The following is a 55,475-nucleotide window of genomic DNA, read 5'->3' as shown; positions in this document are numbered from 1 at the left end:
CGATGTAATCGAACACGTCCAGGCGGGCTTCGTCGCGTGATCGATAGACCCTGCGGCGTATGCGTTCGCGCTTCAGAATGTCACTACCGGATCAATACTCCCCAATAGTGCCGTTTGAATCTTCCCCAGGTGCTGCGACTGCCGGTCTTCCGGGGCGCGCCCCGGAAGACCGGCGGCGCGTCATCGCCGATACTCTTTCCGATGGTCGGAAGGGGGATGTTGGTGATCAAGCTGAGGGAGACGATCATGATCCTGGATCTGCATCAGCAGGGGCTGACGGTGTCGGCAATTTCCAGACAAACAGGCATCGATCGCAAGACGGTGCGCAAGTACATTGAACGCGGCCTTGAGGCTCCGGCCTATGGTCCAAGAAAGCCTCGGGCGACGGTCATCGACCCGTTCGCTTCTTACCTGCGGGAGCGGATCAAATCCTATCCCGGCCTGACCGGCAGTCGATTGTTTCGAGAACTGAGGGAGCGCGGCTATACCGGCGGCTACACGGCTGTGACGGATTTTCTCCGCGATGTGCGCCCCGCTGCAAGTCAGGGCTTTGAAGTTCGGTTCGAGACGCCGCCGGGTGAGCAGGCCCAGGTCGATTTCGCCCAGTTCCATGTCGTCTTCACCGATGAACCGATGACGCCGAGGATCGTCTGGCTGTTCTCCATGGTGCTGGGGCACAGCAGTCTGATCTGGGCACGCTTCGTCATGCATCAGAACCTGCCGACCGTTCTGCGTTGCCATATCGCGGCCTTCGAGGCTCTCGGCGGCGCTCCACGGGAAGTGCTTTACGACCGGATGAAGACGGCCGTCATCGGCGAAGGCCAGACAGAAGGCATCGTCTATAACCGTGCCCTCATAGGCCTGGCGCGCCATTACGGTTTCCACCCGAAGGCCTGTAAACCCTATCGCGCCAAAACGAAGGGCAAGGTAGAGCGGCCGTTCCGCTATATCCGCGAAGACTTCTTCCTCGCCCGCTCGTTCCGCAACCTTGACGACCTGAATGCTCAGCTTCGGCACTGGCTGGATACAGTCGCCAATCCAAGGAAGCATGCCACGACCCTGCGCGTCGTCAATGAAGCCTTCGCCGAGGAGCGGAAGCACCTGCGACCGTTACCTCTGGCTCCGTTCAAATCCGTTCTGAAGCTGGAGCGCCGGGTATCGCGGGAAGGCATGGTCAGCGTTGGCGGCAACACCTACAGCGTTCCGGATGCGACCCGTAGCCGTATGGTCGAAGTCCATTCGCTGGCCGACGAGATCCGCATCTTCGAGAACGGCATGCTGATCGCAGCCCATCCCGTCCTGGAGGGCCGCAAACAGCGTCGGGTTCAGCCGGACCATCGACGAGCGCTCGCGCCGCAACATCTCTCCAGGACGCGCGACGACGCCATTGTCGTCAAGCCCGCCGGCGACACCGTGCTGCAGCGGTCGCTCGCCTTCTACGATGCCGTCGGCAAAGTTCTGGCGCAGGAGAACCGCCCATGAGCGCGGCCCTTGACGCCATTCCGTCCATGATCGATCGTATCCGTCATGATCTCGTCGGCCTGAAGATGCCACGTGCACTCGAAGCTCTCGACCATGTCGTTCGACGCCTCGAGCACGGTGAGCTTTCTGCGCTGGAAGCCATCGATATCCTCCTGTCCGAAGAGTTGACCCTGCGTGAGAACAGCCGGATCAAGACAGCCCTGCGAATGGGCAGGCTCGGCACGATCAAGACACTCGCCGGCTTCGACTTCACCTTCCAGCCTTCGCTCGACCGAGATCGGATCTTCACCTTGGCGCAGCTTGGCTTCGTCGATCGCCATGAGGCCGTTCATTTCCTCGGCCCACCTGGAACTGGAAAGAGCCATCTTGCCACGGCGCTCGGCGTCGAAGCCGTCAAAGCCGGAAAGAGCGTCTACTTTACAACACTTGCCGATCTCATCGGCTCGCTTGCCCGCTCCGAACGCGAAGGTCGGCTCCAGGAGCGCATTCGCTTCTTCTGTAGGCCGAGCTTGCTGATTGTCGACGAGATCGGCTACCTGCCGGTCGTGCAAGGCGGCGGCAATCTCTTCTTTCAGCTCGTCAATGCCCGATATGAACGTGGCGCCATGATCCTGACGTCAAACCGCGGCTTCGCAGAATGGGGCGATGTGTTCGGAGACCCCGTCGTCGCAACCGCGCTGCTCGACAGACTGCTTCACCATGCCGTCGTCGTGCAGATCGAAGGTTCCAGCTATCGGCTGCGGCAGCACGCCGAGCTGATGCCAGAGCATGTCCGGTCCAAAGCCTTGATCGCACCCCCGGCGTTCGCGCCACCTCAAAAGCCACGCGGTCGGCCGCCGAAAAATCCCCAAATCTCCTTGGCGTCCACATCGGCATAATTGGGGAATTTTACTTCGGCGCTTCTGGGGAAAATTCAACCGGTATTGACACAGAAGGTTGAAGAAGCTTTCGACGACCGCGTTGTCGTGGCAGTTGCCACGCCGGCTCATTGAGTGGACCAGATTGTGGTGCTTCAGGAACGAAGCCCAGTCCATGCTGGTGAACTGAGAGCCCTGATCCGAATGGACCAGAACCTGATCCTTGGGCTTGCGTCGCCACACCCCCATAAGCAACGCCTGCAGCACGACGTCCGTGGTTTGACGGTTCTGCATTGCCCAGCCAATCACCCGGCGGGAATAGAGATCGATAACGACGGCAAGGTAGGCAACCCCTCGCAGGTCCGGATGTAGGTGATGTCGGTGACCCAAGCCTTGTCCGCAGCCTCGACGTCGAACTGCCGGTCGAGCGTATTGTCGACCACGACCGAGGGTCGGCCGCCATATTTGCCGGGACGGCGCTTGTAACCGATCTCAGCCTTGATCCCGGCAAGGCGTGTCAGACGTGCGACGCGGTTCGGGCAGCACATCTCTCCCTGGTCGAGAAGGTCATCATGAAGCTTGCTATAGCCATAGACCTTGCCGCTCTCCTGCCAAGCCTGAAAAAAGAGATCGGTCTGCCGTATGTCACTGGCCCGTTTGCTCAACGGGTTCTTCAGCCAAGCGTAGAACCCGCTCGGGTGAACATGGAGAAGCCGACATATCGTCCGCACAGAGAAGCTCAGGCGATGCAGGGCTATGAACGCGTTCTTCACTTTGCATCCCTGGCGAAGTACGCGGCCGCTTTTTTTAGGATGTCGCGCTCCTCGGTGACGCGGGCCAGTTCTCTCTTTAGCCGTCTGATCTCCTCGGCCTCGTCGCTAGCCTTGACGTTCAATGTGCCGAACTTCTTCTTCCACTCGTAGAGTGAATGCTGGCTGACACCGAGCCGCTGCGAAACCTCCGCTACCGGGTAGCCCCGCTCGGTGATCTGACGCACCGCGTCGCGCTTGAAATCTTCCGTGAAATTGCCTTTGCCCATGTAGGCCTCCTGCCTCAAATTTAGGGGAGAAGGCGTCTACAAATCTAGGGGCTATTCACCCACATCCGCATTCTCAGCCGAAGGCTCGCAAGATATTGCGTCTGTTGAGTTCTTTTCGAGTCAGGCTCTCGGAAATAACGGGTTGACGGTTCGACTCCCTTCAAGGCGAGGCTATGACACGCGTTGCGCCCCAAAATTCGGTCGTAAAGGTTGTGATCGCTGGTACCCTAAAGCGAACATATCCCCGTGGCAACGTCACGTCGCCTGTGCGCCTTCGTTTCTGACGTTGGAGGCTTGAGCAGTCGGCTACAAGAGCCGCTATTCGTTTGGGGCCGGCGACCGGATCGGCTGGCGAACGCTTGAAAGTCAGCCGTGGCACATCATGTCCATTGGACGCAGAGAATAGGCCCGCAGGTTCTGATCGACGAGGGCGCGTTTAAGGCGGTGCGGCAGACTTTCGACATTTGGGGTCAGCGAAATCATGTTGACGCTCGGACGTCTATGCCGACGCAGTCGCGTGTTTGCGCGACGCTGCGGCAACCGCGATGAATGCCAGTACGCTGATGATCGCAAGAAAGATGTTCGCGGCGAGCGCAAATTTCAGACCCAGGTACTCTGTCACTGCGGCAAATATGAACGGTGCTCCCGCACCTACTGCCAGTCGCGCCGCCGTCATTTTGCCCGTGACCGAGCCGAACAGATAGAGCGGTAGGTTTCCCTGTGCGATACTGTTGATGCCCGAACCCAAGCCAAGGCAGATCGCGAACGCGATAGCGCCGGGAAGCCACGTTCCAGCAACCGGATGTTCTTGCTCGTCATGGCCGCCGGGTCGATCCTTGGCGTGTTCATCGGCGGACAGCTTCTGGGGATTGTTCCGAGCGCCGTGCTGCTGCCAGGCCTCGCTTTGATCCTCGTGATCTCCGCGATCAAGGAATGGCGGCACGCGTGATCACCAGCGTCTGCCCGTAGTCGCATGATCTTCAGCGGTCCTGCGACAGGAATTTCCACGGCAGCAACTCGTCGATCCCATTCTGCTTATGGCCATTGACGATTGCGGTGAGCGTAGCGGTTAGCCAAGCCTGCGGATCAACGCCGTTGAGTTTGCAGGTCTCAACCAGCGAGGCGATAATCGCCCAATTCTCGGCTCCTGCGTCGTGCCCCGCGAAGCGCGCGTTCTTCCGGTTCAGAGCCATCCCCCGTTCATTCTGCCCATGTCGGCGATGAGGTTGAGGTTTTCTACCGTTGGCATCCCTATTTCGGCTAAAAAGGTTTACATTCGACGGGTCGATCAGAGGGCGATAGGTCAGTTTCTGCAGGTTCTGGGACCGGCAGATGTCGTGGTGTCGATAGCCGGCTGGATGATCGATCCTGTGGCATGACGATGGGCTCGGCGTGCAAGTTCAGATGTGTCCGAACCGGCATCGAGAAGCAATACAGTCCCCATCATCATCTGAGGACTGTATCAAATTCTCACATTACATTACTGCATAGGGCTTAAATGCTGCATCCAGCTCCGTGTCCGTCAGGTAGTTCGTGTAGTTGGAGATGACCTTCGCTGAGATCGCCAGAATGATACCAAGCACGTGGTTTTCAGTGTAGCCAGCGTTGAGAAACGCGTTGAGGGTGTCCTGTGACGGACGTCCGCGGCTTTCGACCATTTCTCTGGTCAACGACACAAGGGCGTGCAGCTTTGGATCGGCAGGCAGTTCGCCCGCGCGCAGCTGTGCGATGACGTCGCTGGGAACGCCCGAGACCATGGCGGCGACCATCGAGTGAGCGGCAGTGCAGTAGTGGCATGAGTTGGTCTGGCTGATCGCCAGGAAAATAGCCTCCTGTTCGAGGGGAGAGAAGCCGGCGCTGGTGCGGAAGGCGCTATAGCCTTTCGCATAAGTGGTTAGCAGCGACGGTAGTGCGGCCATATACCCATACATGTTCGGCGAGAAACCGAATTTCTTCTGAGCATCTCTCATTATATCCGCCGCTTCGGGTGCGGCATCTTCCACCGACAGCATGTTGATATCGAGTAGGGCATTGGAAGTCATCGCTTGGGTCCTTTCATTTCGAGCGAGGTGGGACGCCGCCGGTGTCTGGCCGGCGGGATAGGGAATCGGTGATCATTCAGCTTGCTTAGTGGCTGGTTAGCCGCTCATTCGGCCTGTCTTGAGAACCAGGCGCGCGGCGCGGTCCGGTCTGTCATTCGACGCCTCCAAAGCAGAGGTATTTCACTTCGAGGTAATCGTCCGCGCCCATGAACGAGCCTTCGCGGCCAAGCCCCGACTGCTTGATACCTCCGAACGGAGCAACCTCCGTGGATATCTGGCCGGTATTGATTCCGATCATCCCGACTTCGAGCTTTTCGGCCATGCGCCAGATGCGCGTGATGTCCTGAGAATAGAAGTAGCCGGCAAGCCCGAATTCGGTTGCATTGGCCAATTGCAGGACCTCTGATTCTCCTTGAAAACGAAATAGCGGGATCAGGGGTCCGAAGATCTCGTAACGTGCAAGATGCATGTCGGCGGATGCGCCGGTGACAAGGGTCGGTTTGAAAAACGTACCTGAAACATCGGTGCCATCAGTGCTGGCGACAACCGTCCCGCCCTTGCTCAGCGCATCCTCAAGAAGCTCGTCGAGCTTCCTGACTGCGGCCCGATTGATCATCGGTCCGATATCCGCACCGTCAGTAAAACCGTCAGCGACCCTTAGTTCGCCGATCCGTCGAGCCAGCTTATCTGCAAATCGGTCATGAATTCCGTCTTGAACATATATCCGATTGGCACAGACACACGTTTGACCACCATTGCGGAACTTAGCAGCAATGGCGCCTTCGACGGCTGCGTCGAGATCAGCGTCGTCGAAGACGATGAAAGGGGCATTCCCTCCCAGTTCGAGTGAGAGCTTTTTGATTTGGCCAGCGGCCTGTTGCATCAGGATCCGCCCGACCTTTGTAGATCCCGTGAAGGAGATCTTGGCGACGTCAGGATGGGTGCAGAGCGCCTTGCCGAACGCTTCGGCGTCCAGGCAGGTCACCACGTTGAAAACACCTCTAGGCAGCCCCGCACGCTCCGCTAGTTCCGCCAGGGCCAAGGCAGAGAGCGGCGTAAACTCCGATGGACGAAGAACGATTGCGCAGCCGACAGCCAAGGCCGGGCCCGCCTTGCGGGTCACCATGGCATTTGGAAAGTTCCAAGGTGTGACCGCTCCTACAACGCCTATCGGCTGCTTCAGTACGAGGATCCTCTTGTCACGCTGATGACCGGGAATGGTTGCTCCATAAATGCGCTTCGCCTCTTCAGAGTACCATTCGATGTACCCGGCCCCGTAGAGTATCTCAGCTTTAGCTTCAGCAAACGGCTTGCCCATTTCCGAAGTCAGGATGGTCGCGAGATCATCGACATTCGCTACGATCTCGCGATACCATCTATTCAACACGGCAGCACGCTCCTTACCGGTGCAAGCAGCCCACGCAGCTTGCGCGGTCTTGGCCGCGGCTATGACATGGCTGAAGTCGTCAGCCGAGACATCCGCGACCTGCGCAATCTCCTCGCCGGTGGAAGGATTGCGGACGACGAATGTAGCTTCTGGAGCGTGCCATGCGCCATCCATGTAGGACAGTGTCCTGAGAAGCTCGGGGTCTTTCAACTGCCGCATTGCGCAATCTTCTTTCCGTGGGCGGGGTAATCAGTGGTGGTTCCGTCAACCGAGAGGTTTCCAAGCTAGCCGGCATTTTCCGTCAGAAATGCCTCAACCACTGTGAAAAGCTCCGGCGGCGTCTCGAGCATGGGATAGTGACCGGCCCCTTCCAGCACCTGCATCCGAACATTGGAAAGGTGCTTGAGGTAGGTCTCGCGCTGGTGCTGCGGCCCCAGAGCTTCATCATGTGTTCCGGCAACGACAAGGAAAGGCACATCAAGTTTGGCCGCCTCGGCAGAGAAATCTGCGGTAGTCCAAGCATCCAGGTAGCCAAGGAAGGCCGCCTTTGTTGTCCCTGCGCGCGCCTTTCGAACCAAGTAGTTAAGGAAAGAGCGCGCATGGCGATGACCGGTCAGAGTATTGAATACTTCCGCCAAGGCCGCGTCGTCGTCTGCTGCCGACTGGAAAAATGAGAGCGTGGGCTCGTCGACGGCAAAGCCCGCCGCAGAGACCGGCGTGATTGCAGCCACCGACCGAACTCTGCCGCGAACCGCGAGGCAAACTCGCTGGGCGACGGTGCCAGCCATCGAATGGCCCACGATATGAAAGTGATCCCAATGCAGATTATCGGCGATCTCAAGCGCATCGCTCGCGATCTCTGGGATCGTGTATTCACCGCTGAGCGCTGTCGACGATCCATATCCACGATAGTCAACCAGCGCGAGCGTAAATGTCTCCGGATCAAACAGAGGCTTGATCGCGTCGAAGATCGAGCAGTCGCTTAGCCACCCGTGCAACATCATGACGTGGATCGGTCCCTGACCGTAGGTATTGTATGCAATTGGCATTGTTTCCTCCCTGCCATTCAGCCTTATATGCGTTGACAATAGCGGCACGGCGGATGGGCGAAGGCCCTGTTCCGGCTAAAGTCTCGCCTGAAACGTTCATGTTGAAGCACATGCCGAAGGATTTGACCGTTTCGAGCCAGAGAATGACTGTCTCCGGTCATCCGGCATTGCCAGTACTTTTACTGTGGTGGAAGGGGCGGCTCATTGTGTAGATTGATTTGCGCCGCCGGTGAGGTCGAAGCTGAGAGGGATCTGCCGGGATGAGCAGTCTGGGAAAGTCCGATGAGTTGATGCGCGCGGTGGATGACTTGCGTCTAGCCCTCACTGGGGAACCCAATCAGGAGGCAAGCTCCGGTCATCTCGGTTTCAATCGGTGTAAGTCAAAACAATCGCTCACCCGGATGTGTTTCTGGCACCCAACAATTATGCTGCCTGTGGTCGGTACCAAGACCGTGTTGGTAGATGGCAATGAATTTGTCTGTCGCCCCGGAAGCCTTCTCCAGCTTCCGGCGGGGGTCAGTTTCGACGTTGAAAACGCCCCCAGTTCCAACCTATCCTACTATTTGGGGATTGCGGTGCGGTTTGACCCTGAGACTGTGAAGCTTTTTGTCGAGCTTTACGGTAGCCAGTTCGATACCTGGAACCTAACGCCACAATGGCATGTCGCGGGGAAGGTCGAGCCCATTATGGCTCTAGTCGACTGGATACGCTGGACTCGCCGTTTCTCGCCTGATGTAACACAGATCAGGCACAGAATGGTCGAAGTGTTACTCCTGTATGCGCAGTACGGCCTCGCCGGCAATCTCCTCATGTCGCAACACCGCAGTTGGCGACAGAAAGTGAAGGAACTGGTCTCTCTGGATCCTTCGAGAGATTGGCAGATTGACGCGGTTTGTCGGAAGTTGGCAGCAAGCGAGAGTACGCTTCGCCGGCATCTACGTGCGGAAAATTCCAGCTTCCGCGCCCTGCTTGAAGAAGTACGTCTGGAAAAGGGCATGGGCCTCGTCATGGAAAGCGACATGCCCATTAGCCAGATTTCTCTTGCCTGCGGATACCTCTCCCAGTCTCGCTTCGCCGAGCGGTTTAAGTTACGCTTTTCAGTGACCCCAATCGAGCTGCGCAACACGCGAAATGAAAGCCAATCACCAAGAGACAACGTGGTTCGGGTTTCCTCGTTGACGCGTAGCTGATGCTGCGTATCTCTGCTCACTGGACACAACATTCCCATCGAGGACGGCCACGTTTGACGCGTGCATAGGGGGCTGCACCACTCGTTGGCATTTGATGATTGATCGAGGCTAGATTCTGGCTGCCGGGAGCGAGCAGTTAGGCGCCAACACTCATAGCTTGTCCAAGTTCGCTTATATCGAAAGGATGAGCATGAAAAACGTACTCAAGACAATCGCTGCGATGGGGATTCTGAGTCTTATCGTGAGCGGCGCTGCGATGGCGCAATCCGAAATCCTTCTTCCAGATCCGGCCTTCGCGCCAGAGGGAATTGCAGTTGACTCTGCCGGCAGTCTCTATGTCGGCAGCCTGACTCAGGGCCAGATCGTTCGCATCAATTCCGACAGCAAGCAGGTCGAGGACTTTGTGCCGCCTGGCGCCAATGGGATGGTCTCGACCATCGGGCTCCACGCTACCGCCGACCGTCTCTACGCGTGCTCCTCCGATCCTGGAGCAAGCGTCAGAACGAAGAGTGCACCTTCGGCCTTGCTGGCTTTCGATCGTGCCACGGGCGCGAATGCCGGCAGATACGAGCTGCCGAACGGGGGGGCCTTCTGTAACGACATCACCGAATTGCCGGATGGCACCATCCTTGCGACGGACAGCTTCGTTCCTCGGATCTACGCCCTTCATCCGGGTTCGAAGGCCCTTACGGTTTGGTTCGAAAGTGACAAATTCGCTGGCGAAGGTTTCAATCTCAACGGTATCGCATACGACGATGGAGCGATCTATGTCCTGCGGTATCAGACCGGCACCCTGCATAGGATTGCAGTCCAGGCAGATGGGACTGCTGGTGAAGTCGCCGACATTGCCCTCCCGAAGCCCGCCACAGGCGCCGACGGCCTGACGGCCTTGGGTAACGGTCGCTTCCTGATCGTATCTGGGGGCGGGCTCACAGCCGGTGCGCGGGGCGCACTATTGGGCGTGAAGGTAGAGGGTGGGGCTGCAACGATGGAGGTTATCGCCTCGGACCTCAATGTTCCGACCACCGTGGCCGTGAAGGACAACGCTGCCTACGTGGTCGAAGGTCAACTCGACCACCTGTTTGACCCATCTGCGGGCCCTGCGGATCCCTACCGTATCCTGGTGCTTGATCTGCCCCAAGACTACCGCTCGAAATAGGAGTTCTGCATGTCCTCTCACGTCGTTGTTTTTGCTACTCCACGGGTTGGCGCCGAGGAAAATGCTCGGAAATATTCCGAGGGGGTACAGCCACTGCTGGCGGCCGCCGGAATCAAGCCTTCCTTTCGCGGTCCTGTTGTCGAAGTTGTAGCGGGAGGGCCGGCTCCAAAGACCGTCATGGTTCTCGATTTTCCAGATGCGGCTTCGGCTTCGGCTTTTTTTCGTCAGGAAGCCTATCAGCAGCTAGTGGCCCTTCGAGGTAAGGGTTTCGAGCAGATGGAGATATACATCGTCGAGTAATATGCAAGGGCCGGCTGGGTGCTGGTCGGCCCTTGCTACGTCATCCCACGTGGCAGTTGGCTGGCGCATTTCACCACCCGCTTATGAGCGTCTGTACAGTAGCCATTGTCCCACCCGCACCTAGCCCGTCACGTCCTATTGGACGTGACGAGTTCAGAGCGAGATCTAATTGCAAAAACGGACAGTGTGAGCTAATTAGCTTCATCCACAAGGACCTGGTGAAACTCCGGGTGGCTCTTCTGGCCGCCGATCCGCCAGACAACACAGCAACGCAACCCTGTTCGAGGACCGAGTTTCGCTCGGCCCGTTGCATCAACTGTGAAAATTCATCGATGCCAATTTTTTCAAACTACCGTCAGGAGTGGTTCTCCAACATCCGTGGCGACGTGCTTTCGGGTATCGTCGTCGCTCTCGCGCTTATCCCGGAAGCGATAGGCTTCTCCGTAATCGCGGGCGTCGATCCTAAGGTCGGCCTCTACGCTTCCTTCGCTATCGCCTGCGTGGCGGCCTTTGTGGGCGGCCGACCCGGCATGATCTCTGCCGCCACAGCCGCGACCGCTGTTGTCATGATCTCGCTGGTCAAGGAGCACGGCCTTCAGTATCTGTTCGCCGCCACGATCCTCATGGGTATCATCCAGATCGTCGCGGGATGGCTCAGGCTCGGCCGCGTGATGCGCTTCGTCTCCCGTTCCGTCATTACAGGCTTCGTCAACGCGCTTGCGATCCTGATCTTCATGGCCCAGTTGCCCGAACTCGTTGGGGTTCCGACGCTCACCTACGTGATGATCGCAGGCGGCCTCGCCATCATCTACCTCTTTCCATATGTGACTAAGGCTATTCCATCGCCGCTCGTGGCCATTGCGGTCCTGACGGCCATGGCGTGGTGGTTTGGCATGGACCTACGCACCGTCGGCGACCTCGGTGAACTTCCGTCTTCGATCCCATTCCTCATGCTGCCGCAGGTTCCGTTGACCTGGGAGACTCTGCAGATCATCTTCCCATACTCAGTGACGCTCGCTGCCGTAGGCCTGCTGGAATCGCTGCTTACCGCGCAAATCGTCGACGATATGACGGATACGCCCAGCAACAAGAGCCAGGAATGCGTTGGTCAGGGCGCAGGGAATATCGCCTCGGCGCTGATCGGTGGCATGGGCGGCTGCGCCATGATCGGCCAATCGGTCATCAACGTAACCTCGGGTGGTCGAGGACGGCTTTCAACGTTCGTAGCAGGTGCCTTCCTACTATTCCTGATCGTCGTTCTCAACGACCTCGTCCAGATCATCCCTATGGCCGCGCTTGTTGCGGTTATGATCATGGTTTCCATTGGCACTTTCTCCTGGAGATCGATCCTCGACCTGAGACGCCATCCGCTTCCATCCTCCGTCGTCATGCTGGCGACTGTCATCACCGTTGTAGCAACGCATGATCTCGCGAAAGGCGTAATCGTTGGCGTCCTGCTGTCCGGCATCTTTTTTGCTGGCAAGGTAGCCCGTCTGTTCAGCGTCACGCGCCTGGAGGATGCCGAACAAAACAGTGTCACCTATGCAGTTGTCGGGCAGGTCTTCTTTGCGTCGGCGGAAGCCTTTATCCATGCGTTTGACTTCACGGATAAGGGGAAGCGGATCATCATCGATCTCACGAAGGCCCACCTCCGGGACATCACCGCGATTGGCGCGTTGGACAAGATCGTGTTGAAGTTCCGCCAAGCAGGTGACGAGGTCGAGGTTATCGGCTTCAACGAAGCGAGTGCTGACATGATTGACCGCTTCGCGCTGCACGATAAGGATGAGCGGCTTGCGGCAAGCGCTTCCCTACACTGAACGTACCCGCTATTTTCTTCCCACGTTGGACGTGGCCGTCTGACCTGTGATCGAGGTCGCATAGATGAGCGGGAAGGAGTGTCTCCATGGAGACCACGTTGAAGGTTCTCACAGCGCGCCGTGGACGGCGAGATGTCCATCGCCAATCGCTAGACTAGATCAAGCACAGATTGTGTCTGAGAGCTTCCGGCTGCGCACGACGGTGAATGATCCCTTCGCCCAACTGACGGCCGCCCTGACCGTCATTGCCAACGGCCATAAACTGAGCCGGATCAATGAGCTTCTGCCGTGAAGGAATGCGGCAACGTAATCTGCGCCAACCGCAGCGCTGTCTCTGACCCACCGTGGGCACCGGGCCGGGAGCCTTCTCAGCTATCGAGGACAGCCGTGCCGTAGGAATTGTCTACAGCGCATAGCCAGGTGCCAGACGAGTCCCGACGAAACACATAGGTGGCACGTCGTACCGTCGACGTCGCAATGCCGCTTTCGTCGACGGCATCCAACCACGTTTCCATGATGACCAACGCTGTGTCTCCGCCCTCGATCACCTCCATCCGCCCTTGGCGGACTTTCAATTTACCTTGGAAATGAGCAGAGATTGCTTCGAACGCTTTCCTGATCTGGTCTTTGCCTTTGGCGTACATGCCTGCTTTGACCACTAAGGTGGCATCATCGGTGTAGAATCGCATCAAGCTGTCGAAGTCTTTGGCCGATATGGAACGGTCTGCAGATTCGATAAGGGCTTTCAAGGGATGGTCAGACATTCTGGACTCCAAAATGGCCGCGAGCGGAAAAACAAAACCCGCCTCGCGGCGGGTTGCTTTGTCTGGAAATATGACGTGCTTAGCCCACCACTCGATGAATGGTGATAATAATCACAGTGAAAGCGCCAACAAATTCCATTGTGCATCTTTATCACCATCGTCAGCGACGGGCAAATGATTACGTCCAATTTTGCGCAAACTAGTCAAGGTGTCTGCGGCACATCTTTTCCACTGAACAACGTGGTAGCTGCGTATCTTAGTGCTCAGCCATCAGCCACCCCACAGTTGCCTGTTACTCCGCAATAAGGTCGGACTGTGCAACGACGGCAAAGAGCTATCTGTTTCGATCAGCAAGGCGATCTCAGCTCTAATCTCCGGTCCGGCATCGTGACCAGCAATGAGTGCGTTCTTCCGGCGAAGTAATTGGCATTAAGGCATTTTCCAGCCGAGTCTCAATGCATCGTTATGTCGTTAGCGACCACGATATCGCTTAACGAACCGCGTGTCATTCCAGTTTTTCCACCTCGCAACCCATCGCCCTGATCCCGCGAGCGCCCATTTGTCGGCGATTGCCCGCCCGTTCGCCAATGAGATAAGTGCAAGCCATCTCCGCTGTGGCCGGAACGGCTGCAACGTTTCGCCGGAGAGGCAGCGGCGGATGTTTTCGGCCAAAACGGGGCCCTGCCGGACCGCGAAAACTCCGGCCTTGGGTCTTGGGTCGGGAAGGCTGGCTACATCCCCGGCCGCAAAAATCTCTGGATGCGATATTGATCGCAGGAAATGGTCGACCCGGATGAACCCGCCTGCGTCGAGCGTGAGGCCGGTTTTGCCAAGCCAGGTTGGCGCTCCGCTCGAGGTCGTCCAGACCACATCATCCACAAAGAGCTTTCGTCCGTCACGGGCCACGAGCTCCCCTGCCTCAAAGCTGGTGACTTCAAAATTAGGGTAATTCATGATCCCGGCCGCGTTCAGCTCCCGCCGCAAAATCCATCGCGCCAAACGACTGCGCTCTGTCACAACATCATGAGCCCGACCGGCGAGCAAGATGTCTACGCGGTCGCGGCCTAGTCTTCGCTGCAGGGCAAAAGCCATCTCGACACCTGCAACACCCTGTCCAACCACGGCGAGACGCAACCTCCTTGTTTTTTCAGCAGCCCGAGCGTCGAGTGCTTCCAGCCGCAGCGTAAAACTCGCAATCGGCTTGACCGATATCCCTCCGGACACACCGGGCGGCAGGGCTGGCGTAGATCCAATGTCGATTGAGAGGATCGAATAGTCGAGCAACATGCCGTCAGCCAGGCTGACCCGCCTAGTGTTCGGATCGATCGCCGTGGCGCTCGTGGCGATAAAGGTGACCCCATAGCGGGTACACAGCTTCTCAAGATCGATGTGGAAATCGTCAAAACTGTACTGTCCGCTCACATATCCGGGAAGCATGCCGGAATAAGGCGCGTGGCGAGAGGGCGAGACCAGTGTGATCTGTGTGCCGAGACCGAGTTCTCCCAGTCGGCGAATGACTTCCACATGTGCGTGGCCCCCTCCCAGAAGGAGGATCGGCACGGCATCGCCCGTCTCAATCATGTGGCGCTCCCCTGGAGCCGAGACGGTGGACGGGACCGCCTGCGGCCTCGGCATCTGCCTCGTCATGGGTGACGAGGATGACCGGGAGGCCGGCGGTTCTTGCGCGCTCGAAAACCAGCAGCCGCATCAGGGCGCGCAACTCCATGTCGAGCTTGGAGAAAGGTTCGTCGAGCAGCAGGAGGCGTGGTCGCGACACGAGAACGCGGGCGAGCGCCACGCGTGCCTTCTGCCCGCCGGACAGGGTCGCAGGGTCGCGTTCGGCAAACCCGGCCAAATCCATTTCGGCCAGGATCTCCGCAGCCATCTGTCGACGTTGCCGGCGATCTGCGACATCGGCCGGGATGGCGAAGGCGACATTGGCACCGACCGACATATGGGGGAAAAGCAGCGGATCCTGGAAGAGAATGCCGGCCCGTCTGGCCTCTGCCTGAAGCGACAGGAGATCGAGACCATCGACGGAGACGGCGCCCCGGGCGTCGAATGCCGGATCAAGAAAGCCGCCGATATAGGACAGCAAGGTGGATTTACCCGAGCCGGACGGCCCCATGACGGTCAGCACCGAACCGGGCGCCACATCGGCACTCAGATCGATCAGGGTCATGCCTCTCAGGCGGATCAGGACGCCAAAAAGCGAGAGGCCGGTCGAGCTTTGTCTTTGCAGCATCATCAGACCTTCATCTCACGGCGGTTTCGGTGCAGCGCTGCGGGGATCAAGGCCGCGAGGGCGAAAGCGAGGAAAGGTAGGATGGTCTGCAGCAGGGCATAGACTCCGATGACACGGCGGTTGTTGCCGGAGGCGAGTGCGACCGCCTCCGTGGTGATGGTTGAAAGCCGCCCCTCGCCGATCAGAACCGTCGGCAGATATTGCCCGACCGAGACGGCGAAGCCAACTGCCATGGCCGTCAGGATCGGGCGGATCAACATGGGCAGGCGGATCGATATGAGCACAGACAGTCGCGACCGGCCAAGAGCGGTGGCGATGGTCTCATATCGACGATCGAGCGAGCGCCACGGGTCGGCCAGCGAGAGGAAAACATAAGGCAGCACAAAAACCAGATGAACGAGCACCAGCGCCGTCAGCCTGTGTTCGCTGCGGCTGCCGATGAAGAGCAACTGCAGGCCGAAGACGAAGGTGATCTGCGGCACGATCAGCGGCAGATAGAGCATCAACAGCGCCTTTTCGTCGACGCTGCGGCCCGTTTGAAGCTCCCGCTCCAGGCAACCGATCGTGAGCAGGATGGCGAGCAGGGCCGAGGCAAGGCCCGTCAGCAGCGTGGTGACCAGGGGATCGCCGATGCGCGGCCAGGCATTCATCCAGCTTCGCAAGGTGAAACTCTGCGGCAGGATGTCCGGAAACTGCCAGAGGCCGGCCAGCGACCAAATGGCGAGGATGGCAAGACCTGCGAAAACGATGGTGCCAATTAGGCCGACGAGGAGGATCGACACGCGGCGGACGAACCTGTCGGCCACCAACCGCCAGCCTTTGTCACGCACAGTCTTGAGCGCACTGGACGCAAGACGCTCCAGGACGAACCAGGATATCAGTGCCACGAGGGTAACGCCGAGCTGCAGCACGGCGCCGGCCGAAGCGAGAAAGCGGGCGGAGAGATCCGGATCGTTCATCCACTGGACGAGCCGTGTCGCAAGCGTGCCGGGCAAATTGGGACCGAGGATCAGGGCGACATCGACAACGGAAGACGAATAGGCGATCACGGCATAGACGGCAAAGCGGATCTGGCGGTAGAGCGCCGGCCAGAGCAGGTAGACGAAGCCGGCGATCCGGCCATAGCCGAAGGAGGCTGCAAGCCTGCGGGCAGCGACGAGGTCGACCTGTGGCAGGGCGGCGAGCGTCACGAGAAAGAGAAAGGGCGTCTCCTTGATCACCAGCCCCGCGATCATCGCCAGCCCCATGGGATCATGGGGAATGAGAACATCCGGCGGCCGATCGATCCCGAAGACGGGGGCGACCAGGCGGATCAGAAAGCCGGACGGTGCGATCAGAAAGGCGAAGCCAAAGGCCGCGGCAGCATGGGGAACGGCAAGCAGCGGCGACAGCAGATGCTGCAGGCGAGAGAGCGTCGGCGTGCCGGCATAACTCGCGACGAACACCAGCGTAATTCCGACAGAGATCAGCGACGCGGCAAGACCCGTCGCCACGCTCAAGGCTGCGGCGGCAACCAGCCCTGGCGTGGCGAAGAGATCTCGGAAGGGCCCGAGCCCCAGCTCAAAGCCTCCAAGAGCTGGCAGATAGCCGAAGGCCGGAAGGAGCGTGCCGAGCAAGCCGAAGGTGATCGGCAGAAGCAGGAAACCCAGCGTGAGTGCGACCGCAGCCCTCGGAAAGACTGTGGTCAAGCCGTTCCTGAACATGCGATCTACCGCTTCAACTGCCACGGCTCAGTTGCCGCTGGCGTAGCGTCGGCGCCATTCGACTTCGATACGCTCCATCCAGCTCGCATGGGGTTCTGCAATGACCGGTCCGAGCTGATCGGGCGCAAGCGTTGCCACACCAAGGTCGAGTGCGGCGAAGGCGGCACGATCCTCCTCCGGCAGTTTTCCCATGGCGAGAACGGTCGGATCGCCCCAGTAGGTCGGATCCTGCTTCCGTAGTTGTGCTTCGGGCGAAATCAGGAAGTTCGCCGTCAAAAGGGCCCCTTCTTTGGCATTGGCATTGTAGGGGATGGCGACGAAATGCGTGTTGCCGAGGGTGCCGTGGGAAAACGTGAAGGAGCGCACGGTATTAGGAAGCTCGCCTGCCTTGATGCCTGCTGAGGCTTCTGCCGGGTTGAAGGCGAAGATGATGTCGAGTTCGCCGTCCGCGAGCTTCTGTTTCATGTCCGGGTAGTTCTGCGGAAAGGCCTTGCCCTGACGCCAGGCCACCGGGTGCAGCTGATCAAGATAGGCAAAGAGCGGTTCGACATCCCGCTCGAAGGTTTTCTCATCGACCGGCTTTGCCAACTTGGAAGGATCATCGATGACTTCGCTCAACACCTGTTTCAAAAAGGACGAGCCGATGAAATCCGGAGGCGCCGGATAGGAAAAACGTCCCGGATGCTTCTTCGCCCAATCTAGCAGTTGGACCGCATTATCGGGCAACGAGGCTGAGTCAGTCCTGGCGCTGTCGTAGAAGAAGACCATCTTCGCGCCGCCCCAAGGGCTTTCCAGCCCATCCGTCGGCTCGGTGAAATCTGTGAGGATGGTCGGCTGGTTCTCGACGTCGACATATTGCCAGTTCGGCAGCGCCGTTGCCCAGCCCGGCGTCAGAAGCAGATCCTGCTGCTTCATCGAGACGAAGTTCTCGCCATTGATCCAGATGAGATCGACCGAGCCACCCTCGTTCTTGCCGGCCGCCTTTTCGGCGATCACCTTGGCGACGGCGCTTGCGGTATCCTCGAGCTTCACCTGCAAGACGGTGACGCCGTAGCGCGACTGCATTTCGGCGCCAACCCATTCGAGATAGGCATTGATGTTTTCAGATCCGCCCCAGGCGTTGAAATAGACCGTCTGCCCGGATGCGGCCTTCTCGATGGCGCTCCAGTCCTTTACATCGCGTTCAGCCGCCACTGCGTTGAGGCCACTGATCGCTGTAATAAGGCTGGCTGCCAAGACACTCTTGATGAAGCGCATTCGGGACTATCTCCTTCGTTCGGATCGGACCGAGCTCACTCGGAGTCACGTTCCACATGTGATTTAACTCCTGAGGCCCTCTCGGACACTTAGGTTTTGCCGATGGATCGCGCTCGCCTCAACGCGAGAGCGGCCTCGATCTCTGGGCCGATGTGTTGATCTTCCGACGCAACCGCCGCGCGCGTCAGGTCGCGGGTAATCCGCATTTGCTCGATGAACGCCCGGCATCCGCGGCACATGGCGAGGTGCAGCTTCATGTTGAAGCGTTGCCATGGTCCGAGCTCGCCATCGATGAGAAGGCTGGCGCGTTCGGCGACTTCACTGCATCTGAACATCAGATCAATCCTTATTCTGGACCTGTTGGACATGACTCGATCCGGGGGGATCCGTTACAGCTGACGCGTCTTTTTTCTGATGATTTAAAATATCGCGCACCGGTCATGGCAGACGGTTATAGATTGCGCTCAGCATGAGGCGCCCGGATAACCCCGGAAAGAAACGGCCGATACCTGCCATGAGACGCGCCGCCAAACCCGGCACGAAGATCCCTGCGCGGCGGCGATTTAGGATCGCGGCCGCTATCAGTTCCGGTTTTGCGCGTCGATCGCGTTTGCTGCCAGGCGGTGCATGGCGTTCGGCATGTGGCGTGTCCATTGGACCTGGAACCGCAATCTGTACTGTGATCGAATGTCTGCGCATGAACTCGGCTGCAATGCTCTTGCCGAAGGCGGTGACACCATCCTTAGAGGCCGCATATGCGCTGGCGCCAGGATAGCCTACGAAATGCGAGAGCGACGATGTCAGCACCAGGCGGCCACCGCGTGCAATCATCTCGCCGCGAATAAGGGCTTTCGTGACAATCATCGTCCCGGTCAGGTTGACAGCCACGACGCGCCACATCTCGGACAACTCCAATTCCTCAAACCTGCCGACGGCACTGATGCCGGCGGTAAGAACGACCAGGTCAAATGGCGATCGGCTTGCAAGTGAAGCAAGTGCCGCGCCCACACTTTCGCTATTGGAAATGTCGCAAACTGCTATCACGGCTTTGTCAGCCGGGGCTTCCAGCGCCCTTGCGTCCAGATCAAGCACGCTGACCTCGTCTCCACGCTGTATCGCGATCTCAACGAGTGCCCGGCCAAGACCAGAAGCGCCACCTACGACAAGCACCTTCATGTCGTCGACCTCCGCAAGAGGGTATCTGTCAGGATGCGAGGATAGGAAATCGTCCTGCGATAACCGCCATTCTCCTCGAGCATCGCCAGGATCGTGCTCGCGACCGCTTCAGGCTTAAGCATGATCCGATCAAAAAAATCCGCTGGTCGACCAGAGCGGACCGACATGCCTGTCGCGGTCGGTCCCGGATGCAGCGCCTTCACGGTTATTCTCCCCTGCCATTCCAGTGCGAGGGACCGTGCCAAACCATCGATTGCCGCCTTGCTTGCCGAATAGATGGGCATAGTGGAAGCCCCCTTTCTTGCAACCGAGCCGACAAGTGCGATCCGACCGCTAGCGGCCACGAGTGGCTGATAGAGGCCATGTGTCAGATGTATGTTCGCTCTGACATTGACCTCGACCACGTCGGCCATTTCGGAATCGACTTCTTCAGTCAACGCCCTGTAGTGACCTTTCCCGGCACACAGGATGGCGCGGTCAAGCGTTGCGGGCAGAGCCTCGACCAGCCGCGTGCGTGCAGCCACATCGGCGAGATCCGCCACGTGATACGGCACATCCGGGAAGCCTGCAGGAAGGTCTGCTGACTGTCGCCGTCCTGTTGCAATGACCTGCTCGCCACGGGCATCAAGCAGGCGAACAATTTCCAGCCCGATGCCCGACGAGGCGCCAGTTACGAAATAGGATATGGGGGCACGTGACGATCGATGCGTGGTCAAACGCCACCCCTGCGCTGACGGACCTGCTTGACGACCGTTGGGATGAGCGCGACGACGGCAAGTGTAAAAAATGCGATCGTGATTTCCCGCGTTACCAGATCCGATATTTGTGCCTCGCGTCCGGCGGCCTGCGCGGCTACCAGCACGCTGTCCACGCCTTGGCCGAGATAGGCATAGGCGAATGTGCCGGGTAAAATCCCGAGAAATGTTGCGGCGACGAAGCGTCCGAGGCTGATGTCGAAGAGAGCGGCTGCGATATTGACGACGAAGAAGGGGAAGACGGGGGCAAGACGTATGACAAAGAGATAGCTGAAGGCATTTTTGCGAAAGCCGTCGGCGAGCTTTTTGACCACTCCGTCGACCCTCTGGCGTAGGAAGCTCCCAAAGGCTGAGCGAGTAGCCAGGAACAGAATGGACGCCCCGATGGTTGCTCCAACGGCGACAAGCGCACCGCCTAACAGCCAGCCGAACAGAAATCCGCCGAATATCGTCAGGACGGATGCGGCCGGGAACGAGAAGGCGACGGCAAGGATGTAGGCGCCGACGAATAACAGTGCAGACCAAACCGCATTACCGTCAACATATGCTCTCATTGCCTGCCTTTGCTCGGCAAGATAGCCGAGGCTGAGGTACTTCTCCAGGCCCAGGGCATAACCAACCGCTAGGCCCAGCACGAGAATCCCAACGGGGGCGAGTCGTATGAGGCGTTCATGTAGAGACGTGGCCTTGTTTGACATGTGGTTGCTGGAGTTCTCATCAGACATCGTTGAGTGACCAATCGTAGACAAAAGAGCCGACAGAGGCTGTATCGATCCGTTTTGCCAGATCGACGCTTGCAAGTGATTTCCAGTGGGCCTTGAGTGCGCCCTTGCCGCCGAAGTCATCGGCGTACCAGGAATAGATTTTCGACGCGGTGATCTCGCCATCCGACACAGTTATGCCGCGCGGGTGGTTGACGTAGTCGCGGGCGTTTTCAGCGAGCAGGGCATCGACATTGCCGCCGGAGTAAGCCGTCGCTGACAGGTTCGGGCATGAGTAGGACGCGCAGTTCAAGCCGTAATGGCTCATCGGATCCTTGAACAAGCCCCGGACGATCTCGTGTTCGATATCATCCAGCGACAGCTCCGTCCCGCTGACCATGATGATCTTCTTCGACCAGGGGCCGGTTTTGAATAGACCGCCGCCGCCGAGCTTGATGTCCTTGATAGAGGCCACGGGATAATGATCGATTACGACCTCAAGGGTCTTGGCATTGTAGAGGTTGATCCAGAACGCGTGGCCCTCATTGCGTGAGAGACGACTGGCGTCGATACGGGATAGTCCGTCGAGATAGGATTTTAGCGCGGTGGCGCCCTCGCGCCGCAACGAGTTGTAATCGACGCGGTTATAGCGGCTTTTGTCCGGCTTGACATAACGTTGGAGCAGTTGATCGAAGCTGCTGTGATCGGCACTCGATGTGCCGACCGGTGCCAAAGCTGAAAAGCTTGAGGCAATTGCGGGTCGGGATGTGATCGCAACCAGGCCGGCACCAGCGAGGCTCAGTACACCGCGACGAGAGATGTTGTCGTGCATCGGGCTCATTCTGCCTTCCTTCTTGTTTTCTTGCGAGTTTCGCTCGGGACCCATCGGTTTCAGCGTCACGATGGCTTGATATGAGCAAAACTTGCTGGACTTTTAGAACGATTATTCTGTTAATACCTCTCGGACACTGTTCGGAGGGGCTGTGGGGAAATCGGAAATCGATGAACAGGACTTGCTGCGACGGCTGATCGAAGGGGATCAGGCTGCGTTCGAGAACCTGTTTCGGCGGCACAATGCCGCGATGATTCGTTTTGCGACCGGCATCGTCAGAAGCCGTTATGTGGCCGAAGAAGTCGTACAGGATACGTGGGTCTCGGTGCTCAGCCGGATCGATCTCTTCGAGGGACGAAGCTCCCTGGCTGGCTGGATCTACACTATCCTCCTCAACAAGGCCCGAACCCTCGCGAAACGTGATGGAAGAACCGTGTTTTTCGACGATGCAACCGACGGCGACGGCCTTGCAAACGCCTTCGACGGCCGCGGCCGCTGGCGAGATCTGCCCGAACTTTGGGATGAGTTGACACCGGACAGACACGTTGAGGGTCGCAGCGTCCTCAAGCATGTCGAGACAGCCATCGAGGCGCTGCCCCCGGCACAGCGCGCGGTGCTGATGCTGCGTGGGCAGCAGGAACTCGATCCCAAAGAGGTTTGTGCTCTTCTGGATATGAGCGAAGGCAACATGCGCGTGCTCCTCCACCGCGCGCGGGTGAGCATTCGCAACGCCCTCGATCAGCTTAACAAAAGCCTCTGACAAGGTGCTTGGCCATGTACAATCCCAAACCGGCGCCACGCTTCGCATGGCTAGTGCTCAGCCTCGGAGAAGGCGACCCACCCCTGTCGCCAACGAATGAGAGTGGTAACGGCGCATAGCGCTGCAAATCCATAAGCGATCACCGGGAAGCTCGCCGGCAGGAGGCACATGGCAACGAAGAGGGCGATCGTTTCGAAACCTTCTGCCAGTCCGCCGGAGTAATAGATGCCTTTGGTCGGAAAATCTGCGGCCTTCCTGCCGAGCTTTGCCGCAACCGCAGAAAAGGCGAGAAATGAGGAGCCCGTCCCCACGAAGGATACGATCAGCACGGCGGCCGGCAGCGCATGCGTTTCGGGTGCCTGCAGCGCAAATCCGAGTGGGATGAGCGCGTAAAACACCATGTCGAAGGCAATATCGAGATACGCTCCTCGATCTGTTGGCCCCGCAATCCGCGCGACCGCGCCGTCGAGACCGTCCAAAAGGCGATTGAGGAGGATGAGCGAGAGGGCCACGGGCCATTGTCCGAAGCATAAGGCGATAAATGCACCGAAGCCGGCCACAAACCCCGTAAGGCTGATTTGGTCTGCCCCTATGCCGCGATGGGCCAGAAATTCGGCGACCGGCTGAAGGGCGGCACGTTGCAGTGGCAGGATGCGAGCGTCGATCATCCACGCCTCCAGGTCTGGAAGCGCTCAAGCAGCGACAGGAGGAAGGCGTTGATGTGGTCGCGGCGCCACTGGCCGGCGACCATCTTGTTTGCCTCGGCGAGCGTCGGATAGATGTGGATCGTACCGAGGATCTTGCCAAGGCCATGCCCATGTTTCATGGCAAAGACGAATTCGGCAAGCAGATCACCGGCATGCTCACCGACGATAGTCGCACCAAGAATCTTGTCCTTGCCCGGCACTGTCAGCACCTTGACGAAGCCGCGGGCGGATCCATCGGCGATCGCCCGATCGAGATCATCTATTCCAAAGCGTGTCACCTCGTGGGGTATGTTTTTTTGCTTAGCCTCGGCTTCCGACAGCCCTACGCGGGCCACTTCCGGATCAGTGAAGGTGGCCCAGGGGATCACAGAATAGTCGGCCTTGAAACGCTTAAGATCGCCGAAAAGGGCGTTGATTGCCGCAAACCAGGCTTGGTGTCCTGCCACATGGGTGAATTGGTAGGGCCCGGCCACATCGCCGGCGGCCAGGATATTCGGGTGGAGCGTCTGCAAGTATTCGTTCGTTTCGACCACACGATCGACTTTGATGCCAAGCTCTTCCAGCCCAAAACCCTTTAGGCGCGGCGCGCGCCCGACAGCCGCGATAATCTCGTCAAAAGCAATTCGCCGCTTTTCGCCGCCATGATCGACTTCGATCCACTTCTCACCTGCCTCGACCCCGCAGGCGACCGCCTTATGGTTTGTAAGCACCTGGACGCCGTCGAACTTGAGGGAGGCTTCCACCAATGAGGCTGCATCTTCGTCCTCTCGGATCATCAGGCGCGGTGCCATCTCGATCTGGATGACCTCTGACCCCAGCCGTGCGAAACTTTGCGCCAACTCGCAGCCGATAGGCCCGCCGCCCAGCACCACCAGCCGTTTAGGCGCCGAGGGGCGGTCCCGAAGACGATCCCATAGGGTGTCGGAGGTGAGGTAACCCACCTCGTCTATACCGGGAATGGGTGGAACGAAGGGTTGTGCGCCGGTCGCAATAATGATCGCACGCGTGGTCAGTCGTTGACTGCCCCCATTGTTAAGGGCGACTTCAACCGTCCACGGATCGATGAGCTTTGCGTATCCTTGAAGAACTTCAACTCCCAATGAGGTGTAGCGCTCCACACTGTCATGCGGCTCTATTTCGGCGATGACGTTATGAACGCGCTCCATCACCGAGGAAAAAAGCACCTTGGGCTCAACCGGTTCAAGTCCGTAGCGGACGGCATGGCGCATCTGGTGAGCGATCCTAGCGCTTTTAATGAGTGCCTTCGAGGGCACGCACCCGAAATTTAGGCAGTCGCCGCCCATCCTGTGAGCCTCGATCAGGGTCACCTTCGCCTTTGCGCCAGCAGCGATATAGGCAGAGACCAGACCGGCAGAACCTGCTCCAATAACAATCAGATTGCGATCGAACCGCTTGGGTCGTTTCCAATCGCTGTTGGTGGATGCGGAGTTTTGGTCGGTCGACGCCATGCGAGCTCCTTGTCAGACTTCGGCCAAAACGGCCGGCTGTACCAAGGACTATTAAGCGTTCGATCTGTTACAAAGGAGGGAGAAAAAAATCGCTGGAGATCTTTCTCGGGCGCGGCGGGACGCCAAACAGAGTGACTATTTTTCTATATGATCAGCTAGCCTCGTTACCGCCATGAGCGCTGTTCGGGCGATAGGCAGAAGCTCATCAGCCGTCTGGCCAGAGCGCGCCTTGAGGGTCATCCCCCGCGCCACTGATGCGATCATTCCGGCCACAGCACTAGCCGAGATCTTCGCATCGACTGGCCACCGGGCCAGCAGAAGGCGTTCTTCTATCCGATGTTCCATCGCGGTAAAGCGACGATCAAGTTCTGCCGTGAAAACCGGGTTGGTTCCAGCGGCATCTGCCAATACGCAGGAAATCAGGCACCCTGGAGTGCCTCGATCCGAAGTGGCAAGATGGATCACTTCATCGAAAAAAGCGGACAAATCCTCAGCCAGAGACCCCACAGGTCCCAGCGCCGCTATGACACGCGACACACGCGTTTCGCCATATCGATCAAGCGCCGACATAAACAGACCCTGCTTGTCTCCGAAGAGCTGGTAGAGGCTGGCACGAGGCATATTCATTGCCCGACACAGCCTGTCAATTGAAGCCGCTTCGAAGCCTTCTGCCCAGAAAGACCGCATTGCCGCTTCCAACGCAGTTTGTCGATCGAAGCCGCTCGGACGGCCCCGCTGACGTATTGTTGGGCTGGTTGCTGACATTGATCACCTAATTCTGAACCGACCATTCTAAAATAGCTGTCCAATCTCGCGAATTCAATTTAAAGAACGAGTGTTCCGAAAATTAGAGGAGATTTTCCATGGCACGTATCCCGCTTCTCGATATGCAGCCCGAAACACTTGAAACTTCCACCGGCGAGGCTCACGCCTTGTTGGAGACAGCCAAGGCCAAACTCGGCTTTGTACCTAACATGTATGGATACATGGCCAAGTTGCCACCGGTTCTCGCCAACTACATGTCGAGCTATGACGCCTTCCGCAGCCAGTCCGGCTTCACGTCTGCCGAGCAGGAAACAGTCTTTCTTACAATCAGCCGCGTGAACGGCTGCACTTATTGCATGGCTGCTCATTCGATGATCGCCGACAAAAAGTCGCGTGTTCCATCGGCATCTCTTGATGCGCTGAGATCCGGGGAAGAATTGCCGGATGCGAAACTTCAGGCTGTCGCAGCCATGACCGAAGCGATGGTCGTTTCACGAGGAAATCCCGGGAAGGCCTCGATCGAGGCCTTCCTTGCGGCAGGTTATACCGAGCAGCACGTCTTTGGCATTGTGTTGGCGATCGCTGCGAAGACATTCTCCAACTACGTCAATCACTTGGCGGGGACACCGGTTGATGCGGTTTTTGCTCCGTATTCGGTCGATTGATACTCGAGGATGGGGACCTAGGAAGGGAGGCAGGGAGCTGTACTCACAGGCCTCCTGCCTTGCATGAAATCTGCGTCGGCCTAGGTTTCTTATTTTCTCAAGCGCCACAACTTGATCCGGCGCAGTACATCACGAAAGTTACCCAAACTCGTGCAATCTTACTGGAAAAATTCTGCTGTTGGGGGTCTAACAGCGCAACCGGCAATACCAAAGTTATAGCCTTGGGTGAATGTGGCATCAGTCCCGGTGCCTGACCATCAAGTTCACCAATGTGGGTAAGGCGACGGCAGCGCAAAGGCGATAAGTCGCCTGCCGATACATTGCAGCATCGACGGCACCCCAAAACCCGCTAGTTGTGATGGCGTCCTGGACCAGGTTCGGATCTCCGTCGATCAACCCTCAAGGGGTCGGCTAGCAAGCTGCCGCCGCTCCGTCTTCGCCTTCGCGGTGATCGCGACCGTCCCTGTTCCATCGAGGAGCCATCAGCGGGAATTGGCCCGCTTCCGATGGAGCACCTCAAGATGGCACACGATCTTTCTCTCGCCCAATCTCACGCCTTCCACCTCTGCAACGATCTGATGGTTCCCATCACCCTGTTCAAGTCCGGCGACGAATTCGGCGTCCTTCCGTCCGACGAACTCGATGACGAAGACGATCTTGAGATCGTGCACGAATACTTCCCGCGCGGGTCTCATTGAGACCCGCCTGTTCCTGCCGCTGGCGACTTGTCGGCCGCAAGGGAAGCGCCGCCGCAGCGCTTGCTGCAACTTTTGTCAGTTGCGCGCTGCGCCCTTGCACCCTCCGCTCTTCGCGGCGGGAAGGAGGTCTCCCGCGCATTGCGGGAAAATGAAAGGACGGCCGCCACGCGGCCGAAGAAAAATATGGAACGAAAAGACTTAGAGGCGCTGCGCGCCAGCGTCAGTTGTGAAGCCCTGCTGGAGAGGGCCGGATACGAACTCGATTTAAGAGAAAGCACCCGCCGAGCCGTCAAATACCGGCATGGTGGTAGCATCATCATTGTGACCCATGAAGGACGAGGCTGGTTCGATCCTCTCAGTGACGACAAAGGCGATGTCTTCGGCCTCGCCATGATTCTTGAGAACGTCACGTTCCCAATCGCGGCGGATCGTTTTGGAACTGGGCTTGCGTGAGATGACGGGGAGGGGGAGGTTTCGGGCATGGGGCATCGTTTGAGTATGCTTCTTCTACCTGTTCATCGGCATGTTATGCCTTAGATGCCGCCGTTGGCCACGGCGCGGAAGCCTCGGCCTGAGCGAAGACTAACGAGCGGTTCGAGAGATTTCTGCAATCGCTTGACCGCAGGTTCGCGGCTGGTGATAGAAACCACTTCTTTGTTTGCTGTGTGGTCATGGGCCGGTATGCGGCTGTGAAATGCTAGTCGATCGCGTCGGCAGCAGCGACACGATCGAATCCTTGAAGGCAAGCGCTACCAATCCCAGCAAGATCGGAGCGATTACCGAGATCATTACGGTGTTTCGCGTTTGAGCGTTCCGCAATTCGTGAATTCGACTATCTAGCTTTCGGTCTTCCTCATCCAGCCTTTTAATCCCGTCCTTTAGCCGCTGGTCCAGTGCAAAGAGCGTGTCGTTTCCTCCGGTAAGGCTACTAATCAATGTCGGTGGTATGGTGGCTGCGCCGGGCGTAGATTTATGCTTCTCAGATGGTTGATCGAGATCAGCATACCAAATCAAAAAAAGTGGAAGCCCGCGCTGAAGGTGTACAGGTGCAGGACCAGCATTGAACACGGCGAAAACAAGTGGTCCTTCCCAACCCGGATCGACGTGGAAGCCGGAAACATTGATCAGGCCCTTCATTTTAAATGTCGCCTTCATGGAAATGAAGGCCATGGCGGCCTTTGGCACCTTCACAATCTCCTCAGTCAAAAGGAAAGCAAATTGACCGGGAGGAATCTGAAAAGCCTCTTCTAGCTGCAACTGTTGCTTCGTAGTGGTGTAGATATCGGTGAGATTTGGCGTGACGTAGACCTCGCGCCCGATCGTCAACTCGATAGCATTGCAGTCAACTTTGGGTGCTCCTGCACCCGCAATCAACGCACCAAGCCGATTTTCAAGGGTCTGACTGCTCCAAAATGCCATAACATCAACCCTCGACGTAAAATTGTCGCGCTACCAGCTCTCTACGCCGCTCAGCAATTGCAACGTTCAGATCAAGCCCGCGTTCGGTCGCAGTGCGCAGCGTCCAGTTTAATACGTCGAGGTTGGCGGGCCGAGCGATCGATAGAAAGTCTTCCAGGTGGTCGATCTTTTCACAGGCATCGGCGAACCGGCCAGCCGCGTCCGCAAGGGAGCGAAGCGGATCCAGCTGATCAAATGGGTTCTGCGGGAAATTCACCATATCCTCCTGGATGCTTTGATGCAAAGCGTTTGCCGCGCTTAGGCATACCAAAGCCATGTCAACCAAAGTTCGATCGGCAGATTTTGTCTCGGTACCACCTCGCGCAAACCGACCAACATACTTCGCAAAATGGAGGCCGTAGTGCTTCAGCCGGTCTGATTTTGGAAGGCATATGATGTCCGAATGGTTGCCCTGATCGTGACGGAACTGCGCCTTTTGCATCGCCAAAAAATCGTATTGCTGGCTCATCTTACGTCCTTCCGCCTAGTCCCGCGCAATTTCCGGCTTTCAATTATGATCACCCGATCAAAGTGGCGATCATCAGTGCATAAATCAACAACGCTACGCTATCTGCCGAGCGCATAGTGTCACAATGCGCGAAATCAACTCTTTCGACTGAGACTGGAACGGTTGTGTGGGGCGACGAATTTCTGAATAGAAACGCTCTTTTTTCCGATTGTCAAAAGCCTAGGCCTTGACTCTACGTTGTGTAAGATTATCTTACTGCATGTAAGAAACGGAGGAAGTTATGGATCCGACCGATGTTCAAAAGCATTTGATGGACGTTCTGACGACGATTCAGACGATCAGCAAGGAAGCCTGCCCAGTGCTCGATCCGACGGCTCGACCTGCAGAGGAATTGCCGAAGTTCAATAGCAAGGTCTGGCCGGTTGCGGCCGGTATGCTTGGCGCCGCACTCGGCAAGGACATCCCGCCAGAGCTCAATCTTTTCGTCGACGATGCCACGAAGCAAGCGCTGACAATCGCGCAAACCGTCGCGTTGGTTTGCACTTTGATCAAGGAACTCGACGCACAGGCGGCGGTGGTGGCAGCAGCATGACGGACAACCCGACCGACCGGCGTACGTATCTGGCCGAACGCTTGAAGGAGGCGCGCAAGCTCGCGGGTCTCTCGCAGGGCCAGGTAGCGAAACTCTTGGGCCTCCATCGCCCTTCGGTAACGGAAATCGAAGCGGGCAATCGGCGCGTATCGGCCGAGGAGCTTTCGCAATTGGCGGAACTGTATGACGTGAGTGTCGCTTGGCTGATGGGGGATGTCCCCGACACGGTGGATGCGGCGGATCCACGATTGCAGCTCGCGGCACGCGAACTGACCAAATTGAAACCTGATGATCTAGAGCGTCTGCTGAAGCTGCTTGCGGCGATGCGTGACGAAACGTCTGACCCGAAGGAACAGTAACTCTATGAAGCTCAGGAGCGAAAATATGATGCCCGATCGCAATGCTTTGGCAAACCGGGCTATGACGGCTTCAATTGCCGCTCGCACCAAAGCTGGGCTGGACCTGATCAATCCGATTTGCATCTACGCACTCTGCAAGGCCCATAAAGTTCAGGTACGTTTCAACGCTATAAACATGGAAGGAATGTACCAGCGCGGTACCCCTTCCCGAATTCATCTGTCGGCTCGTCGACCTCTTCCGCGGCGAGCCTATAATTGTGCTCATGAATTGGGCCACCATGTCTTCGGACATGGCTCGTCGATCGACGAGTTGCGTGAGGACGCGAAGGAAAATCCGTGGGAAGATCCGAAAGAGTTTCTGGCGGACAGCTTTGCTGGTTTCGTGTTGATGCCGACCTTGGGTATGAGGCAGGCCTTTGCAAAGCGAGACTGGGAGCCGAACTCGGCAACGCCCGTGCAGATCTTTCAAATCGCGAGTGAATATGGCGTTGGATACACGACGCTCATCACACATCTTTCCCAGTCCTTGAACATGATCTCCCGCCCTCGCGCTACAGTGTTGAAGAAGCAAAAGCCGGCGGCGATCCGAGCGGCTATTCTTGGATCCTTATCTGCTGAGCCGCTCGTGTTGGTTGACAATGCCTGGAGCACCTCCGTCATCGATGTGGAAGTTGGCATGAGTGTGCTGCTGCCTTCAGATACCGAGCCAGACAGTGAAGCAATCACCTTCGTCAAGGATTTGCCTGCAGGTCGCCTTTTCGAAGCAGGTACTCCGGGCATCGTCAGGGTCATTCAGCCCGATACCGGTTGGGCTGCCTTCGTACGGATTGCCCGAAAGCAATATATAGGACTGGCCGAGTTTCGTCACCTTGAGGAAGACGCCGATGAGTAAATCAAATAGCATTGCAATGGAGCCATTTATCGTCACCGAAACGAGTGTTTCGCGCGCATACGCAAAAATCTTGCTTCGCGTGACCCAAGGGAGCGGCAAGGAGGTCAGTCCTCTGGTCTTGTCGATCTCAGAGTTCGAAAGCGAGGATAACAGACTGCGAGACGCGCTCGACATTTTATTGCAGAGCAAGGGCAAATGCGTTGTTGAAGATGTGGCCTACACAATCTTCCCTGAACGTCTTTGGCTGATGGCGCAGGGTGATCGGGCCAAGCTTTTCAGTTTCTACAAGATGGCCTTTCCCGCGTATCAGGCCATGAACCGAACCGCAAACGGTCGAGGACTGTACTTCGAACGGATGATGATGTACGGGCGGGGACCGTGCGATGGCAACCAGCTTGAGTACGTTATTTCGCAGTATGATGGGCGTGACGGAGTTCGCGACTCCATGATGCAGGTTACTACCTTCGACCCGGAACGCGATCACACTCCAAGCGCGCAACTGGGCTTCCCCTGTTTACAACACGTCACGTTCGTTCCTACCAAGAGCGGACTTGTACTCAATGCCTTTTATGCAACTCAGCAGATATTCGACAAGGCTTACGGAAACTACCTCGGGCTCAAACAACTCGGGGAGTTCATGGCATTTCAGCTCAAAATGCCCTTCGTCCGCCTCAATGTCACCGTCGGGGTAGCAAAGCTGGAGCGAATCTCTAAGACGGACGCCGGGTTGAAACCCGTCATCGCGGCCGCTGAGGCCGCAATCAGCGAAACACAAGAATTGGGCACTGCGGGGCAAAATCTGCACTTTGCCGCGACAGCGAATTGACGACGTGAAAAGTGACATCAAAAAACAAAATAACCGCAAGTCGCCGCTTCCTCGTGGCACGTCTGTTGAAATGGGAGCGCAGCTCCCACTGGACATCGACGGCGCAGGAAAGAGCCTTCTATGGGAAACGGCTGTCGGTGAGCAGGGACGCTTACACACACCGACCATCATCGTGCAGCACCTTAGTCCCCTCAAGGTGACGGCTGCGTATGAGAGTTATTGGCGGTTTGCCGCCGAGCGTCAGCACATCTTTTTTAAACGTGCGAAACAAGCAGCTCAGCCTTGGACAAGGAATTCCGTACTTTCAACGTATAAATTCACAAATGCATATCGCGCTTCGGACCGGGTTAGCCAGTATTTGATCCGCAACGTCATCTACCGCGAGGATCTACCAAGCTCGAATGGCGAGGTGTTCTTCCGCATCATCCTGTTCAAGCTATTCAATAAAATTGAAACCTGGAAGTTGCTGGAAAAAGAGTTTGGGGTTGTGGCTTACTCTGAGTACAATTTCGAACGATATTGCGATGTTCTAGGGCGTGCCATGCGGCGCGGCGAAACAATCTATTCTGCCGCCTACATCATGCCGCCCGGGAGCGCCGCCTTCGGTTATCCGGCAAAGCACCAGAATCATTTGCGGCTGCTCGAAGAAATGATGAAGGACCGCCTCCCGGACAAGCTCCAGGACGCAAATTGCATGCAAACGGCCTTCGAGCTTTTTCGAGGGTATCAGACGATCGGTGATTTCCTTGCCTACCAGTTCGCGACGGACATCAACTACAGCACAATCACAAACTTCTCAGAAATGGATTTCGTTGTTCCCGGACCTGGCGCCCGGGATGGTCTTCGCAAATGCTTCGCCGACTTTGGTGGATTGAGCGAGCCTGAGCTTATTAAGTTCGTCGCTGATAAGCAGGAAGAAGAGTTCGAACGCCTTGGTATCAACTTTCCTTCTCTATGGGGGCGGCGGCTGCAGCTTATCGACTGCCAGAACCTGTTTTGCGAGGTTGATAAATTCTCTCGTGTTGCACATCCGGACATCCCTGGAAGGACCGGCCGCATGCGAATAAAGCAAAAATTTTCCAAGAACGTCGAACCTATAGTGTTCTTTTACCCCCCTAAATGGGGTCTAAACGAGCGGATTCAGGCAGGTGCCTTTCCAAACGAGGTTTCCGACTGAATCGCGAGCCGCTCGATTAACAGATGAAAGAGGCCTCCGTTCAACAATATTCGTTAGGAGCGAGGAATGGACTTCAGAACCTATCAAGTTGAAGCACTAAGTACCGACGTGTCAGCCGCAACCGGAAAACTCGGCCCTGATGCCTTGATTATACCGATGCTTGGACTGGCGGGGGAGGCTGGCCAGCTTCTAAGCGAATATAAGAAGCACCTGCGTGACGGGGAGGCGCATAGGCTTTTCAAAGACCGAGTATCCGAAGAGTTGGGCGACCTATTGTGGTATCTCGCTAACGTAGCAAGCAAATTCGATCTCGACCTCGATGATGTCGCAAGGCTTAATCTCGTGAAGGTTAGGGAGCGTTGGAATGCGGCTAACAACCATAAACCCAGCTTCGATGAGGCTTGCATTGAGACTGAGCGACTTCCGCGTCAGATGGATGTCCAATTTACAGAAATAACCATCGGCGGTCGTCCGATGGTAGAGATTTCAGTCAACGGCGAGCGCATTGGCTCTCCATTAGGCGATAATGCTTATGACTCTGACGGATATAGATACCATGACGTGTTCCACCTTGCATATGCAGCCTTTCTTGGCTGGTCACCTAACTTAAGGGCCTTCCTGAAGCGCAAACGGAAGAGCCAGCCCCTGTTGGATGAGGTGGAAGATGGTGGACGTGCACGCATCCTTGAAGAGGCCGTTGTCGCGCTGACTTTCGACTACGCACGCGACCATAACTTTTTGGCGGGTGTTGATCAGGTCGACTATGGCCTCCTGAAAACGATTAAGAGCATGGTCGGCCACCTTGAGGTCGGCCACTGCGCTCTGGCCGACTGGGAAGCCGCGATCTTCAAGGGTTTTGAAATCTGGAGGCTGATGTTCGCGAACCGAGGCGGTTCGGTTCATATTGATCTTGACGCACGCGTCATCGCTTACAGTGCGCCGATTGATGGTGACGACCGCGATGAAGGCAATTTTGCTGAATTAGGTGGCAATAACGCTGGCAATGGCTTTCCCCCCATCGTGGCTTAGGCTCACGAACCAAGTACCCACTCCGAGACTTTGAGAAAGTTCGCGAGCCTTGCCGTGGAGGACCACAAATGGTGCTCCAGATTGATGGGTGAACACCTCGACATCTTGAAAGGATATGCCGTCCCCGAATCCCTTTCCGAGACATTTTAGGACTGCCTCTTTCGCTGCAAATCTTGCTGCGATACGCTCGGGAGAAGCCGCAATCTCGGTGAGGCGCCGACGTTCGGCCTCCGTGAAGCATCGATCAAGAAAATCGCCTGACAATTTCAGAAGTGCCGCGACCTCCTCAACGTCAACGAGATCAACGCCGTGTCCGATGACTGCCAAACCGATCTCCTTGCATTACGGCCCATTCTAAGCCATCCCAAAACCGGCCGCCATTGCAACCGCTGGACTGACCACTTTAGCGGTCGAAATCGGACCTGAACATCAAAAGGTTCGTGTCCGACCCGCAGCTCCACAGATTGGCTTAGCCTGTTGCAATAGTTCAGAAGACCGCGCCTTAGTCTCGGTCGCTTCTTTGCGCCTTCCGGATCCCGCCTTTGCCGAAATTCCCGGATTCTTAAACGGAAGTTCACTCGCTCAATGTTGTCGGGGATCGTATCGACTACTCGTTTCGCGGAGCGCAAGTGAGCATGCTAAAAGAAAACAAGCATTCGATGCACTGTCAAGCCACCAGCGCTTAATGCCGTTCCAGTACTCAGAAATTGTTCAACTTGGCCCTTTACCACCTTGAAAAACAACCTGTAGTCACCTTACAAGAATCTCGATCTGAGAAAGTTTGCCCGACAGAGATGGTTCTACAATACAGCAGGAAGACTAGGGCGAAGTAATCATCGACGGTTTCTCTTGGAAGAAGCCTGGATAAATTTACCTCCCAAGCAGCGTTGTATGGACATTGCCATTTGAGGGAATAACGCAAGCTCATAACCGAGAGGGAGTGGAGATGACTGGGATTTCGGGACATACGAGGCAATCGAGGTTCGAATTGGTGACATTGCTAATGTGCAAGCCTCATGTTGTTGGTATGGTATGACAGTCCCTATCTCGTTTGATGACTGGCTTCAGGTTGCACAGAGTCCTGCCGAGAACGGCCTCCATTTCATTGGAGCATTCGATAGGCGTATCACATTTTACTCGCAACAGGTGCGCGCGCTACGCCTTGCACACGCTCTAAGCCGTCCAGGCAACCTGAAGGCCAACGACAACATTGCCGTCGTTGGTGCCGGCGCTGCAGGCGTGACTGCAGCGCTTGGTTTAGCACTCCTTGGCAATGACGTGATGTTGTACGACCCGGCGGCGTCGATTTTACAGCTACAAAGTGCGTCCCCGCGACTGCTTCATCCCCATATCTATGAGTGGCCGGGCCTCGGATCGTTGGATGATCGAGCCGGTTTACCGATTTTGGATTGGTCGGCGAACAATGGCGGTGCGGTTTGCGCGCGACTTCAGGCCGATTTTGATGCCGCAGTGGCACGCCTGAAAAACCTTGAGTTCAAGTCGGCGCACCTTCTTACATCCTTAGATAAGGTAGGTGCACGGTGGCGGCTTGGACTGACGTTCAACGGCGCCGTCAATTATCGCCAATTTGACCATGTCGTCCTCGCGATCGGTTTCGGCGACGAGATCTCTTGCGGGGCGGCTGTACCCGTTCACTATTGGAAACAGAATTCGACTGGGTCAGCGGCAGCCGAACCGCACAGCCCAGCGACTTACATCGTCAGTGGCAATGGAGATGGAGGGCTTACTGACCTATTGAATCTCCTGGTTCAGGATTTTGACCATGTCGGCTTTACGCGACGGTTCTTGAATTACTTTTCTGACGATGCGCTTCGCGTCACGACAGAAGCGGCATGTGCCGGCGCCGCTGTTGGAGCTGACCTAGAGCCAGCGTTTAAGGCCCAACTCCTTCCGCTATTCGACGAGTGGGGCGTAATCGATAGACTCAGCCAAATCTTGCGATCTGATCGCCGGGTGACCATAAACAGTTCGGGTCCGCTGTTTGCTGCGACAAAAGCATCGCAGCTCAATCAGGTGATGGTGTTTGCGGTTCTGGAGGCCGCGAAGCAGGCGGATCGTCCAGTGCAGCGCAGTGCTGGACAAGTCACAGATGTCGTTGCGAGCGCGGAAGGTTTTCAGGTCAGCGGACTCACTGTCGGTGGAGTACCGCTGACCGAAACGCATGAGCATGTGATCCTGCGTCACGGTCCTAATCGGGCAGTGCGCTACGCCGCTGCTGGCGCACACTTCCAGGCATACAAGGCGCATGTGACGGAGCTATTGGCGGCACAGCCGCACCTCAATTTGCCCCCGGTTCTTGACAGCGAAACCTACGATTTCTTCGAGGCGCTGCGGATCGCGAAGCTCGAGGACCACGCATCGCAGCAGGCCTCGCTAGCCAATCTTGCTGCAGCACGGGCGACGCTAGTGATCGGCAGCGACCCGGCTGCTCACGTTCCGATCGAGCGAGGAAGTCGGCGTCTTTTGGAAATCGCCGAGCAATGCGAACGACTGGCTGGTAATGTCATTCTGCACCTCGCCGTGACGCCGGACAAGATCGCGGGCTCTTCTGACATTGTTCGGCTGGCGCGAGCAAGCGGTGGCCGCATTATGCTCGTGGCCGGGCCGGATGGGCTGGTTGAGTGGCAGAAGCTCGTTCCAACGATTGATCCCGTGCCGTCTGCAGTGTCACACTATCCTGCGATCACGCTTGACGTTACGGGGCTGGACCAGGCCATCGACGCCTGCCTACTTCGTTTATTGGACGAGCGGGTCAGAGCGGCCTTAGTCAGCCGGCAATGCGAGACACTGGGTCCGCTTCATGCGTCGATCGCGGATGCGATCGAACCGACTTGGACAGCTTGGCATGCCTCTTTGCGTGCCGACAAGGCGCTTCTGGCCGCTTTTCTTCGATGGCTCGCGAATGTCGAACAGGATGAGCGTTCGCCTTGGAGCGGCGATCATGCTACGATTCAGTATCTCGCGACGGCACTCGTGCTGATGCTCGCGACGCATTACGGAGAGCCTCTCAAGCCGGCCCTTGTTGATCGTGGCAATCTTAAATTCAGCCACAATGCGGTGGCGTTGGGCTCGGGTTGCCAGATGGTTGGGCAGCAGCCTATCGCGATTTGGGACCAGCCCGATCAGTGGGATGTCGATGCACTGATACTGTCGGGCTCGGCCGAAGTTGAAGTTTTGGATCCACCCGGCCGTGTTCTCGATGGTGGCAAGCCCGCGTTGGGAATGGCGGCGGCGAGGCGCGTACGCCCCGTGGTGATTCGTAATGACAAGCAATGGCGTGCACGTTTGACGGACGATGTAACGGTCTGGAGAGCCGCCGTGGAAGTCGAATTTGCAGCGCTACGCGCGAGGCAAGACAAGGAATTGGAGGAGCTTGCCAAATGACTCCTGACATTCTTCGAGACAAGCTGATTGCGTCAGCCCAAAGAATTGGATGGTTTGCAGCGATTGAGACAGATTTCGTTTCGCCCAAATTCAGAGGACGACAGGACGCATCTGCTGCATCGCTTCCTGAAAACGCGATCGGGCTGCGGCTTGGCGCCTACCCGGCGTTGGTCGCTCCGATTGCGCTTAAAAGCAGCGAGGAAATGCAGATATCGCTGAAGGCGTTGCATAACCAGATGGTGATCGCGCGATCCTACATGCGCGCTGAGGAGGTGATCAACGCACACATCATGTTGTGCGTGACAACGACTGGATCGCAAGCTGACTGGCGCGGTATCATCGACCTGGCTGAAAGGGACGAGACGGTCTGTCGGAAAGTGATCTGGATGCCAGACACCGATGATTTGGATGCTTCCTACGAGCATTTCCTCGCACGAACATTCCTGGCTCAACCCTGGCGCTCGCTTGACGCGGTACTTAACGCGCCACTCGACCATAACCAAGGGCTGGCTGAGCGGATCCTCGTCAGACATGGACTGTCCGAGCCAGCGGCCGGACGATGGGTCGAACTTGCCGATACCTACAAGGATGACCCTGACGGACTGATCTCGCAGTTGGTTGCCGCTCGGGGGGACGCCGAATGACACCACTATATCTGAAGCAAGTCTCACTTCGGCAGTTCCGCAGTTTCGCCACGCTCGATGTGGAGCTCCCGCCTGAGCCGGGAGTGCTTATCGTTCATGGCAGTAACGGCCTAGGCAAATCCTCTCTGTTCGATGCGCTCGAATGGGCTCTCTCCGACCGCATCGACCATTTCCGAGATGCGACCGGCGTGAACAAGCCAGGCACTTACCTGTGCCGGTGGCGGGAGGGAGAACCAGGGCCGACAAGTACGACGATGGTCTTTTCGGACGAAAGCACCATCGAACGAAGCTTGCTGTCCGCTAAATCGACTGCTTCACAGCTTGGCGGCAACGTTCCTGATATCACTGGCTTTCTGCGCGCTCCTGCATGGCAGCAACGTATCTCGGAGCTGCAGCGCTATCTCTTGCTGACCCATTTTCTCGGGCAGTCGACACTTTCGCGGTTGACCTATCGCAAGTCGAGCGAACGCTTCGATATTCTTAAGGAGGCCGCGCAGAGCACAGCAATCGAAGCAATTTCCAATGCTCTGCACGGTCAGGGAAATACATCGGTTGTTCGCGCCTACGCTCGGCAAATAGAAGCGTTTGAGCGAGACGCGAAGAGCTTGGGCGATCTTGTGGAGCAGGAGTCCGCGCTGTGGCTTGAAGCACGGATTTCAGGCGCTTTGGATGATGCCGCTGTGCGAGCGGAGGCTCGGCGGATTGCGGTGCAGCTCGCGCGGGCCCAATTCGACGCTCAAGGGGTTGACGCATCGCCTGCTGATCTCGACGTGCCGACAATTGAGAGGCTACAAGCTACGATCGATCGCATCGAGCGCGACTGTTTTTCGGCAGAGGCCCAGATCGAGGATGCGAGGCGGCTTCACGGTGAGCTTCAGCGCGTTCTGACGGACCTTGCCGAAGTGGCAGCATCACGCGCATCGACGCAGAAACGAATTGATGCGCTTGGAGACCAGCTAGCGCAGGCGCGAAAGCTACAAAGCGATCGCAGAAACGACGTTGCGACCCATCAGCAGCGGGTTGTCAGCGCATCAACGGCCTTATCCCGACTTTGCGCTCTGCATGACGCGCGAACCCTTGTTGTCCGGCTGGATAGTGAGTATCGCGACGCATTGATTGCAAGAGCGGACGCCGATCAGGCGAAGAGATCAACGGAGAGTGAGGTCACGATTGCCGAGAGAAGGCGACAGATCTCGCAACGGGTAAGTGGTGAGATCGAGCAATTCGATAAAGAGATAGATCGCTTACGTGACAAGGTGTCGACAGTCGAGCAGGCAGTTGTCTGTAAAGACAATATTGAGGGAACGTCGGCCGCGCTCGCTGAACTTGAAGCGAGCAATCCGGACGTTGATGCGGCCCTGACGCGTAGCGAACAAATGGTGGCAGCCGCGACTGACAGCGTCAACGCACAAGATGCTGTCGTCAAAAGTCTTCGGGAGACAGTCGACACAATGTCGATTGCAATCGCATCAATCGCTAGCCATCTGCCCTCTGATGGGTGCGACTGCCCGGTTTGCGCAACTCATTTTGACGACGCGGCGGCGTTGCAGGCTCGGGTTTCGACTGCTGCGGAGCGCCTTGCACCTGCGCTTTTTGCACAAGAAGAGACACTCAAGAGCCTGTCCGCCGCTCTAGCGGCTCGCAATTCCGAGCTCCAACAATTGCGTGTCGCGCGCGCGGCAATCCGTTCGGCGCGCGCAGACTTGAACGTCGAGCGAGAGCAGCTAGTTAGGCTGATTTCCCGACTTGATGGCGGTCCGAGTGAAACGCCAATCGATCTTGCCGTGACCCGGGGGCATTTGGTTGAAATGATCGCCACCGTAAGTGCGAGGCGCCGGCTAAAGCAGCGTTGGCAAACACACCCCGCCCTTGACGCTCAGACATCGAGCGCCGACTACTCTCGCGCAGTTCGCGAAAGAGATAAAGCCCAACGGAGACTCAATGCAGCCACTCGCGCGGCAGCAGATCTTGCCGTTTCGCTCGAGCGGGCCAGGGTAGACGAGGGAAGCGCCACTTCTGCTATGGGGACGGAGGATGCTATCGAGCCCCACGACCTTTCGAGGATGCTTCGGGAGGCCGAGGCAGAAAAACTGCGGAGGGAGGAGGCGTTCGCTTCTGCATCAAGGGCACTAACCGAGGCCGACACCGCTGCTGGTGCCTTGGAGGGGGAGTTCGCCGGCTTAAGAGCGCGGATGGGCGAGATTGATACTCGTAAGCACGACCTTGATGAGGCGCAGCGCAGGGTCAGCGACGATTGGCTTGGTCTTAAACAGTTTGGCCCGGTCCCAGATCTTGCGGCGGTTCAAGTTGTCGAGGGCTCCATCGGCACTTTGAGACTTGCCGTAAAAGAGGCGGCAGCGAACCTTGGGCGCCTGCGTGAAGGGCGTCTGGCTTGGTCACGACAGGTCAGCCACAGGGCGGTGCTCGACCAAATTCGAGAGCAGGTTGATGGCCCTCCCAACGCGACACGCGACGAGGTACTGGCGCGCGCCGCGGCGCTTCAAGCCGAGAAAAAGGCCGGCGCGGACGCCGTTCGTGAGGTCAAAGAGATTGCCAAGGCCGCGAGCGCCGATATTAGCGCTGAGCTGGAAGACTTTAACTCCGAATACATCAAGCCCTTGGGCTTCCTGATGTCACGTATTAATCAAGCAATTCTTTGCGACCCGCGCGTAGGGATCGATCTGCACGTAAAAAGGAAAAAGATTGAGCAGAGCGCTGTAAAGGGCGGTGAGGTGCCGAAGGCTGTCGGAGAGATCGATCCGGTGCTCGTCCATAGTGAAGGTCAAATGGCGGCTCTAGCGGTTAGCATGTTATGCGCCGCGAGCCTAACTTTCCCTTGGTCGCGGTGGAAGGCACTTATTCTTGACGACCCTTTGCAGCACAATGACTCAATCCACGCCGCGGCCTTCGCAGATCTGATGGGTAATCTCGTCGCCGGTGAGGGATATCAGGTTTTGTTATCTACCCATGACGTCGCTCAAGCCGAATTTCTGCAGCGAAAGTTTCGATCGCGTCGGATACCCTTTGTGACCCTGAGCCTGCTAGGTCTCGGGAAGGACGGCGTGGAGTGGTCTGTGCATTCCTCGGCCTCAGCGGGCGGGCGTTCAGCATCGGCTGGATGAGTGACCATAGTGGGCAACATCGTGTCCGAATGCCGTTTTTGAACACGCGGACTGTTGAATTGTAGCGGGAGAAGCCACTTCGCGACGCGAGTTCCAATATTAATATCGGATAAGCGTTTGTGAAGTGACTTCAATCTCTTACCTATCTTGAAAACAAAAACAGAAACACGTCTTCGGTTCGACTCCTTTCAAGTCGAAGGTTTGAGCCCTGTACCGTGGGGGCTAACAGATTGATAGAAGCCATCACTGCAGATGCCTCAAATCCGCATAATTGAGGGACCATCGCAGTAGAGCCCTCGAATCCAGCGTTAGCTGGACGAAGGGTGACGTAGCTGTAGGAATGCGATCACAGTTCCAAGCGTAAGATGGCGGCGCCTCCTAGTTGCTATTCGGTTCAACAGATACCGTTGCGGTCCTACCAGCAATTAGCCGAACGGCGTCTGGGACATTGTCGATTTCAATACGCACTGGAATTCTCTGGGCGAGACGGACCCAGGAAAATGTCGGAGCCACGCTTGCAAGCGAGCCCGTAGCTTCGCTTCGCTCCCGGTCTTCGATGCCGGCTGCGATACCCGCGACACGGCCGCCGACTGATTGCGGCTCTCCCATAATATCGACCTTCACCCGGTCGCCGATATGGATCTTTGGTATTTTCGTTTCCTCAAAATACCCCGCCACGTAGACAGCCTGGTTTTCGATCAGCACTCCGACCGCATTTCCGGCGGAGACATAATTGCCGGCACGGAGAGCGAAGTTCGTGATTTTCCCCGAGGCCGGGGCTCTCACAAGTGTCCGGTCACGATTTAGCTTCGCCAGATCAAGAGCGACGAGCGCCGATTGATGGGCGGCATCTGCCTGGTTCATCTGGCCTTCTGCATGTTGCCGCTCTTTCAAGCTCGCTGCTTCTTTCGACACGAGCAGCTGATATCGCTCAAAGTCAATTCTGGCGAGATCCGCCGCAGCTTTCGTACTTTCTACTTGAGCCTCTGCCTCTCGCACCGCAAGTTCGAAGCGGTCCGTTTCGATCCGAAATAAGGGCATTCCTTTCTCGACCTGAGAATTGTCGGTGACCAGAACCGCCGCAACCGGTCCAGAAACATCCGGTGCCAGTCGGACAATATCCGCCCGGACACGAGCATCCCGCGTCCACGGTGCTTCCATATAGAATGACCACAGGTGCCAGCTGAGAACTGCCGCGCAGCTCGCCATGGACAAGGTCAAAAGGGCTCTGCCCGAGGTGATCGTGAGGTTCTTCATGAATGCAACCAGTTGAGAATGGCGGATAGCCCGCTAACGAGGGTGACGTAGAGTGCGAGATTGAACAGGGATGGGTGCCACACGGCCCGATAAAGACCGATCCGCGTGAAAAGCGACGTCATCATGCGGAAGAGACCGTAGCCACCAAGAGCAAGCGCCGAAAGCCCCGGCAGGAAGACACCATAGAGGTCGAGTTGTCCGGTCACGCGGCGTTCCTTTTTGAGGGAGGCATCATTAAGGCCGGCGGATCCGCCTCCGGGGCGAGGCATACACGAAGAGCGGCCGCGTACACGAAGAGTGCCGTGTCGGCGTCGGTTGCGGTCGCATCCGCAGACGAAAGAATAAGGTCGTCCAGCAACTTCACTGTATGTCTCAGCGCTTCACCACGTTCGGCGGGCGCAAGCCGGTAAAGGATCTCAAGGCCCGAGAAGATCGACTCCGCCTTGAGGCGGGGTAGCGTTGACGCTTCTTCAGACAGCTCTTGCATCGCGTTGATATTTAGTCCTGTCCGCAAATCTCTTATGAGGTCGGCGTCGGCGGTGTCTGAGGTGGGAGGCAGTCTTGCCGCTCTGGCGGCGAACAGGCCCGCCACATCGATGACGCGGTGGTGTGTGACATACGGATCGGTGTGCCTGCCGGACGCGATGCTGACGATATGCCGCTGGACTACTGAAAACAGCCTCCGAGCATTTGTCTCAGCCTCGACTGATCGGAAGATGCTGCAGACCACGATCGTCCAGACCATCGCGAGAACAGTTGCGACACTCGAATTTGCAAAGGTCGCGAACTCACTATTCTGGTGCGTCTGGAGGGTGAGCAGAAGGGGAAAGTTTATGCATAGCCCCATCCCGACGACCGCGAGCGAAGGCACAGCAAGGCAAATTCCCGCCGGGATGAGGAACAGCCCGAGGGCAGCTACGAGGGTCAAGAAGCCGTCGATCGTTGGCAGAACTGCGAAACCGTAGACGAAGGCTGCGATGATCGAACCGATCGTTACGCTGACGAATTTACGCATGGCTGGAACTGGATCGTCCACGGTCGCAAGGAGGCAGCACAGCACGCCCGAAATCTGTGCGAAGGTCATTCCGTCGGTCCAGCCGCTTGCAATCCACAATGCCATGGATGTCGATAGGCAGATCGCGACCGTCAGCGCGGATAGCAATGCCATGCCGATATCACGATGTGGTGGGGGAACAGGGTCGGGAGATGTAACGCGGAGCGCGGCCCTTGCTGCATTGTCTTTCAGCAATGCGCCCCGCAGGGACTGACACGCGCGGGAGACCTCAAGAACATCCCGCAGGTTGCGCGCAACATTGGCAAAGAGCAGAGCGTCCCATGATCGAGGCGCTTCGAAAGAGGGCGGCAGATTAGTTTTGGCCGTCAAGATTCCAAATGCGCTTGTAGGCGACGATCCAAGTGTATCGATCACGGACATGGCCTGCTTTGCCTGCGAGGTGTCTAGCTTGGCCAGTGCACGTCGCAGATCCTCGATCTCGCTGAGCAATGGAAGGAAGGACACCATGCGTTGCTGTAGCGATCTTACCAGCGTAACGGCATGGCGATACCGAGATCCGTCATACTGAAGGTGGGTTGCGAATGACCGCAGGTCTGTCGCGTCCGCTACCAAAGCGTATCGTTCCGCTCTGCATCGAGCTTCGTCCTGCTCGGCAGTTGCGGTCGCGGCAAGGAGCGCTTGCGCCCTTGTCATCCAGCCATCGACCCGCGCAATAAGGATTGTTCCAACGTGAACCGGAAGAACAACGTGGCTGACGATCGCGGCGCACAGGATGGCAAGCCCGATCTCCTCGATGCGGGCGACGACCGTATCAAACGTATTTTCCGGCGCCGTGACCAATGGCAAGCCGGCAAGAAGCACGGTGTAACCGGCCAAGAGTGGCACATAGCTGCGTGGCGTGCGATCGAGAAGGCTGATGAATGTGCATCCTGACACCCAGGCGATGATCGCTGCTGACAACAGGATCGGCTCGTTCACGAGGTTCGGGACTAGAATAAGTGTCGCAACGCCACCGATTAGCGTCCCCAGGAGTCGATAAACTGATTTCGAAGAGATTGCGCCGGACAGCGGGTGAGCGACGATGTAGACAGTTGCCACCGCCCAGAACGGTCGCGGAAGGTCGAACCGGATGGCGATGTAATAGGCGAGCATGGCCGCCATGAATGTCTTCAACGAAAAGAGCACGTTCCCGGTGGTGACAACCGGTCGAGCGCTCATGAGTCCTCTCCGGACTGGTGGTTCCTTCGCGAGGCGCCCTGCTCATCTGTGGGGTCGATAAGACCGTAGAGTTCGGGAGACACGTAGCAGAAGAACGTCGCCGCGATGCAGGCATGCATATAGGCTTCGACTGGGTCTGCGTATGAAACAGACGTTCCAGCCGGCGACCGGTGGGCAAAGGACGCTTGAAGCTTTGCAAGAATGATTTTCCTCATCTTTCGTGCAGCGGCGATGAACCGGAACCGGTTGCGCCGATAGTCTGGAGGCAGGATGCCATCGCCACGATTGCGCTTCTGAGGCAGGCGAAAATCGGTCTGGAAGATATCAGACCACCAGTGGGAGGACGGGTCGTATAGTGCCATCGACATTCTCCGAATTCTTTCGGAGGACACTATCGACAAAGCGCCTAGCGGAATTTAGAGATATCATCTGATGATGACGAAATTCCACCAATCGCAGTTATCCCTGTCTGATGCTCTTGTTGAGGAGGATCCGGAACAATCGAGCCTGCGAGCGCATGCGGTGAGGATCGACGTCTCGCAAAATGAACGCGAGGCGCCTGAGCACCGGCATAGAAAAGGGCAACTGGTCATGGCGTCGCGGGGCGGCGTGACATGTCGTGTTCCGACCGGCATATGGATGGTCCCGCCCCAGTGCGGTGTGTGGGTTCCTGGTGGCATGCCGCACAGCAACGTGGCGACCGCGAACGCGCGATTGTTTTTTCTTTTTGTCGAGCCAGATGCTGCCGATCTGCCGGATCGATGCTGCACTCTTTCGCTGTCACCGCTCGTCAGGGAGCTCATCATCGAGATGGCTACTCAATCCGAGGTCGCGTCTGCTTATGGGGAGACGATGACAACGCTGCTTCTGTCGGGGTTGTCGCGGATGCCAGTAGAGGACCTCCATCTGCCTCTAACTGCCGAGGCAAGATTGAATCGTATCGCGTCTGCCCTGGTGAAGGACCCCTCCGACCGAAGCACCATGGCACAATGGGCCCAGCGAGTGGCAATGAGTGAGAACACCCTTGCCCGTCTCGTTCAACAGGAAACCGGCCTGACCTTCGGCCGTTGGCGACAGCAGTTGCAATTGATTATTGCTATCCGAAGCCTTGCGGCCGGGGCGACGGTGCAGCAGGTTTCGGGTGACCTCGGGTATGAATCCGTTTCCGCGTTCATTACGATGTTCAAGAAAGCACTCGGTACATCGCCTGCGCGATATCTGCGGAAATTCGAGCGTTGGACGTGAGTGAGCGCATTGACAGAAGCAACCGATTGGAGACGAAGCACGTTCGCTCACATCATGATTGGCAGCAATGACCTGAAGCGTGCCAGAAACTTCTACGACGCCACATTCGCTGCCTTGGGCGATCGTCGCCAGCCGGCCGGCCCCTACGCGGTTGGTGCCTTTTTCGTATTTCTGGATCTGCTGGAAGGAAATTTTGAGCTCTGTCGCGAGCGTTGTCTGACTAATACCGCACTCTTTGCGCCGCTTACGGAATCGCGCGCCGACAGCGACATCTATCGGGTTCGGCACCCTATTACCAACATTCATGTTGCCCCCTTGAGCGAAATCATTTCGCCTGCGGCCTTAACTACTGTGCAAATAGGTGAAAAATCGCTTCAAATAGATGCTGCTCATAAATCGTTACCGAGCTCGCCCTGTAAAGGGTCTTGCTTTGCTGGGCAGATGCCGCAGGCTTTTCCTCAAAAGCCCAAGCAACGGTGTAGCTAACTCAGTCCTTTCGGGGGCATTGCCAAGTTGTTTGATCGGCGGGTTGCAGCTATCAGTTTGGCATGAAGATGCCTTGCTCATTCCCCCGGCTGAAGGGGTTTCGCTTTCCGCGTGAGATCGTCGCCTATGCGGTCTGGGCCTACCACCGCTTTGCCCTGAGCACGGCCGACGTGGAGGATCTGCTCGCCGAGCGCGGGGTGATCGTGAGCCGGGAGACCGTTCGCCTCTGGGTCAACCGCTTTGGTCGGCATTTCGCAAACTGCATCCGCAGTGACCGGCCAAAACCTGGTGACAAGTGGCACATCGATGAGGCCGTCATCACGATTGGCGGCAGGAAGTTCTGGCTCTGGCGCGCCATTGATGCCAATGACGATGTTCTCGATATCCTGGTTCAGACTCGCCGCAACAGCCGGGCTGCCAGGCGCTTTTTCTCCAGACTGGTCAGGCAGTTTGGTCAGCCTCGGGTGGTCGTGACGGACAAACTGGGCAGCTACGTCGCGGCGATCCAGGTCATCGCTCCGAATGCCGATCACCGGGCGCACAAAGGGCTGAACAACCGCATTGAAAATTCCCACCGGCAGACCCGAAAACGCGAGAAGATCATGGGTCGGTTCAAGTCGACGCGACAGGCACAGCGCTTCCTGTCGGCCCACGATCAAATCAACACGATCTTCCGTCCCCGCCGCTACACGCTGACCGCCATTTCATACCGCCATGCACGGGCTGATGCGTTCAGCCTGTGGGCGCACTATGCCGCTGAAATGACAGTCTGAAACTAGCGACACGGCCGCATCTGCACCCAACGCAAAACAACTTGGCAATGCCCGACTAAGACCACCGACGTGACGGACGATAAACGTGACCCGGCGTCTACGTCACGGACAGATTGGATCGGAGGAGAGGCAACCAAACCTGGTTACCTTCCCGATTCTCACCGGCGATTTTTGCGCCAAGGTGCATTCTTCTGCCAGTTGCCGGCCATGATGCTCCCGAACGGAATCACTTCGTCGACTACTTCGGCAAGACCATAATGCTCGATCTGCGCCCGCACATTTGCGGCGCTCTTGTAGGCGCTGGGAAGCTCCGACACGTCGGCAAAGCCAGAGAAGAAGCGAACATCGAGACCGCTTGTCTCCTTCTCAAGAATTGCCGCGATGTTGTTCGGGCTGAGCCCACGTGAATCTGCTCCATATTCTGCCGACAACTGGCGCACATGGGCGCTGCGCGAAATATTGCGCCCCGCGCCATGCGGCGAGAAGCCGAGACCATGAGCGGCATTCGCTCCGCGAACGATCAATACCGGTTCCGCCATATTGAGCGGGATGATGGTCAGATCGGTCGCATCATGTCCCCAATTGTCGAACGCAGGCGTCGCGCCCTTGCCGTGATAGAATAGCCCGTCAGACTTCCGGAAAACGAAATTGTGCTCGTTCCAGAAGCGATCGGCGACCTTGACCGAGAGTTTCTCCGCCGCCATGTCGTGAAGCATATAGTGGTTTTCCTTCGTCCACTGGCGAATCGTCTGCAAGGCGGACCAATAGAGATCGCCTTCCTCGGTATCTGCCGGGATCCATGCATTCTCTCGATGGGTCTCGGGCGATAGCTGTTCGCGAAACCGGTTGGCGACCTTCATACCCTTGTCGTAGAGCCGTGCACCCGGAGCTCGCGATCCATGATGGGTGACGAGCGCCGTTTCACCGGTCGACTTCATTGTGCCGACGTAGGCGAAATGGTTGCCGTCTCCTTGGGTTGCAAAGTGTTCGATGCCGGCCTGCAAGCGGGGTGCCGAAGAATCTAAGCACCCTAATAGTTCTTACATCGGATGCTGCACTACGGCACCTCTATCCGGACGACCGCATCTACAGGTTTTGGGCATACTTCAGAAATGCCTTCGCACGCGACGCCGGCCTTTGGATCGACCACTTTCTGCTTAGCCCGGATCCCGTCGAAAAACTCGTGGGAGCCCAGGTCGACAAGCATGTCCGGGGCTGGGAGCACGCCAGTGATCACGCGCCAGTATGGATTGAACTGACTGAGAAGACTGCAAAAAAAGGAGAGAGAAATGATCGACGAGTGGAAGCGCGAGGTTGGCGCCAGGCTGGAGCAATTGGTTGATAGCCTGGTCGCTAACGGCGTCAGTTACGAGGACGCCTGCAGTATGATAGTCGTGCAGGTCAACGCCCTCATGGTGGCCCGTGAGCACGATCAGGATCCCGCTGACTATGAAAGCCGTCGATGAGCCGGCCAATGACTGGCCGGCGGTGGAAGAATGAAGACCCGTCGAATAGAACGTACCGCTCGATGCTTACTGGGGCGGCTGACCATTGGACGCCGATATGCCGCCATCGACAGGCAGGTTGACCCCGGTCACGAAGCGCGCATCGTCGCTTGCAAGAAATGCGATTACGGCCGCAACGTCTTCAGCCTCGCCGGGCCCCCTGAGCGCAAAGCGTTCGTTGAACTTCGAAATCAGCTTCTCGTCGTCCATCATATCCTCGGTCATGCCTGTTCGCGTCAGGCTTGGGCACACTGCGTTGACCCCGATGCAGTCCTTGCCATGGTCCATGGCCACAGCCCGCGTGAGATTGGTCACTGCACTCTTGGCGGCATTGTAGGCTGCCATTCCCCAATCGCCACCGGTGCCGGATACCGAGCTGACGTTGATGATGGAGCCCCGCGATGACTTCAGATGCGGGAGCGCCGCACGGCTGGCGTAGAAGACGCCATCGACATCCGTTGCCATTACTGTACGCCAATCGTCTGTGGTCAGGGTGCCGACGTCGCCTTCGGCGACGACGCCCGCATTGTTGACGAGAACGTCCAAGCGTCAGAACTTCTCGACGGTGCGAGAAATCAGCTCCTTTACTTCGTCCTCATTCGACACGTCCGCCTCGGCGATCATAAATTGATCATCACGGAAAGGCTTGGCGACCTCTTCGAGCTTCGATCTCGTGCGGCCGACCAGTGTCACGACAGCGCCTTCGTCGAGAAAACGCTCCGCTGTCGCCTTACCTATTCCTGAGCCTGCGCCAGTCACGACGACGACCTTGTCTGCAAATCGCTGCATTGAAATCTCCTTGAGTGCGCAGTGGTGCATCCGCTCGAACGGGAGATATGCGGGGTTGTTCCCGATCCAGGGGCTCGGCCGTTTTGAGGGACACCGTGACCGTAACGAGAATGTCAGTGCCGGTCTGGCAGCGAAGCGGAACGAACATTCGGAATGCAGGTTGATTGGATGCAACAGGAAAGCCCCATGACGTCGTCACATCTCGCGACCCTAGTCTCTCTTTTCATCATCCTTGTCGGCGCGATCTACCTTGTCGCGAAGCCGGATCGAGTATTGGCTGCGGACAGAGGAATCAGACTTATGTCCAAGGCGGTCGACCCTGCTGGGAAGCCTTTGCAAATTGTGCAGGCGGAACGCACCCAGAAACAAACCGCCTCTCAAAAAGGAGTGGTTCGCGCCGATCATCTGGTGATCCTGTTCCACGGGATCCGAGGACGAGGGTCCGTTATGCAAGCGGTGGGAAATTCCTGGCAGGCGACGCTTCCGGACACGGCATTCGTCGCGCCTGACGCGCCGTTTCCGCATAGGTCGGGCGGTCGTCAGTGGTTCGCCGTCGATGACCAGATAATGCGTCCCGAGCGGATCGACGCAGCGCGTCGAGCGTTCGACGGCGTGGTCTCCGAGATCGTCAAACGGGAAGGGTTCGAAAACTCGCTCGACCGGGTGCCCTTCGTCGGGGTCTCGCAAGGCGCCATCATGGCGCTGGATGCGGTTGCTTCGGGTCGTTGGAAGGTAGGATCTCTCGTCACCTTCGCCGGACTGTTGCCGTTGCCGCCGACTTCGTCTTCTGTCGAAACGGAAATCTTTATGATGCATGGTTCTGCGGACAGGACCATACCATCCGCTGCGACGACGACTGCGGCGAACCAACTCAAAGCGGCGGGGTTTCCCGTGACGTCAAAAATCTATCCTGGCGTCGGTCACACGATCTCTTCGGAAGAAGCCCGAGACGCCGCGATCTTTCTCCGCGACCGTTTCAAATAGGCGCTGGCGAAAGGGGGCGTCCAGAATCCCTATTGGAAGTCCCCAACCGAAAGGCGTGGTGTCTACAAGAGGCATCCTTGATCGCACCACGCTCGCCGCTTGAGCTTTCCTGATCATGTTGTAACCATGGCTTCGGCCAATTACGGCCAAGGAGGATTCGGGAATGTGGAAGTCGGTTTTGATTGTCGCCGCACTCACGTCTTTCGCCGCTGCGCCGGCAAGCGCCGAGCAGTGCCGCGATGCGAAAGGCAAGTTCGTCAAATGCGAGACGACTAAGAAGAAGGTCCAGTGCAAGGATGCCAAAGGCAAGTTCGCCAAATGCGGCACTGCCGGCGCCACGCCTGTGAACTGAGCCGAGATGGTGGATGGCGGTCTTCATTCGGGCTGCCATCAGCCGCTAGGGATTGCCGCCAGCCTCACCTTCGTCGTTTAGATCCAGGACCGGTAGGTATGCGTTTTGCTCCAACCATTCTCTGACAATAACCCGCAGCATCTCTTCGCGGCTCCATCCGAGTTCTTGGGCGACGCTGCGTACGGCTTCTTCGATGTCGTTGCCCAACGTTGGGGCGGGAGAGGGGAAAGAAATCCTCATCCTAGTAGCCGCCTGGACGCAGCGACGCCGCACGACGGCCGCAAAGACTCCCATCGGCGGCTAGATCGGACGGCGAGTAGCAGTTGCCAGGATACCTTATGGGACGCTGAGTGGCGGTGCACGCCGCCATCAGACAAGAGATGAGAATAAGCCCTACGGATCGAGAAAGAAACGTTTGCATGTTGTGCTCCCGAGAATCCTAGAAAACACAGCATTGTTTGGGAGTCGATCATAAAAGGACGCGACCGGCATGCTGGCCAAGCCCACCGCTGGGTTGGGCCCGCTTGTTCCAGCGGGCCGTAACGACGCTACCAGCGGTACTCGCGGTAATCGTACCCGCCTCTTCGCCATTCGCGCTCACGCTCCCAGGCTCTTCGTTCGCGCCACTCGCGCCGCGCCTGACGTTCTCGCCACTCACGACGAGCTTCCCAATCTCCACGACGACCCCACTCGCGTTCGTAGCGCGGTGGACCGTTCGGCCGGCAGAAGCCGCGGGGTGATAAGTGATACCCGCGCCCGCAGGCGTAGTCGACCGTCTGGAAGTCTGTCGTATCCCGCGCCAAAGGTTGCGCCATGGGCATTGCGTTCGCACTTGATCCCATCAGACCACTTAACAAAAGCACCGCGCCTAGAACTAACTTGCGCATTTCCATCACTCCTCGTTTGGTGGAGTGATTTAGCTCTCGATCCCGTGAACGGCGGCTGAATGAATCTTGATCGTTTTGTGGCAGCGTCCCAAAGCTCAACGAGCAGCGGATCTAGGAACGTCCCAATACGGATAGTGCTCCGAGCACCACCACTGCGGTGCGTCGATTTTGTTCTTGGAATAGCCGAGTCCGCCCCACTTCTTGCAGCCCGCATGCGAACAGTAGTGGTTGATATGGATTCCGTCTCCGGCTTTCTCGTCGCTTACAGCAGCGTTCCTTGTGGCGTCGCTTCCTCAATAGGCAGCAGGATCAAGCGCTCATCGGGCAAGGGCCGTTGAAGTGCCTTTGCCTCTTCCCATGGCGCATTCATCCATACGTCCACTTCCTCGCGCGTCGTCAACACCACCGGCATTGCCTTAGGGTGGATCGGCTTGACGATGTCGTTCGGCTCGCAGGTCAGGAAGCCGAATAGCTGATGATGGCCGTCTCGCGGGTTTTTCATCGATCCGCGCACGCCATGCCAATCGGTCCAGATGCCGGCGAAGAATGCGAGCGGCTCGCTATCATCGGTCGCGAACCAGCGCTTGGTTTTGCGGGGCTTCGTGTCTTCCCACTCGCAGAACCTTGTCCACGGCACCACACAGCGGCTCTCAGGCCTCAGCCAACGGCGCCAGTGAGGCGACGTGACATTGCGAATATTGGTAATGCCTGTGTCTGGTCGATCGCCAAGAATGTTTGGCGGGGTGGGCATGCCCCAGGTCAAAGCGACGAGCTCGCACGCATCGCCGTTGTTTCGAATGACCGGGGCAGGGCGGTCCGGGTAGACTTCCACCTCCGGCTCAAGGTTCAGCCTCTCGCTCATCGCGCCGGCGATATCTCGCATCGCCTCTTGGTTTGTCCGGACCTGATAAAGATTGCACATGCGTCACCTCGGAAGTTTGGCTACGGACAACTCCATGTGGCCCTCGTGGTTGCACTTGCTGCATCGGAGAAGCTTCTTAAGGCGTCAAGCGCCCTGCCTTGGGTCGTTCTCGACGTGATCAAGTCGGCGCCCTCGTACCTCCAGGCGAGCCCACGGCGATCAAGACGCCGCAGCACCTCGAGGCCCCGGAATTACGACGAAAATCTTCGCCTTAGGCGACGACCGCGTTGCTAGCCTTCAGCGGGAATTGCGCTCCTCGTCGGGCATCCATCCTCTCGTATATCCTGCGCTCATGGCCGCGGTTGCCAATGCAAGCTGCTCCCGCAGGTGCCGCACATCCTGCATCAACGTCTCGATCGCAGCTCGGTGGTCCCCATCGTGCCATGCTACGAGGTGGGCAACAGGATCTGCTACAGAATCTTTCCGCGTCGGGCGCACGTTCTCATCTCCGTTTTCGAAGTTCAATTTCCGCATGTCGTTGTCGGAAGCACGCCCCCTTCGTGTCATCTATGTTCTGTTTATGTTCTAGTTTGCGGAAGAGTCAACTACGATTCAATGGAGGGGGAAGGGTCTGTCGGAATTTAACAAATATCGGCGTCGACAACTTGGCACCCCGTCGTTTGCCTTTGCCTTTGTGGCGCTGAAGAGATAGTCCGCATGACGACGTAAGCGGTAGCTCTTGAGCTTTCTCTTCCACGAAAGGAACGGACTATCCCAAGCCTAGGCTCAATCTGGAACTATGACATGATCAGGACAACCTCGCTCGTATTGGCCTTGGCGTTCACTCCCTCGCTTGCTGCACCGGCCGATATCACCGGTCGTGCAACGGTCATCGATGGCGACACCATCGAGATAAATGGCGTGCGGGTTCGGTTCGAAGGCATCGACGCACCCGAGAGCCGGCAGATGTGCGAGAACGCTGCAGGAAAGGCGTACAGGTGCGGTCAAGCAAGCGCGAAAGCTTTGGACGCCTTCCTTGCCAAATCGCGTCCTACGAAATGCACGGCGACAGGTACCAGCTACGACCGCATCGTAGGCTATTGCGTGCGCGCCGATGGTGTGGACGTCAACACGTGGATGGTGCGCAACGGGCACGCCATCGACTGGCCGAAGTACTCCGGTGGCCGGTACGCCCCCCAACAGGCGGAAGCCCAAGCGGCGCATGCCGGTATATGGGCCGGCGCATTCGACCTTCCCTGCCTCGTACGCGGCGCGCGATGCGATTGAGGCACGGCGGCGGGTGATGGGTAGCCCGACCGCGCCACTCTTGAGGCGGTGGTTGTTTGGGAACGTTCTGTCGTTGGTCCGGTTGGATGGTCAGCAAAAGGAGAAAATCCATGAGTGACAGGAAGCCAGACCCGTCGAGCGACGCAGCCCGCACCGGTGAAGATGCGGATAAGGATCGCGAGGAACTCAAGAAGAAAGCCGAGAAAGGCATTGAAGACGCTACCGGCAAGAAGCCGAAGGGCGAGATCTAGACGAACAAATTGAGGTCGGGGAGGATTCCTGCACACCGAAATCTATGTTCTCCTCACTCTCAATTCGCGGATCTTTCAAAGAGGTCGGACGGCTAGCCATCTGCATCCAGCGACTGGAGACATCGAAACCTCATCTCGCAAAGGTCGCCGTCGGGATGGCATAGACGGTCACAACCCATGGCCAGGCGCCGGCGGAGCTTGGAGAAGCTCACGCTGGCGCCGAACTTCGCAACAACCGCCTTTCGTTCTAAGCTATCAACGCGTTCACACCGGATGCACTCGATTTCGATGTTGGGCAGCCGGACGCCCTTCAGCGTGTAGCTGCGCTCGCTGTCGGGCGTCTGTGTGAATTTAGGCGTCTTGGCCACCATACCAACTCCCTTCGGTACCTCTGAGGACTTTGGATATCCTCATCCCTCCATGACGACAAAAATATTTTAGACGAAAGGTGCAATGTAGAATCTAGTTACGGTTTTGATTCAACTTCACGAATCCGCAGTGTTGCTAATCTTGAGCCAAGATTCCTTATTTTCAGGCGTCTTGACGCCGGACAAGATACGGAACAGAAGGGGAACAATCAAGTTCTAGCGACATGATGTCGTCCCTGTTCAACTGCGATTTCGGAAGGATTCGTAACCGATGTCGGCTGCCCGCGATCAAGTGATTACTGATCTGCGAGATCGCATCTCTTCCATCCAAGGAGAGGGCGTGAAGAAGGCTGGGTGCCTACCTTTCGGCGTCGATGAGATCGACGCCATTCTTCCGGGAGGCGGCCTGGCATATGGCGCGCTGCACGAATTCGCAGGCGGTGGTTCAGGAACCGTTGACGGAGCGGCCGCCGCGCTGTTGGCAGCCGGCATTGCCGCACGCACGAAGGGTCCGATCGTCTGGTGCCTGACGAGGCCGGACCTTTTCTTCCCCGCGCTCGCTCAGGCGGGGCTGCATCCTCGCAGAGTAATCTTCGTTGAAAGCGACAAGGAAGAGGACGTCGCGGCCAGCATGGAGGAAGCCCTTTCATTCGGAGGTCTTGGCGCAGTTGTCGGGGAAATGGTCAGACTGCCGATGGTCGTCAGCAGGCGCCTGCAACTCGTCGCAGAACGTACAGGCACCATGGCGCTCGTGGTCCGGAGGTGGCGAAGGCAGACCGAGGCTAGTGATTTCGGTCAACCGACCGCTGCCACGACACGGTGGCGCGTGGGTGTACTTCCTTCAGAATCGCTCCCGGTCCCAGGCATCGGGCGGCCTAGGTGGTATTTGGAATTGCTTAGGTCGCGTGCGGGCGAGTGTAGAGAGTTTTGCGTCGGAGCGTGTGATGAGCAGGGTCGTATCGATCTATTTTCCGGATTTGGCCACGGACAGGATAAGGAGGGACGATCCCTCGATACCGGGTGAGCAGCCGATCGCGGTGATTTCCAGGCGTGGATCCAAGCGATGGGTGTCCGCGGCCGATGGCGCCGCAAGGAAGATCGGGGTCCGTGTAGGGATGCCTGCCGCGAAGGCGCAAGCAATCTTCCAGGGTCTTACATTGGTTGATGCTGACCCTGTCGCGGATGCTGTCGCACTCAATCGTATCGGTTTCTGGGCACTCGCGCACTATTCGCCGATCGTTGCAGTCGACGGCGTTGACGGTCTCGTCATAGATACCGAGGGCGCGGATCATCTCCAGGGCGGAGAGGTGCCGATGACGACCGGTATCGTGAACACCTTCCTCTCCCGGAAACTGACGGCGAAGGTTGCCGTGGCAGAAACCTGGGGAGCGGCGCACGCGT

The 55,475-nt window shown here is 57.5% G+C and carries 53 protein-coding genes, 11 pseudogenes and 1 other annotated feature (2 of these 65 cut by a window edge); of the genes and pseudogenes, 31 read left to right on the top strand and 33 right to left on the bottom strand.

Annotation, left to right across the window (positions count from 1 at the left end; genetic code table 11):
* Positions 1-79: pseudogene (locus QZ862_RS05060) on the bottom strand (IS3 family transposase); its annotated part reaches 83 nt to the left of the window's first position; the annotation flags it as partial.
* A gap of 143 nt (positions 80-222) precedes the next feature.
* Here QZ862_RS05060 and istA point away from each other — a divergent pair.
* Complete coding sequence (gene istA / locus QZ862_RS05055) at positions 223-1,482, top strand: IS21 family transposase (protein WP_296097923.1); 1,260 nt, start codon at positions 223-225, stop codon at positions 1,480-1,482.
* The gene (gene istB, locus QZ862_RS05050) at positions 1,479-2,360 is read left to right on the top strand and encodes an IS21-like element ISRel3 family helper ATPase IstB (protein WP_296097922.1); all 882 of its coding nucleotides are present in this window, start codon (positions 1,479-1,481) and stop codon (positions 2,358-2,360) included. Before istA ends, istB begins: the two co-directional genes overlap by 4 nt.
* A gap of 36 nt (positions 2,361-2,396) precedes the next feature.
* On the opposite strand, the pseudogene QZ862_RS05045 reads toward istB, so the two are convergent.
* The 6 genes and pseudogenes from QZ862_RS05045 to QZ862_RS05020 all read right to left on the bottom strand — a co-directional run.
* Positions 2,397-3,378: pseudogene (locus QZ862_RS05045) on the bottom strand (IS3 family transposase); the annotation flags it as partial.
* A gap of 499 nt (positions 3,379-3,877) precedes the next feature.
* A pseudogene (locus QZ862_RS05040) lies at positions 3,878-4,177 on the bottom strand (MFS transporter); the annotation flags it as partial.
* A 181-nt stretch (positions 4,178-4,358) separates the two neighbouring features.
* Positions 4,359-4,577 (bottom strand): annotated as a pseudogene (locus QZ862_RS05035) (transposase domain-containing protein); the annotation flags it as partial.
* Between the two features lie 276 nt (positions 4,578-4,853).
* On the bottom strand, positions 4,854-5,420 hold the full coding sequence (locus QZ862_RS05030; RefSeq protein ID WP_081177315.1) for a carboxymuconolactone decarboxylase family protein: 567 nt from the start codon (positions 5,418-5,420) through the stop codon (positions 4,854-4,856).
* A gap of 151 nt (positions 5,421-5,571) precedes the next feature.
* Positions 5,572-6,981: an NAD-dependent succinate-semialdehyde dehydrogenase gene (locus QZ862_RS05025; protein WP_363315899.1), complete on the bottom strand. Its 1,410-nt coding sequence runs from the start codon at positions 6,979-6,981 to the stop codon at positions 5,572-5,574.
* Between the two features lie 110 nt (positions 6,982-7,091).
* Positions 7,092-7,856, bottom strand: coding sequence for an alpha/beta hydrolase (locus QZ862_RS05020; RefSeq protein WP_296097918.1), 765 nt, complete (start codon positions 7,854-7,856; stop codon positions 7,092-7,094).
* A gap of 260 nt (positions 7,857-8,116) precedes the next feature.
* Here QZ862_RS05020 and QZ862_RS05015 point away from each other — a divergent pair, with 260 nt between their 5' ends.
* The 4 genes from QZ862_RS05015 (at position 8,117) to QZ862_RS05000 (ending at position 12,325) form a co-directional block, all read left to right on the top strand.
* Complete coding sequence (locus QZ862_RS05015) at positions 8,117-9,046, top strand: AraC family transcriptional regulator (RefSeq protein WP_081177318.1); 930 nt, start codon at positions 8,117-8,119, stop codon at positions 9,044-9,046.
* Between the two features lie 190 nt (positions 9,047-9,236).
* Positions 9,237-10,205 carry a hypothetical protein gene (locus QZ862_RS05010; protein WP_081177319.1) on the top strand — a complete coding sequence of 323 codons (969 nt, stop codon included), beginning with the start codon at positions 9,237-9,239 and terminating at the stop codon, positions 10,203-10,205.
* 9 nt (positions 10,206-10,214) lie between these two features.
* Positions 10,215-10,505 (top strand): DUF1330 domain-containing protein, encoded by a 291-nt coding sequence (locus QZ862_RS05005; RefSeq protein WP_296097913.1) that lies wholly within the window; start codon positions 10,215-10,217, stop codon positions 10,503-10,505.
* A gap of 208 nt (positions 10,506-10,713) precedes the next feature.
* Positions 10,714-10,769: a sequence feature (sul1 is cis-regulatory element that is thought to sense ions involved in sulfur or methionine metabolism; They are found in Alphaproteobacteria), on the top strand.
* A 68-nt stretch (positions 10,770-10,837) separates the two neighbouring features.
* Positions 10,838-12,325 carry a SulP family inorganic anion transporter gene (locus tag QZ862_RS05000; protein WP_296097911.1) on the top strand — a complete coding sequence of 496 codons (1,488 nt, stop codon included), beginning with the start codon at positions 10,838-10,840 and terminating at the stop codon, positions 12,323-12,325.
* Between the two features lie 368 nt (positions 12,326-12,693).
* On the opposite strand, the gene QZ862_RS04995 is transcribed toward QZ862_RS05000, so the two are convergent.
* The 10 genes from QZ862_RS04995 to QZ862_RS04950 form a co-directional block, all read right to left on the bottom strand.
* Complete coding sequence (locus tag QZ862_RS04995; RefSeq protein WP_296097909.1) at positions 12,694-13,089, bottom strand: SgcJ/EcaC family oxidoreductase; 396 nt, start codon at positions 13,087-13,089, stop codon at positions 12,694-12,696.
* Positions 13,090-13,560: 471 nt separating this feature from the next.
* On the bottom strand, positions 13,561-14,670 hold the full coding sequence (locus QZ862_RS04990; protein WP_139790702.1) for an FAD-dependent oxidoreductase: 1,110 nt from the start codon (positions 14,668-14,670) through the stop codon (positions 13,561-13,563).
* On the bottom strand, positions 14,663-15,334 hold the full coding sequence (locus tag QZ862_RS04985; RefSeq protein WP_081177389.1) for an ATP-binding cassette domain-containing protein: 672 nt from the start codon (positions 15,332-15,334) through the stop codon (positions 14,663-14,665). Before QZ862_RS04985 ends, QZ862_RS04990 begins: the two co-directional genes overlap by 8 nt.
* Before the next feature lie 2 nt (positions 15,335-15,336).
* The gene (locus tag QZ862_RS04980) at positions 15,337-17,022 is read right to left on the bottom strand and encodes an ABC transporter permease subunit (RefSeq protein ID WP_296097906.1); all 1,686 of its coding nucleotides are present in this window, start codon (positions 17,020-17,022) and stop codon (positions 15,337-15,339) included.
* A 42-nt stretch (positions 17,023-17,064) separates the two neighbouring features.
* Positions 17,065-18,294: an ABC transporter substrate-binding protein gene (locus tag QZ862_RS04975; RefSeq protein ID WP_296097904.1), complete on the bottom strand. Its 1,230-nt coding sequence runs from the start codon at positions 18,292-18,294 to the stop codon at positions 17,065-17,067.
* A gap of 89 nt (positions 18,295-18,383) precedes the next feature.
* Positions 18,384-18,629, bottom strand: a complete 246-nt coding sequence (locus QZ862_RS04970) for a zf-HC2 domain-containing protein (RefSeq protein ID WP_176218715.1) — start codon at positions 18,627-18,629, stop codon at positions 18,384-18,386.
* A gap of 103 nt (positions 18,630-18,732) precedes the next feature.
* On the bottom strand, positions 18,733-19,470 hold the full coding sequence (locus QZ862_RS04965) for an SDR family NAD(P)-dependent oxidoreductase (RefSeq protein ID WP_081177325.1): 738 nt from the start codon (positions 19,468-19,470) through the stop codon (positions 18,733-18,735).
* A complete protein-coding gene (locus QZ862_RS04960) occupies positions 19,467-20,186 on the bottom strand; it encodes an SDR family oxidoreductase (RefSeq protein WP_176218716.1) in 720 nt (239 codons plus the stop codon). Before QZ862_RS04960 ends, QZ862_RS04965 begins: the two co-directional genes overlap by 4 nt.
* Positions 20,183-20,779: a VTT domain-containing protein gene (locus QZ862_RS04955; protein ID WP_296097899.1), complete on the bottom strand. Its 597-nt coding sequence runs from the start codon at positions 20,777-20,779 to the stop codon at positions 20,183-20,185. Before QZ862_RS04955 ends, QZ862_RS04960 begins: the two co-directional genes overlap by 4 nt.
* A gap of 163 nt (positions 20,780-20,942) precedes the next feature.
* Positions 20,943-21,767 (bottom strand): DUF547 domain-containing protein, encoded by an 825-nt coding sequence (locus QZ862_RS04950; protein ID WP_176218717.1) that lies wholly within the window; start codon positions 21,765-21,767, stop codon positions 20,943-20,945.
* A gap of 142 nt (positions 21,768-21,909) precedes the next feature.
* Between QZ862_RS04950 and QZ862_RS04945 the strand changes: the two genes are divergently transcribed.
* Positions 21,910-22,518 carry an RNA polymerase sigma factor gene (locus QZ862_RS04945; RefSeq protein WP_139790705.1) on the top strand — a complete coding sequence of 203 codons (609 nt, stop codon included), beginning with the start codon at positions 21,910-21,912 and terminating at the stop codon, positions 22,516-22,518.
* 50 nt (positions 22,519-22,568) lie between these two features.
* Here QZ862_RS04945 and QZ862_RS04940 read toward each other — a convergent pair whose 3' ends face one another.
* The 3 genes from QZ862_RS04940 to QZ862_RS04930 form a co-directional block, all read right to left on the bottom strand.
* A complete protein-coding gene (locus QZ862_RS04940) occupies positions 22,569-23,186 on the bottom strand; it encodes a CDP-alcohol phosphatidyltransferase family protein (RefSeq protein WP_081177329.1) in 618 nt (205 codons plus the stop codon).
* A complete protein-coding gene (locus QZ862_RS04935; RefSeq protein ID WP_081177330.1) occupies positions 23,183-24,694 on the bottom strand; it encodes an FAD-dependent oxidoreductase in 1,512 nt (503 codons plus the stop codon). Before QZ862_RS04935 ends, QZ862_RS04940 begins: the two co-directional genes overlap by 4 nt.
* A 135-nt stretch (positions 24,695-24,829) precedes the next feature.
* Positions 24,830-25,381, bottom strand: a complete 552-nt coding sequence (locus tag QZ862_RS04930) for a TetR/AcrR family transcriptional regulator (protein WP_296097891.1) — start codon at positions 25,379-25,381, stop codon at positions 24,830-24,832.
* Between the two features lie 176 nt (positions 25,382-25,557).
* On the opposite strand from QZ862_RS04930, the gene QZ862_RS04925 reads away from it, so the two are divergent.
* The 4 genes and pseudogenes from QZ862_RS04925 to QZ862_RS04910 form a co-directional block, all read left to right on the top strand.
* Complete coding sequence (locus tag QZ862_RS04925; protein ID WP_081177332.1) at positions 25,558-26,124, top strand: carboxymuconolactone decarboxylase family protein; 567 nt, start codon at positions 25,558-25,560, stop codon at positions 26,122-26,124.
* Between the two features lie 521 nt (positions 26,125-26,645).
* Positions 26,646-26,822: a hypothetical protein gene (locus QZ862_RS04920; protein WP_176218718.1), complete on the top strand. Its 177-nt coding sequence runs from the start codon at positions 26,646-26,648 to the stop codon at positions 26,820-26,822.
* A gap of 183 nt (positions 26,823-27,005) precedes the next feature.
* Positions 27,006-27,251, top strand: a pseudogene (locus QZ862_RS04915) (hypothetical protein); the annotation flags it as partial.
* Positions 27,241-27,318, top strand: a pseudogene (locus tag QZ862_RS04910) (helix-turn-helix domain-containing protein); the annotation flags it as partial. The pseudogenes QZ862_RS04915 and QZ862_RS04910, both read left to right, overlap by 11 nt.
* A gap of 173 nt (positions 27,319-27,491) precedes the next feature.
* Here the strand turns inward: QZ862_RS04910 and QZ862_RS04905 are convergent.
* Together QZ862_RS04905 and QZ862_RS04900 are read right to left on the bottom strand one after the other, a co-directional pair.
* Positions 27,492-28,241, bottom strand: a complete 750-nt coding sequence (locus QZ862_RS04905; protein ID WP_296097883.1) for a deoxycytidine triphosphate deaminase — start codon at positions 28,239-28,241, stop codon at positions 27,492-27,494.
* A gap of 4 nt (positions 28,242-28,245) precedes the next feature.
* Positions 28,246-28,749 carry a hypothetical protein gene (locus QZ862_RS04900; protein WP_296097881.1) on the bottom strand — a complete coding sequence of 168 codons (504 nt, stop codon included), beginning with the start codon at positions 28,747-28,749 and terminating at the stop codon, positions 28,246-28,248.
* Positions 28,750-29,029: 280 nt separating this feature from the next.
* Here QZ862_RS04900 and QZ862_RS04895 point away from each other — a divergent pair, with 280 nt between their 5' ends.
* From QZ862_RS04895 to QZ862_RS04870, 6 genes are all read left to right on the top strand, one after another.
* A complete protein-coding gene (locus tag QZ862_RS04895; RefSeq protein WP_296097879.1) occupies positions 29,030-29,341 on the top strand; it encodes a hypothetical protein in 312 nt (103 codons plus the stop codon).
* Positions 29,338-29,700, top strand: a complete 363-nt coding sequence (locus QZ862_RS04890; RefSeq protein WP_296097878.1) for a helix-turn-helix transcriptional regulator — start codon at positions 29,338-29,340, stop codon at positions 29,698-29,700. The genes QZ862_RS04895 and QZ862_RS04890 overlap by 4 nt, the downstream gene beginning before the upstream one ends.
* Before the next feature lie 25 nt (positions 29,701-29,725).
* Positions 29,726-30,592 carry an ImmA/IrrE family metallo-endopeptidase gene (locus QZ862_RS04885; RefSeq protein ID WP_296097876.1) on the top strand — a complete coding sequence of 289 codons (867 nt, stop codon included), beginning with the start codon at positions 29,726-29,728 and terminating at the stop codon, positions 30,590-30,592.
* Positions 30,585-31,418, top strand: a complete 834-nt coding sequence (locus QZ862_RS04880; RefSeq protein WP_296097874.1) for a thymidylate synthase — start codon at positions 30,585-30,587, stop codon at positions 31,416-31,418. The genes QZ862_RS04885 and QZ862_RS04880 overlap by 8 nt, the downstream gene beginning before the upstream one ends.
* A gap of 4 nt (positions 31,419-31,422) precedes the next feature.
* Positions 31,423-32,595 (top strand): nucleotide kinase domain-containing protein, encoded by a 1,173-nt coding sequence (locus tag QZ862_RS04875; protein WP_296097872.1) that lies wholly within the window; start codon positions 31,423-31,425, stop codon positions 32,593-32,595.
* A gap of 66 nt (positions 32,596-32,661) precedes the next feature.
* A complete protein-coding gene (locus QZ862_RS04870) occupies positions 32,662-33,624 on the top strand; it encodes a nucleoside triphosphate pyrophosphohydrolase family protein (protein ID WP_296097870.1) in 963 nt (320 codons plus the stop codon).
* Here QZ862_RS04870 and acpS read toward each other — a convergent pair.
* The gene (gene acpS, locus QZ862_RS04865; protein ID WP_296097868.1) at positions 33,577-33,951 is read right to left on the bottom strand and encodes a holo-ACP synthase; all 375 of its coding nucleotides are present in this window, start codon (positions 33,949-33,951) and stop codon (positions 33,577-33,579) included. The genes QZ862_RS04870 and acpS overlap by 48 nt on opposite strands.
* Positions 33,952-34,656: 705 nt before the next feature.
* On the opposite strand from acpS, the gene QZ862_RS04860 reads away from it, so the two are divergent.
* Genes QZ862_RS04860 through QZ862_RS04850 form a run of 3 tightly spaced genes read left to right on the top strand, consistent with a single transcriptional unit; the run spans position 34,657 to position 40,795 of the window.
* Positions 34,657-37,029, top strand: coding sequence for an ABC-three component system protein (locus QZ862_RS04860; protein ID WP_296097867.1), 2,373 nt, complete (start codon positions 34,657-34,659; stop codon positions 37,027-37,029).
* Complete coding sequence (locus tag QZ862_RS04855; protein WP_296097866.1) at positions 37,026-37,673, top strand: ABC-three component system middle component 1; 648 nt, start codon at positions 37,026-37,028, stop codon at positions 37,671-37,673. Before QZ862_RS04860 ends, QZ862_RS04855 begins: the two co-directional genes overlap by 4 nt.
* The gene (locus QZ862_RS04850; protein ID WP_296097865.1) at positions 37,670-40,795 is read left to right on the top strand and encodes an AAA family ATPase; all 3,126 of its coding nucleotides are present in this window, start codon (positions 37,670-37,672) and stop codon (positions 40,793-40,795) included. The genes QZ862_RS04855 and QZ862_RS04850 overlap by 4 nt, the downstream gene beginning before the upstream one ends.
* A gap of 378 nt (positions 40,796-41,173) precedes the next feature.
* Here QZ862_RS04850 and QZ862_RS04845 read toward each other — a convergent pair whose 3' ends face one another.
* Genes QZ862_RS04845 through QZ862_RS04830 form a run of 4 tightly spaced genes read right to left on the bottom strand, consistent with a single transcriptional unit; the run spans position 41,174 to position 44,653 of the window.
* On the bottom strand, positions 41,174-42,052 hold the full coding sequence (locus QZ862_RS04845) for an HlyD family secretion protein (RefSeq protein ID WP_296097863.1): 879 nt from the start codon (positions 42,050-42,052) through the stop codon (positions 41,174-41,176).
* Positions 42,049-42,258, bottom strand: a complete 210-nt coding sequence (locus tag QZ862_RS04840; protein ID WP_296097861.1) for a DUF1656 domain-containing protein — start codon at positions 42,256-42,258, stop codon at positions 42,049-42,051. Before QZ862_RS04840 ends, QZ862_RS04845 begins: the two co-directional genes overlap by 4 nt.
* Positions 42,255-44,285, bottom strand: coding sequence for an FUSC family protein (locus tag QZ862_RS04835; RefSeq protein WP_296097859.1), 2,031 nt, complete (start codon positions 44,283-44,285; stop codon positions 42,255-42,257). Before QZ862_RS04835 ends, QZ862_RS04840 begins: the two co-directional genes overlap by 4 nt.
* Entirely contained in the window at positions 44,282-44,653 is a 372-nt protein-coding gene (locus QZ862_RS04830) for a hypothetical protein (RefSeq protein WP_296086232.1), read from the bottom strand. The genes QZ862_RS04835 and QZ862_RS04830 overlap by 4 nt, the downstream gene beginning before the upstream one ends.
* A gap of 64 nt (positions 44,654-44,717) precedes the next feature.
* On the opposite strand from QZ862_RS04830, the gene QZ862_RS04825 reads away from it, so the two are divergent.
* Together QZ862_RS04825 and QZ862_RS04820 are read left to right on the top strand one after the other, a co-directional pair.
* Positions 44,718-45,530 (top strand): helix-turn-helix transcriptional regulator, encoded by an 813-nt coding sequence (locus QZ862_RS04825; RefSeq protein WP_296097857.1) that lies wholly within the window; start codon positions 44,718-44,720, stop codon positions 45,528-45,530.
* A gap of 54 nt (positions 45,531-45,584) precedes the next feature.
* A pseudogene (locus QZ862_RS04820) lies at positions 45,585-45,650 on the top strand (VOC family protein); the annotation flags it as partial.
* Here QZ862_RS04820 and QZ862_RS04815 read toward each other — a convergent pair.
* Positions 45,648-45,836, bottom strand: a pseudogene (locus tag QZ862_RS04815) (helix-turn-helix transcriptional regulator); the annotation flags it as partial. The pseudogenes QZ862_RS04820 and QZ862_RS04815 sit on opposite strands and share 3 nt — an antisense overlap.
* Before the next feature lie 242 nt (positions 45,837-46,078).
* Between QZ862_RS04815 and QZ862_RS04810 the strand changes: the two are divergent.
* On the top strand, positions 46,079-46,789 hold the full coding sequence (locus QZ862_RS04810) for an IS6 family transposase (RefSeq protein ID WP_296097855.1): 711 nt from the start codon (positions 46,079-46,081) through the stop codon (positions 46,787-46,789).
* A 158-nt stretch (positions 46,790-46,947) separates the two neighbouring features.
* Here the strand turns inward: QZ862_RS04810 and QZ862_RS04805 are convergent.
* A pseudogene (locus QZ862_RS04805) lies at positions 46,948-47,787 on the bottom strand (RtcB family protein); the annotation flags it as partial.
* Positions 47,788-47,843: 56 nt separating this feature from the next.
* On the opposite strand from QZ862_RS04805, the pseudogene QZ862_RS04800 reads away from it, so the two are divergent.
* Both QZ862_RS04800 and QZ862_RS04795 read left to right on the top strand, forming a co-directional pair.
* A pseudogene (locus QZ862_RS04800) lies at positions 47,844-48,131 on the top strand (hypothetical protein); the annotation flags it as partial.
* Positions 48,079-48,255: a hypothetical protein gene (locus QZ862_RS04795; protein ID WP_296021856.1), complete on the top strand. Its 177-nt coding sequence runs from the start codon at positions 48,079-48,081 to the stop codon at positions 48,253-48,255. The pseudogene QZ862_RS04800 and the gene QZ862_RS04795, both read left to right, overlap by 53 nt.
* Before the next feature lie 66 nt (positions 48,256-48,321).
* Here the strand turns inward: QZ862_RS04795 and QZ862_RS04790 are convergent.
* Positions 48,322-49,083, bottom strand: a pseudogene (locus tag QZ862_RS04790) (SDR family NAD(P)-dependent oxidoreductase).
* 186 nt (positions 49,084-49,269) lie between these two features.
* Here QZ862_RS04790 and QZ862_RS04785 point away from each other — a divergent pair.
* Entirely contained in the window at positions 49,270-50,067 is a 798-nt protein-coding gene (locus QZ862_RS04785; RefSeq protein ID WP_296097853.1) for a dienelactone hydrolase family protein, read from the top strand.
* 163 nt (positions 50,068-50,230) lie between these two features.
* On the top strand, positions 50,231-50,419 hold the full coding sequence (locus tag QZ862_RS04780; RefSeq protein WP_112360776.1) for a hypothetical protein: 189 nt from the start codon (positions 50,231-50,233) through the stop codon (positions 50,417-50,419).
* A 548-nt stretch (positions 50,420-50,967) separates the two neighbouring features.
* Here the strand turns inward: QZ862_RS04780 and QZ862_RS04775 are convergent.
* A complete protein-coding gene (locus QZ862_RS04775; protein ID WP_296097851.1) occupies positions 50,968-51,306 on the bottom strand; it encodes a hypothetical protein in 339 nt (112 codons plus the stop codon).
* Positions 51,307-51,568: 262 nt separating this feature from the next.
* Positions 51,569-52,228, bottom strand: coding sequence for an SOS response-associated peptidase (locus QZ862_RS04770; protein ID WP_296097849.1), 660 nt, complete (start codon positions 52,226-52,228; stop codon positions 51,569-51,571).
* A gap of 744 nt (positions 52,229-52,972) precedes the next feature.
* On the opposite strand from QZ862_RS04770, the gene QZ862_RS04760 reads away from it, so the two are divergent.
* On the top strand, positions 52,973-53,455 hold the full coding sequence (locus QZ862_RS04760; protein WP_296097844.1) for a thermonuclease family protein: 483 nt from the start codon (positions 52,973-52,975) through the stop codon (positions 53,453-53,455).
* Between the two features lie 110 nt (positions 53,456-53,565).
* Positions 53,566-53,706, top strand: coding sequence for a hypothetical protein (locus QZ862_RS04755; protein WP_162741965.1), 141 nt, complete (start codon positions 53,566-53,568; stop codon positions 53,704-53,706).
* Positions 53,707-53,798: 92 nt separating this feature from the next.
* On the opposite strand, the gene QZ862_RS04750 is transcribed toward QZ862_RS04755, so the two are convergent.
* Positions 53,799-54,077, bottom strand: a complete 279-nt coding sequence (locus QZ862_RS04750; protein WP_296097842.1) for a hypothetical protein — start codon at positions 54,075-54,077, stop codon at positions 53,799-53,801.
* Between the two features lie 268 nt (positions 54,078-54,345).
* Here QZ862_RS04750 and QZ862_RS04745 point away from each other — a divergent pair, with 268 nt between their 5' ends.
* Together QZ862_RS04745 and QZ862_RS04740 are read left to right on the top strand one after the other, a co-directional pair.
* Positions 54,346-55,098: an ImuA family protein gene (locus QZ862_RS04745; protein ID WP_296097840.1), complete on the top strand. Its 753-nt coding sequence runs from the start codon at positions 54,346-54,348 to the stop codon at positions 55,096-55,098.
* A protein-coding gene (locus tag QZ862_RS04740) for a DNA polymerase Y family protein (RefSeq protein WP_296097838.1) crosses the window boundary here: on the top strand, positions 55,019-55,475 show its start. Its footprint extends 1,055 nt past the window's final position; only the first 457 of its 1,512 coding nucleotides appear in the window; its start codon is at positions 55,019-55,021; the stop codon falls past the right edge of the window. The genes QZ862_RS04745 and QZ862_RS04740 overlap by 80 nt, the downstream gene beginning before the upstream one ends.

Origin of the sequence: uncultured Agrobacterium sp. (assembly GCA_913777615.1) — a bacterium.
Classification (GTDB): domain Bacteria; phylum Pseudomonadota; class Alphaproteobacteria; order Rhizobiales; family Rhizobiaceae; genus Agrobacterium.
The sequence above is the reverse complement of the archived record's forward strand: the minus strand, read 5'-3'. Positions and strand labels throughout refer to the sequence as shown.

Bases quoted from the DNA above. Each gene is read 5' to 3' on its own strand.
- QZ862_RS04825 (WP_296097857.1), top strand. From the start codon at position 44,718: ATGATGACGAAATTCCACCAATCGCAGTTATCCCTGTCTGATGCTCTT.
- QZ862_RS04785 (WP_296097853.1), top strand. From the start codon at position 49,270: ATGACGTCGTCACATCTCGCGACCCTAGTCTCTCTTTTCATCATCCTT.
- QZ862_RS04990 (WP_139790702.1), bottom strand. From the start codon at position 14,670: ATGATTGAGACGGGCGATGCCGTGCCGATCCTCCTTCTGGGAGGGGGC.
- QZ862_RS05015 (WP_081177318.1), top strand. From the start codon at position 8,117: ATGAGCAGTCTGGGAAAGTCCGATGAGTTGATGCGCGCGGTGGATGAC.
- QZ862_RS04955 (WP_296097899.1), bottom strand. From the start codon at position 20,779: ATGAGAGCATATGTTGACGGTAATGCGGTTTGGTCTGCACTGTTATTC.
- QZ862_RS05010 (WP_081177319.1), top strand. From the start codon at position 9,237: ATGAAAAACGTACTCAAGACAATCGCTGCGATGGGGATTCTGAGTCTT.
- QZ862_RS04995 (WP_296097909.1), bottom strand. From the start codon at position 13,089: ATGTCTGACCATCCCTTGAAAGCCCTTATCGAATCTGCAGACCGTTCC.
- QZ862_RS04745 (WP_296097840.1), top strand. From the start codon at position 54,346: ATGTCGGCTGCCCGCGATCAAGTGATTACTGATCTGCGAGATCGCATC.
- QZ862_RS04760 (WP_296097844.1), top strand. From the start codon at position 52,973: ATGATCAGGACAACCTCGCTCGTATTGGCCTTGGCGTTCACTCCCTCG.
- QZ862_RS05025 (WP_363315899.1), bottom strand. From the start codon at position 6,981: ATGGATGGCGCATGGCACGCTCCAGAAGCTACATTCGTCGTCCGCAAT.
- QZ862_RS04905 (WP_296097883.1), bottom strand. From the start codon at position 28,241: ATGGCATTTTGGAGCAGTCAGACCCTTGAAAATCGGCTTGGTGCGTTG.
- QZ862_RS05000 (WP_296097911.1), top strand. From the start codon at position 10,838: ATGCCAATTTTTTCAAACTACCGTCAGGAGTGGTTCTCCAACATCCGT.
- QZ862_RS05030 (WP_081177315.1), bottom strand. From the start codon at position 5,420: ATGACTTCCAATGCCCTACTCGATATCAACATGCTGTCGGTGGAAGAT.
- QZ862_RS04845 (WP_296097863.1), bottom strand. From the start codon at position 42,052: ATGAAGAACCTCACGATCACCTCGGGCAGAGCCCTTTTGACCTTGTCC.
- QZ862_RS04890 (WP_296097878.1), top strand. From the start codon at position 29,338: ATGACGGACAACCCGACCGACCGGCGTACGTATCTGGCCGAACGCTTG.
- QZ862_RS04920 (WP_176218718.1), top strand. From the start codon at position 26,646: ATGGCACACGATCTTTCTCTCGCCCAATCTCACGCCTTCCACCTCTGC.
- QZ862_RS04780 (WP_112360776.1), top strand. From the start codon at position 50,231: ATGTGGAAGTCGGTTTTGATTGTCGCCGCACTCACGTCTTTCGCCGCT.
- QZ862_RS04810 (WP_296097855.1), top strand. From the start codon at position 46,079: ATGAAGATGCCTTGCTCATTCCCCCGGCTGAAGGGGTTTCGCTTTCCG.
- QZ862_RS04975 (WP_296097904.1), bottom strand. From the start codon at position 18,294: ATGCGCTTCATCAAGAGTGTCTTGGCAGCCAGCCTTATTACAGCGATC.
- QZ862_RS04750 (WP_296097842.1), bottom strand. From the start codon at position 54,077: ATGGTGGCCAAGACGCCTAAATTCACACAGACGCCCGACAGCGAGCGC.
- QZ862_RS04775 (WP_296097851.1), bottom strand. From the start codon at position 51,306: ATGCGCAAGTTAGTTCTAGGCGCGGTGCTTTTGTTAAGTGGTCTGATG.
- QZ862_RS04855 (WP_296097866.1), top strand. From the start codon at position 37,026: ATGACTCCTGACATTCTTCGAGACAAGCTGATTGCGTCAGCCCAAAGA.
- QZ862_RS04970 (WP_176218715.1), bottom strand. From the start codon at position 18,629: ATGTTCAGATGCAGTGAAGTCGCCGAACGCGCCAGCCTTCTCATCGAT.
- QZ862_RS04885 (WP_296097876.1), top strand. From the start codon at position 29,726: ATGATGCCCGATCGCAATGCTTTGGCAAACCGGGCTATGACGGCTTCA.
- QZ862_RS04950 (WP_176218717.1), bottom strand. From the start codon at position 21,767: ATGAGCCCGATGCACGACAACATCTCTCGTCGCGGTGTACTGAGCCTC.
- QZ862_RS04965 (WP_081177325.1), bottom strand. From the start codon at position 19,470: ATGAAGGTGCTTGTCGTAGGTGGCGCTTCTGGTCTTGGCCGGGCACTC.
- QZ862_RS04925 (WP_081177332.1), top strand. From the start codon at position 25,558: ATGGCACGTATCCCGCTTCTCGATATGCAGCCCGAAACACTTGAAACT.
- QZ862_RS04985 (WP_081177389.1), bottom strand. From the start codon at position 15,334: ATGCTGCAAAGACAAAGCTCGACCGGCCTCTCGCTTTTTGGCGTCCTG.
- QZ862_RS04850 (WP_296097865.1), top strand. From the start codon at position 37,670: ATGACACCACTATATCTGAAGCAAGTCTCACTTCGGCAGTTCCGCAGT.
- QZ862_RS04900 (WP_296097881.1), bottom strand. From the start codon at position 28,749: ATGAGCCAGCAATACGATTTTTTGGCGATGCAAAAGGCGCAGTTCCGT.
- QZ862_RS04795 (WP_296021856.1), top strand. From the start codon at position 48,079: ATGATCGACGAGTGGAAGCGCGAGGTTGGCGCCAGGCTGGAGCAATTG.
- QZ862_RS04895 (WP_296097879.1), top strand. From the start codon at position 29,030: ATGGATCCGACCGATGTTCAAAAGCATTTGATGGACGTTCTGACGACG.
- QZ862_RS04860 (WP_296097867.1), top strand. From the start codon at position 34,657: ATGACAGTCCCTATCTCGTTTGATGACTGGCTTCAGGTTGCACAGAGT.
- QZ862_RS04940 (WP_081177329.1), bottom strand. From the start codon at position 23,186: ATGATCGACGCTCGCATCCTGCCACTGCAACGTGCCGCCCTTCAGCCG.
- QZ862_RS04935 (WP_081177330.1), bottom strand. From the start codon at position 24,694: ATGGCGTCGACCGACCAAAACTCCGCATCCACCAACAGCGATTGGAAA.
- QZ862_RS04835 (WP_296097859.1), bottom strand. From the start codon at position 44,285: ATGAGCGCTCGACCGGTTGTCACCACCGGGAACGTGCTCTTTTCGTTG.
- QZ862_RS04870 (WP_296097870.1), top strand. From the start codon at position 32,662: ATGGACTTCAGAACCTATCAAGTTGAAGCACTAAGTACCGACGTGTCA.
- QZ862_RS04830 (WP_296086232.1), bottom strand. From the start codon at position 44,653: ATGTCGATGGCACTATACGACCCGTCCTCCCACTGGTGGTCTGATATC.
- QZ862_RS04755 (WP_162741965.1), top strand. From the start codon at position 53,566: ATGAGTGACAGGAAGCCAGACCCGTCGAGCGACGCAGCCCGCACCGGT.
- QZ862_RS05020 (WP_296097918.1), bottom strand. From the start codon at position 7,856: ATGCCAATTGCATACAATACCTACGGTCAGGGACCGATCCACGTCATG.
- QZ862_RS05005 (WP_296097913.1), top strand. From the start codon at position 10,215: ATGTCCTCTCACGTCGTTGTTTTTGCTACTCCACGGGTTGGCGCCGAG.
- QZ862_RS04770 (WP_296097849.1), bottom strand. From the start codon at position 52,228: ATGTGCAATCTTTATCAGGTCCGGACAAACCAAGAGGCGATGCGAGAT.
- istB (WP_296097922.1), top strand. From the start codon at position 1,479: ATGAGCGCGGCCCTTGACGCCATTCCGTCCATGATCGATCGTATCCGT.
- QZ862_RS04880 (WP_296097874.1), top strand. From the start codon at position 30,585: ATGAGTAAATCAAATAGCATTGCAATGGAGCCATTTATCGTCACCGAA.
- QZ862_RS04930 (WP_296097891.1), bottom strand. From the start codon at position 25,381: ATGCGGTCTTTCTGGGCAGAAGGCTTCGAAGCGGCTTCAATTGACAGG.